Source organism: Mucilaginibacter gynuensis, assembly GCF_039541195.1.
Taxonomy (GTDB): domain Bacteria; phylum Bacteroidota; class Bacteroidia; order Sphingobacteriales; family Sphingobacteriaceae; genus Mucilaginibacter; species Mucilaginibacter gynuensis.
On sequence record NZ_BAABFT010000003.1, the window covers coordinates 403,701 to 461,371 of the forward strand.

General features: G+C 44.4%; 49 protein-coding genes (1 of these 49 only partly in view). 26 read left to right on the forward strand and 23 right to left on the reverse strand.

The genetic code is table 11. From position 1 onward, the window contains the following. Positions 1–77 precede the first annotated feature (77 nt). The 4 genes from ABD894_RS07985 (at position 78) to ABD894_RS08000 (ending at position 6,764) form a co-directional block, all read left to right on the forward strand. The gene (locus ABD894_RS07985) at positions 78–3,323 is read left to right on the forward strand and encodes a TonB-dependent receptor (RefSeq protein ID WP_345210481.1); all 3,246 of its coding nucleotides are present in this window, start codon (positions 78–80) and stop codon (positions 3,321–3,323) included. Between the two features lie 5 nt (positions 3,324–3,328). Then, on the forward strand, positions 3,329–4,813 hold the full coding sequence (locus ABD894_RS07990; RefSeq protein WP_345210482.1) for an NHL repeat-containing protein: 1,485 nt from the start codon (positions 3,329–3,331) through the stop codon (positions 4,811–4,813). A 103-nt stretch (positions 4,814–4,916) separates the two neighbouring features. Continuing rightward, the gene (locus ABD894_RS07995) at positions 4,917–5,675 is read left to right on the forward strand and encodes a DUF4397 domain-containing protein (RefSeq protein ID WP_345210483.1); all 759 of its coding nucleotides are present in this window, start codon (positions 4,917–4,919) and stop codon (positions 5,673–5,675) included. A gap of 6 nt (positions 5,676–5,681) precedes the next feature. Continuing rightward, the gene (locus ABD894_RS08000) at positions 5,682–6,764 is read left to right on the forward strand and encodes an IPT/TIG domain-containing protein (protein ID WP_345210484.1); all 1,083 of its coding nucleotides are present in this window, start codon (positions 5,682–5,684) and stop codon (positions 6,762–6,764) included. 299 nt (positions 6,765–7,063) lie between these two features. On the opposite strand, the gene hxlA is transcribed toward ABD894_RS08000, so the two are convergent. From hxlA to ABD894_RS08015, 3 genes are read right to left on the reverse strand one after another with little or no spacing between them, the layout of a single operon-like run. Next, positions 7,064–7,696, reverse strand: a complete 633-nt coding sequence (gene hxlA / locus ABD894_RS08005) for a 3-hexulose-6-phosphate synthase (protein ID WP_345210485.1) — start codon at positions 7,694–7,696, stop codon at positions 7,064–7,066. A 43-nt stretch (positions 7,697–7,739) separates the two neighbouring features. Then, positions 7,740–8,330, reverse strand: a complete 591-nt coding sequence (gene hxlB / locus ABD894_RS08010) for a 6-phospho-3-hexuloisomerase (RefSeq protein WP_345210486.1) — start codon at positions 8,328–8,330, stop codon at positions 7,740–7,742. A 1-nt stretch (position 8,331) separates the two neighbouring features. Further along, positions 8,332–8,499, reverse strand: coding sequence for a hypothetical protein (locus ABD894_RS08015; protein WP_345210487.1), 168 nt, complete (start codon positions 8,497–8,499; stop codon positions 8,332–8,334). A 32-nt stretch (positions 8,500–8,531) separates the two neighbouring features. Here ABD894_RS08015 and ABD894_RS08020 point away from each other — a divergent pair, with 32 nt between their 5' ends. Then, entirely contained in the window at positions 8,532–9,395 is an 864-nt protein-coding gene (locus ABD894_RS08020; RefSeq protein ID WP_345210488.1) for an AraC family transcriptional regulator, read from the forward strand. 425 nt (positions 9,396–9,820) lie between these two features. On the opposite strand, the gene ABD894_RS08025 is transcribed toward ABD894_RS08020, so the two are convergent. Further along, the gene (locus ABD894_RS08025; RefSeq protein ID WP_345210489.1) at positions 9,821–10,801 is read right to left on the reverse strand and encodes an HNH endonuclease; all 981 of its coding nucleotides are present in this window, start codon (positions 10,799–10,801) and stop codon (positions 9,821–9,823) included. 99 nt (positions 10,802–10,900) lie between these two features. Here ABD894_RS08025 and ABD894_RS08030 point away from each other — a divergent pair, with 99 nt between their 5' ends. Further along, on the forward strand, positions 10,901–12,817 hold the full coding sequence (locus ABD894_RS08030) for a hypothetical protein (protein ID WP_345210490.1): 1,917 nt from the start codon (positions 10,901–10,903) through the stop codon (positions 12,815–12,817). Positions 12,818–12,958: 141 nt separating this feature from the next. Here ABD894_RS08030 and ABD894_RS08035 read toward each other — a convergent pair whose 3' ends face one another. Both ABD894_RS08035 and ABD894_RS08040 read right to left on the reverse strand, forming a co-directional pair. Next, positions 12,959–13,654: a hypothetical protein gene (locus tag ABD894_RS08035; RefSeq protein ID WP_345210491.1), complete on the reverse strand. Its 696-nt coding sequence runs from the start codon at positions 13,652–13,654 to the stop codon at positions 12,959–12,961. Positions 13,655–13,704: 50 nt separating this feature from the next. Beyond that, positions 13,705–16,086 carry a tetratricopeptide repeat-containing sensor histidine kinase gene (locus ABD894_RS08040; RefSeq protein ID WP_345210492.1) on the reverse strand — a complete coding sequence of 794 codons (2,382 nt, stop codon included), beginning with the start codon at positions 16,084–16,086 and terminating at the stop codon, positions 13,705–13,707. Positions 16,087–16,267: 181 nt separating this feature from the next. Here ABD894_RS08040 and ABD894_RS08045 point away from each other — a divergent pair, with 181 nt between their 5' ends. The 5 genes from ABD894_RS08045 (at position 16,268) to ABD894_RS08065 (ending at position 19,352) form a co-directional block, all read left to right on the forward strand. Continuing rightward, positions 16,268–17,317 (forward strand): alpha/beta hydrolase, encoded by a 1,050-nt coding sequence (locus ABD894_RS08045; protein WP_345210493.1) that lies wholly within the window; start codon positions 16,268–16,270, stop codon positions 17,315–17,317. A gap of 293 nt (positions 17,318–17,610) precedes the next feature. Then, the gene (locus tag ABD894_RS08050; RefSeq protein WP_345210494.1) at positions 17,611–17,862 is read left to right on the forward strand and encodes a hypothetical protein; all 252 of its coding nucleotides are present in this window, start codon (positions 17,611–17,613) and stop codon (positions 17,860–17,862) included. A gap of 47 nt (positions 17,863–17,909) precedes the next feature. Next, positions 17,910–18,473, forward strand: a complete 564-nt coding sequence (locus tag ABD894_RS08055; protein ID WP_345210495.1) for a hypothetical protein — start codon at positions 17,910–17,912, stop codon at positions 18,471–18,473. Between the two features lie 91 nt (positions 18,474–18,564). Next, a complete protein-coding gene (locus ABD894_RS08060) occupies positions 18,565–18,822 on the forward strand; it encodes a hypothetical protein (RefSeq protein ID WP_345210496.1) in 258 nt (85 codons plus the stop codon). 14 nt (positions 18,823–18,836) lie between these two features. Next, positions 18,837–19,352, forward strand: coding sequence for a RidA family protein (locus ABD894_RS08065; protein WP_345210497.1), 516 nt, complete (start codon positions 18,837–18,839; stop codon positions 19,350–19,352). Positions 19,353–19,427: 75 nt separating this feature from the next. On the opposite strand, the gene ABD894_RS08070 is transcribed toward ABD894_RS08065, so the two are convergent. Then, the gene (locus ABD894_RS08070; RefSeq protein WP_345210498.1) at positions 19,428–20,267 is read right to left on the reverse strand and encodes an alpha/beta fold hydrolase; all 840 of its coding nucleotides are present in this window, start codon (positions 20,265–20,267) and stop codon (positions 19,428–19,430) included. A gap of 171 nt (positions 20,268–20,438) precedes the next feature. Between ABD894_RS08070 and ABD894_RS08075 the strand changes: the two genes are divergently transcribed. Together ABD894_RS08075 and ABD894_RS08080 are read left to right on the forward strand one after the other, a co-directional pair. After that, the gene (locus ABD894_RS08075) at positions 20,439–21,383 is read left to right on the forward strand and encodes an NADP-dependent oxidoreductase (RefSeq protein ID WP_345210499.1); all 945 of its coding nucleotides are present in this window, start codon (positions 20,439–20,441) and stop codon (positions 21,381–21,383) included. Between the two features lie 92 nt (positions 21,384–21,475). Beyond that, a complete protein-coding gene (locus ABD894_RS08080) occupies positions 21,476–22,207 on the forward strand; it encodes a hypothetical protein (protein ID WP_345210500.1) in 732 nt (243 codons plus the stop codon). Positions 22,208–22,449: 242 nt separating this feature from the next. Here ABD894_RS08080 and ABD894_RS08085 read toward each other — a convergent pair whose 3' ends face one another. From ABD894_RS08085 to ABD894_RS08105, 5 genes are all read right to left on the reverse strand, one after another. Continuing rightward, complete coding sequence (locus ABD894_RS08085) at positions 22,450–23,439, reverse strand: quinone oxidoreductase family protein (protein WP_345210501.1); 990 nt, start codon at positions 23,437–23,439, stop codon at positions 22,450–22,452. A 45-nt stretch (positions 23,440–23,484) separates the two neighbouring features. Beyond that, positions 23,485–23,874: a DUF302 domain-containing protein gene (locus ABD894_RS08090; protein WP_345210502.1), complete on the reverse strand. Its 390-nt coding sequence runs from the start codon at positions 23,872–23,874 to the stop codon at positions 23,485–23,487. After that, the gene (locus ABD894_RS08095) at positions 23,840–24,310 is read right to left on the reverse strand and encodes a DUF983 domain-containing protein (protein ID WP_345210503.1); all 471 of its coding nucleotides are present in this window, start codon (positions 24,308–24,310) and stop codon (positions 23,840–23,842) included. The genes ABD894_RS08090 and ABD894_RS08095 overlap by 35 nt, the downstream gene beginning before the upstream one ends. Before the next feature lie 12 nt (positions 24,311–24,322). Beyond that, positions 24,323–24,916 carry a DUF417 family protein gene (locus ABD894_RS08100; RefSeq protein ID WP_345210504.1) on the reverse strand — a complete coding sequence of 198 codons (594 nt, stop codon included), beginning with the start codon at positions 24,914–24,916 and terminating at the stop codon, positions 24,323–24,325. 67 nt (positions 24,917–24,983) lie between these two features. Beyond that, positions 24,984–25,520 (reverse strand): carboxymuconolactone decarboxylase family protein, encoded by a 537-nt coding sequence (locus ABD894_RS08105; RefSeq protein WP_345210505.1) that lies wholly within the window; start codon positions 25,518–25,520, stop codon positions 24,984–24,986. On the opposite strand from ABD894_RS08105, the gene ABD894_RS08110 reads away from it, so the two are divergent. Next, a complete protein-coding gene (locus ABD894_RS08110) occupies positions 25,519–26,403 on the forward strand; it encodes a pirin family protein (protein WP_345210506.1) in 885 nt (294 codons plus the stop codon). The genes ABD894_RS08105 and ABD894_RS08110 overlap by 2 nt on opposite strands. A gap of 14 nt (positions 26,404–26,417) precedes the next feature. Here the strand turns inward: ABD894_RS08110 and ABD894_RS08115 are convergent, their stop codons facing one another. Continuing rightward, the gene (locus ABD894_RS08115; protein ID WP_345210507.1) at positions 26,418–28,982 is read right to left on the reverse strand and encodes a histidine kinase dimerization/phosphoacceptor domain -containing protein; all 2,565 of its coding nucleotides are present in this window, start codon (positions 28,980–28,982) and stop codon (positions 26,418–26,420) included. A 231-nt stretch (positions 28,983–29,213) separates the two neighbouring features. On the opposite strand from ABD894_RS08115, the gene ABD894_RS08120 reads away from it, so the two are divergent. Further along, on the forward strand, positions 29,214–30,059 hold the full coding sequence (locus ABD894_RS08120; protein WP_345210508.1) for an alpha/beta fold hydrolase: 846 nt from the start codon (positions 29,214–29,216) through the stop codon (positions 30,057–30,059). Positions 30,060–30,105: 46 nt separating this feature from the next. Here the strand turns inward: ABD894_RS08120 and ABD894_RS08125 are convergent, their stop codons facing one another. The 4 genes from ABD894_RS08125 to ABD894_RS08140 all read right to left on the reverse strand — a co-directional run bounded on the left by ABD894_RS08125 (position 30,106) and on the right by ABD894_RS08140 (position 35,177). After that, on the reverse strand, positions 30,106–32,061 hold the full coding sequence (locus tag ABD894_RS08125; protein WP_345210509.1) for a sigma 54-interacting transcriptional regulator: 1,956 nt from the start codon (positions 32,059–32,061) through the stop codon (positions 30,106–30,108). A gap of 262 nt (positions 32,062–32,323) precedes the next feature. After that, positions 32,324–32,812, reverse strand: coding sequence for a DUF302 domain-containing protein (locus ABD894_RS08130; protein ID WP_345210510.1), 489 nt, complete (start codon positions 32,810–32,812; stop codon positions 32,324–32,326). A gap of 98 nt (positions 32,813–32,910) precedes the next feature. Beyond that, entirely contained in the window at positions 32,911–34,191 is a 1,281-nt protein-coding gene (locus ABD894_RS08135; RefSeq protein ID WP_345210511.1) for a sensor histidine kinase, read from the reverse strand. Between the two features lie 5 nt (positions 34,192–34,196). After that, positions 34,197–35,177, reverse strand: coding sequence for a tetratricopeptide repeat protein (locus tag ABD894_RS08140; RefSeq protein ID WP_345210512.1), 981 nt, complete (start codon positions 35,175–35,177; stop codon positions 34,197–34,199). Between the two features lie 317 nt (positions 35,178–35,494). Here ABD894_RS08140 and ABD894_RS08145 point away from each other — a divergent pair, with 317 nt between their 5' ends. Beyond that, positions 35,495–36,361, forward strand: a complete 867-nt coding sequence (locus tag ABD894_RS08145; RefSeq protein WP_345210513.1) for an AraC family transcriptional regulator — start codon at positions 35,495–35,497, stop codon at positions 36,359–36,361. Between the two features lie 27 nt (positions 36,362–36,388). Here the strand turns inward: ABD894_RS08145 and ABD894_RS08150 are convergent, their stop codons facing one another. Together ABD894_RS08150 and ABD894_RS08155 are read right to left on the reverse strand one after the other, a co-directional pair. Beyond that, positions 36,389–36,772, reverse strand: coding sequence for a response regulator (locus ABD894_RS08150; protein ID WP_345210514.1), 384 nt, complete (start codon positions 36,770–36,772; stop codon positions 36,389–36,391). 10 nt (positions 36,773–36,782) lie between these two features. Continuing rightward, positions 36,783–37,673: a sensor histidine kinase gene (locus ABD894_RS08155; protein WP_345210515.1), complete on the reverse strand. Its 891-nt coding sequence runs from the start codon at positions 37,671–37,673 to the stop codon at positions 36,783–36,785. Between the two features lie 297 nt (positions 37,674–37,970). Here ABD894_RS08155 and ABD894_RS08160 point away from each other — a divergent pair, with 297 nt between their 5' ends. From ABD894_RS08160 to ABD894_RS08170, 3 genes are all read left to right on the forward strand, one after another. Next, a complete protein-coding gene (locus ABD894_RS08160) occupies positions 37,971–39,449 on the forward strand; it encodes a catalase (protein ID WP_345210516.1) in 1,479 nt (492 codons plus the stop codon). Between the two features lie 17 nt (positions 39,450–39,466). Continuing rightward, positions 39,467–40,306: an oxidoreductase gene (locus ABD894_RS08165; protein ID WP_345210517.1), complete on the forward strand. Its 840-nt coding sequence runs from the start codon at positions 39,467–39,469 to the stop codon at positions 40,304–40,306. 87 nt (positions 40,307–40,393) lie between these two features. After that, a complete protein-coding gene (locus ABD894_RS08170) occupies positions 40,394–41,611 on the forward strand; it encodes a condensation domain-containing protein (protein WP_345210518.1) in 1,218 nt (405 codons plus the stop codon). Positions 41,612–41,706: 95 nt separating this feature from the next. On the opposite strand, the gene ABD894_RS08175 is transcribed toward ABD894_RS08170, so the two are convergent. The 3 genes from ABD894_RS08175 to ABD894_RS08185 are packed head-to-tail and all read right to left on the reverse strand — an operon-like array spanning position 41,707 to position 46,177. Continuing rightward, positions 41,707–43,179 (reverse strand): hypothetical protein, encoded by a 1,473-nt coding sequence (locus ABD894_RS08175; RefSeq protein ID WP_345210519.1) that lies wholly within the window; start codon positions 43,177–43,179, stop codon positions 41,707–41,709. After that, positions 43,172–44,428: an MFS transporter gene (locus ABD894_RS08180; protein ID WP_345210520.1), complete on the reverse strand. Its 1,257-nt coding sequence runs from the start codon at positions 44,426–44,428 to the stop codon at positions 43,172–43,174. The genes ABD894_RS08175 and ABD894_RS08180 overlap by 8 nt, the downstream gene beginning before the upstream one ends. Before the next feature lie 9 nt (positions 44,429–44,437). Continuing rightward, positions 44,438–46,177, reverse strand: a complete 1,740-nt coding sequence (locus ABD894_RS08185) for a thiamine pyrophosphate-dependent enzyme (RefSeq protein ID WP_345210521.1) — start codon at positions 46,175–46,177, stop codon at positions 44,438–44,440. 232 nt (positions 46,178–46,409) lie between these two features. On the opposite strand from ABD894_RS08185, the gene ABD894_RS08190 reads away from it, so the two are divergent. Together ABD894_RS08190 and ABD894_RS08195 are read left to right on the forward strand one after the other, a co-directional pair. Further along, complete coding sequence (locus tag ABD894_RS08190) at positions 46,410–47,366, forward strand: MBL fold metallo-hydrolase (RefSeq protein ID WP_345210522.1); 957 nt, start codon at positions 46,410–46,412, stop codon at positions 47,364–47,366. A 221-nt stretch (positions 47,367–47,587) separates the two neighbouring features. Next, complete coding sequence (locus ABD894_RS08195) at positions 47,588–48,628, forward strand: PAS domain-containing sensor histidine kinase (protein ID WP_345210523.1); 1,041 nt, start codon at positions 47,588–47,590, stop codon at positions 48,626–48,628. Between the two features lie 18 nt (positions 48,629–48,646). Here ABD894_RS08195 and ABD894_RS08200 read toward each other — a convergent pair whose 3' ends face one another. Next, positions 48,647–50,251: a Na+/H+ antiporter gene (locus ABD894_RS08200; RefSeq protein WP_345210524.1), complete on the reverse strand. Its 1,605-nt coding sequence runs from the start codon at positions 50,249–50,251 to the stop codon at positions 48,647–48,649. A gap of 542 nt (positions 50,252–50,793) precedes the next feature. On the opposite strand from ABD894_RS08200, the gene ABD894_RS08205 reads away from it, so the two are divergent. The 5 genes from ABD894_RS08205 to ABD894_RS08225 form a co-directional block, all read left to right on the forward strand. Beyond that, positions 50,794–51,318 (forward strand): DinB family protein, encoded by a 525-nt coding sequence (locus ABD894_RS08205; protein ID WP_345210525.1) that lies wholly within the window; start codon positions 50,794–50,796, stop codon positions 51,316–51,318. A gap of 21 nt (positions 51,319–51,339) precedes the next feature. Beyond that, a complete protein-coding gene (gene ahr / locus ABD894_RS08210) occupies positions 51,340–52,356 on the forward strand; it encodes an NADPH-dependent aldehyde reductase Ahr (RefSeq protein ID WP_345210526.1) in 1,017 nt (338 codons plus the stop codon). Between the two features lie 145 nt (positions 52,357–52,501). Continuing rightward, entirely contained in the window at positions 52,502–52,816 is a 315-nt protein-coding gene (locus ABD894_RS08215) for a hypothetical protein (RefSeq protein ID WP_345210527.1), read from the forward strand. Positions 52,817–53,390: 574 nt separating this feature from the next. Next, complete coding sequence (locus tag ABD894_RS08220; protein WP_345210528.1) at positions 53,391–54,530, forward strand: efflux RND transporter periplasmic adaptor subunit; 1,140 nt, start codon at positions 53,391–53,393, stop codon at positions 54,528–54,530. A gap of 10 nt (positions 54,531–54,540) precedes the next feature. Beyond that, a protein-coding gene (locus ABD894_RS08225; RefSeq protein WP_345210529.1) for an efflux RND transporter permease subunit crosses the window boundary here: on the forward strand, positions 54,541–57,671 show its 5' portion. It continues 55 nt past the right edge of the window; only the first 3,131 of its 3,186 coding nucleotides appear in the window; it begins with the start codon at positions 54,541–54,543; its stop codon lies off the right edge, out of view.

The window sequence follows — 57,671 nt, forward strand, 5'->3', positions numbered from 1 at the left end:
TTTACAGTACCATCATCTGGAAAATCATTGTACTGTTCCCGTTAATCATTATTCATCATTTACAGGCATTCAAATTTATGAAAAAAAGCACATTGCTTATCAGGCAAGCTATGCGAATTTCTATAGTCATTATTATTGTTGTTTTGACATGCGGCCAGGTTATTATGGCGGCCAGTTCAAACGCGCAGATACTTCAGAAAAAGATCTCCGTAACTTTCAGGGACGAAAGTTTAAGCGCCGCCTTGCAGCGTTTAAATAATTCAGCACAAATATCACTCGCTTACGATGGTACCGCATTAGGTATCCATAAGTTTAAAATAAAGGCCCGGAGTTTTAAAAATACGGTTACCAACGATATTTTAACTTACCTGCTATACAATACCGGAATTGTATTTAAAGAAAATGACGCCGGTATTGTACTATCACCCAAACCCCCGCCGGTAAAATATGGCAGTATAAAAGGGCGTGTGGTTGATTTTGAAACGTCTGATCCGCTGCCCGGCGCTACAGTGCAGATCATCGCGTTAAAAAAAGGTATCACAACCGACGCGAACGGTTATTATAAGCTACATAATATCCCCGAAGGAAAACATACTATTACGGTATCGTTTACCGGGTTCGAAAAATCACAGTTAGACAATGTACAGGTATCTGCTGATAAAGAAACGATCATCGACGTAAAGCTTAAAGCCGGAAACGCGCTTAGCGAATTGGTTGTTTCCGGCACATCCCGCCGCAAAGTGATTAATGCTACCGATGCGGAACTGGTAGCAGAAGTACGGCAGGCAAGGAGTGTGGTATCCGGCGTATCCAATGAGCAGATCGTTAGGAGTATGGACCGCGATGCCGCCGAAGTTGTGAAACGCGTTGCAGGGGTAAGCGTAAATAATGACCGTTTTGTGGTGGTGCGTGGTTTGAACCAGCGCTATAATGTCACCTTTATCAATAACAACCTCGCGCCTTCAACCGAGTCGGACAGTCGTGCTTTTTCTTACGACCTGATCAGCAGTAACATTATTGACCGTATGCTGGTTTACAAATCACCGGCGCCCGACCTGCCCGGCGAATTTGCCGGTGGTGTGGTGAAAATTTATACAAAAAATGCCATGCCTACGCAGCAAATTGATATCCAGGTATCAACACAATACCGGCCGGGTTCAAGCTTCGCGGATTTTAATACTTACCAGGGCGGCAAATTCGACCTGCTTGGTTTTGATGACGGTACACGCCGATTGCCCGATATACCATCATCTGAGGCTTACAATTATTTAAACACAGCCGAGAATACAAAGTATGCTAAAAAATTTAAGAACATTTACGGTTATACCAACACCAAAACCAATGTAGATAAACGCATGCTGTTTAACTATTATGATTCGTGGCGTGTGTTCGGTAAACGGTTAAATAATCTGAGTTCTGTTAACTATACCCAAACGTATGACCATAACCTGATCAGCAGGCAAATGGGTAATACTGACGCCATCCGTAATTACAGCGAAGCCGACCAGAGCGTTGAAAATGTAAGGCTCAGCCTGATCCAAACTAATAGTATTACTATACGCGACAGTAGCAAGATCGAGCTGAAGCACTTCGTCAACCAGTCGGGGCAGGATCGCGTGCTGCTTACGGTGGGCTCAAAAGACGGTTTTTTTGATAGTGAAGAAAAACGGGTAGACCTGGCCTACAGAAGCCGGTTCCTGTACTCGGGGCAGCTAAGCGGAAGTTTGTTCTTTAACAAAGGCAAAACACATGCGACAGGTAATGCGGGCTTTTCGGCCATACGGCAGAACGAGCCCGATTTTCGTGAAATACTGTATAGCCGGAGAAAAGTAACTGGTATAGGCCCCTTTGACGAAAACCCGAATGAAAGCTGGCGGCAGGGGGGGATTGAAGGCGGCTTTCAGCGCCGTATGTACACTAAAATAAATGAGAATGCCTATTTAGCCAGCGGCGATATAGAACATACGCTGAGTAACGGCTGGCTTTTAAAAGCAGGTACCCTTAACGAGTTCAAAAACCGCGACCTGGGTTTGCGCACTTTTTCACCCATACAAGGCCCCAACTTTTATGGTACCGAACCTGTAGTAACCGAAGACAGGGTACAGGAAGCCTATCAGCCCGATAATTTCAGGGCCGATGGTACCGGTTACATTATGCGCGAATTCACCTCGCCTAACGACAGCTACATCGCCGTCAACCAAAACCATTCGGGTTACGCGGCGCTGAACGTTCCCTTGCTTCATAATAAACTGGATGTATATGGCGGTATGCGTGTTGAGTATAACCGGCTGCGCATAGTAGGCTCTGAAAGATTAGGGCAGGCGCCGTTTCCCATTGTAGTTAATCAGCCCATCACCTCGTTTTTGCCATCGGTAAATATTACTTATAAACCGCAGGCAAGTATAGTAATAAGAGGCGCTTACGGCAAAACCGTTAACCGGCCCGAATTCAGGGAAATCGCGCCATTTAGTTATTTCGATTTTGTGAACCTGCAAACCTATAACGGTAACCCTGATCTCACCACGGCCAATATCCAGAACTTTGACCTGCGTTTTGAGCTTTATCCTGCAAGCTTGCTTAAAAATGAGATGATCAATTTGGGGGTGTTTTATAAAACTATTGACCATCCTATTGAGGCGGTATTTGATTATGACAAAAACACGCAGCGCTTTTACCCCGATATCCGTTACCGCAATACCAGCGCTACCAAAATATATGGCGCTGAGGCCGAGCTGCGGAAAAACCTGAGTTTTATTGCCGGCGATTTGTTCAGGAACCTGTCGCTTATTGTAAATGGAGCCTACATCTACAGCCGGGTAAACGTACCCGGCACCGAATTTACAGCCAGCAATACCACGCCGCGTAAACGCCCGCTGCAAGGCCAGGCTCCTTACATTATCAACACGGCGCTGAGCTATGAAAACAGCGCCTGGGGTACAAAAGCCACCATCACCTACTTCGCTATGGGCAGTACCCTGCAGTTTGTAGGGAATAATGATTTTACACCTAAGGATGGTACGCCGCCAAGCGCGCAGGGCAACAGTTTGGGCGGTTTCGCCGATGTTTTCCAGGCGCCACGCAACCTGCTCGATTTTGCCATTACGCAACGCATCAGCAAGACCCTGCAAATAAAGGCTGGTGTACAGGACATTCTGAATAACGCCATTATGCTTTATGAAGACCAGGACCGCAATTTCAAATACAACAAAGAAGTGATGCTAACCGACCCGCAAAACGGTAGCCGCTACAGTGCGCACGACAGCGTATTCAGCAGGTTCCGCCCAGGTTCGTACTACTCCATATCGTTCAATTTTATTTTCTGATTACCATGAAAAGAAACATAATAACCTTACTTTTTTTCATCCTGACAATTGCCTTGTCGTGTAAAAAAGTTGATAAAGAAATAGATCGCCAGAATGCCGGCTCGGGCATTGTTGCCTTTGCACCGGCCAGTGTGTTACTGGGCGATACGATAACCGCTTTTGTAAAAGTAGGTATCAAAAATGCCGGTGCTTCGCTTAAAATAGGTAATGCGGATGTAAGGGTATTATCGGTTACCGCTGCAAAATGGGAAGGACGTGACGTAGAGGCCTGGAAGATTATTGTTCCCGCTAATGCGCCGCTTGGCGAACCATCTGCAGAATTAACGGTGAACGGCCAGCGTCAACCGGCATTTTACGGGCTTCAGTTAAACGAGCCCCCCGCATTGATTGAGGGAAAAGTAACGGTTTCGCTGTTTGCAGGCGCTTACCACGAAAAACAGAACAATGATTGTGGCTTTGAGATCATCTACCCGGCAAAAGACGGAACGGCATTGCAGGCTCAATTTGGCAGGACAAACCTGGTAGCCTGCAGCAAGACAGGCGGGATAATTTATGTGGTAGAGTACATCGAAAGTTACGGTTGCTCGGGCACGCCCGAAACACAAACAACCCTTGTACGCAAAATTGAAAACGGCATGGTTACTACTATTGCCGGCGGGGGTACAAATCCCAATGGGAATGGTTTGGCGGCGAAGTTACCCACTGTGGTAAGGGGATTTGCCGTGGCACCTAATGGCTTGCTGTATCTTACAGTATTTGAGCAAAACTTTGAAAATGATGGCTACAGGCATCGTATTATAAGCATTGATCCTTCATCCGGTAAAATAGCCACGGTAACAGGCGGCCAAATAAAAGAAGGCTATTATGGTTACATTAAAGATGGACCGGCACAGTATACCGAAATACTTGATGCCGGTGATATGTGTTTTGACCGTGAGGGCAACCTGTATTTTCTGGACATGAATGGCCTGTGCATCAGAAAGCTTGATGTTAAAGGAAATGTTACAACGCTTTTTGGAGCTTTGAAAAGCGAGATCATTGAGAATGAAACGTACCTGATGGTTGATTATCAACGTTACGGGCACGAAGATGGTTTCGGTAAGGACGAAGCACGCTTTGGTACATTAAGCGGTATTGCCATTGCCAATAATGGTAAACTATATGTTACTGATAATGGCGGCGGTCCATACGGTAAATGTATCCGTGAAATAAACCCGGAAACTAATGAGGTAGCGACAATTATTGGGAAGCCGTTTAACGTCTCGGGCAAAGAAACGGGAACTTTTAAAGAAGTAAGCGGTCAGCCGATTGGTATCAGCGATGCCTTTGTGGGTATGGATGTTGATTTTGACGGCAATCTTTTAGTGACCAGCATGTATGGCGTACTGGCTATGAAATTATATAAAGTGGACCTGCAATTTGAAACCGTGAAACTGATAGCAGGCGGTGGTTATACGCCCGACCCCACCAAAACAGTACCGGGAAGCTAGGCATCGCTGTATGGCGGCAATGTCGCATTTGATGATAAAGGCAATTTATATATCGGCGACAACGTCAATTACGTGGTGCGCAAAATTGAAAGGACAAACTAACATGAAGATGATAAAAAAACTAAGCGGCTTGCTACTGTTTACAGCTATCCTTTTTACAGGTTGTAAAGAAGAGGGTAATCTGCCGCCACAAACTGAATATGCGAATCTGATCATTTACAACGGCGCGACAGGTTTCCTGGGCGATGCCGATTCTGCCAAGGCTTTTGTTTATATCGATACAGCCAATTCGCCAAAGGATTATCCGGCCATAAAACTTAACTACAATTATGTATACCCGGGACCTTTTACCGGCATACCGTCTCCGGTTCAGTATATGGCCGTTAAAACCGGGCAGCGCAGACTGCGCTTCGCCTTACCAAACAATGATAAAATTACCGATCATGTTTTCGATATGGCTGATCATACCTACCAAACAGCCTATTTGACTGACAGTCTTTCGTACATGAATGTTTTGCTTACCCGCGATACTTTGGTGCGGCTGGAAGACAAGGCACGCATGCGCCTGATCAACCTTTCGCCGGACGCCGGCCCCGTGCAGCTGTACCTGGATACGCTGGCTGTTACCAATTTAAAAAGCCGAGGATATAAAAGCGTTGCTGAGTTCGTTCCCGTAGACCGAAGTGATTATGCGGCTATCAGGATACGCAGCCTGAAAGATGAAACGCTGCGAACGCTCATCCGTAAGTCTATCCCCATCAGGGCAGGGGGGAGCTACACGGTAATTTTGAGGGGTTATATGAACCCGCCCGATAAGGATCCCAATAAATCAATTAACCTGTCTGTTTTAATTAACCAGTAACCCATCATGAAAAATTATATCATTATTATAAATTGTCTTTTACTGCTGCTGACATCCTGTAAGAAGGATGAGCAGCAAGCGCAAAATAGACCGGCACCTGTAATCAGCAAAGTAACACCTGCTATAGGCCAGTCGGGCGATACCATCGTTATTGATGGCGTCAATTTTAGCGCGCAAATGCAAGCTAATGAGGTTGCCGTGAATGGCATACCCGCGCAGGTTATTGCCGCATCTGCTGATAAAATAAAAGCCATTATCCCCTTATTTAGCCAAAGCGGGAATTTGCTGGTTACCGTAAATAACGTAAGCGCAAAAGGACCCATGCTGACAGTAATTCCAAGTCCGGCCGTAAAAAACATATCTACAGAATACGGTTTTGCCGGTGATACCCTGACCCTCAACGGCGAACATTTTGCACCTGAAAAAAATGATAATTACATTGAGCTAAGCGGGCAGCGTACGCCGGTAGTGAAACAACAGGGCGATACCCTGCTCAAAGTGCTCATCATTGCCGGAAACGAAAATGGAAGGTTATTTTACAGCACCTATAATGGAAAGAAAAAGGAGATCACCCAAAAAATAACTTTGCGCAAACCTTACACCGGTAATCTGATGGATGCCATCAAACAAGACCCGGGTTTTTCCTACACCAATGCAATACTGGAGCGTATGAAAGAATTTTACCCCGCATTCTATCAAAAAGTACAGTCTATATGGAATAGTGCAGACCCGCACACGCTCTTTTTGCGTGACAATGACGCGTTAAAGAAACGAAATCCAAGATTTACCTCGGTAAATTATGTACGGCAATTCGCTGATCCGCAAAGCTTTTACTATGTTTTTCTGGCCAGTACCATCAATGGAAACATTACCAGGGACAAATTTGAAAGCAAAGAATACCCGTCCGTACTTTCCGAAGAAGAGATGTGGGGCGGCCCCGGTTCCGGTGGTAACCCGGATTTTTTTATACCCGTAAGCCTGATCCACACCACCGAAGTATCCTCCGCCAGCATCTTTTATAATGACCCGGACAAAATCACCAAAACAGATTTGAAGGCCACTAACGGCATCATTCATCAAATAGAGTAGTTACTTAGCCGATTAACCGATATACCAGCCAGGAGATATAATTTTTGTGGAGGGTATTTTAGTGTCGGTTTTTTTATTTAGCTAAATTACACATTATGCAAGGCATCAGCAGTACGCATTAACTGCGTTTGAATGATGCCTTGCTATTGAATAAATCTTTATAAATAAGATTTTAGTGAATACTGGCTATCCGATCAACATCTCATCAACCGCAGCGACGTGAAATGTTACATCTTCGAATTGTATTCATTGACGGCATTGCTTTTATTTATAGGTGTAGCGGCGGCTTACAGCATGTATTATACCGCGTCTATAGCCTCGCGCAATGCTTTAGCTGCCGCCGCCGGATCTTCGGCTCCATAGATGGCTGCACCTGCAACTGCTACCTGGGCTCCGGCTTTAATAACCGAAGCAACATTGCTCAGGTTTACGCCGCCTGCTATAGAAACAGGTACACCAGCTCTTGCTGCTTCATCTATCAGCACCTGTATAGAATAGCCTGCTGTCCATTGTTCATCTAATCCGGCGTGTAACTCCACGAATTCAACACCCAATTCAGTTACTTCCTGGGCACGTTTCACGCGGTCAGGGTAACCGATGGTGTCTACAACTACACCTTTGCCATGAGCTTTGGCTGCTTTAACGGCACCAATGATGGTGGCATTTCCGGCAGCACCCATAACGGTAACCATGTCGGCGCCTGCGCTAAAAGCGATATCAGCTTCCAGTTCACCGGCGTCGGCAGTTTTTAAATCAGCGAAAACCAGCTTATCCGGATGTGCTTCTTTCATCGCGGTAATTACGGCAGATCCCATGTTTTTGATCAGCGGGGTACCGAGTTCTATAATGTCTACATAGGGTGCAACTTTTGCGGCAAGCGCTAATGCTTGCTCTGTTGTCAATAAGTCTATTGCTACTTGTAATTTGGCCATTGTATTATTTATTAATTTGAAAAATGATAGAATTGATTATTAATTACTCCATGTTTGCGTGACGCTTCCAAAGCTCTTCGGCAGGTGTCCCGTCAAGTTTCCATAACTCCGTGAATACCGCGTCACCTAATAGGAGCACAGCCTGTTCAAAAAGGCTCCCGGCGTATTGTATTGATTTAGTACCGTTACGATCTTCTTTTTCTGCTGCCGGTATCAGGATGTGTACATCCGCTAACCCAGCCAGCGTAGAGGATGCGTTAGTCGTCATTGACATGACGCGTGCACCCACCTGTTGAGCTTTTTCCGCAGCTTTTACTATAGTGCCCGTTGTTCCTGATCCTGAGGCGGCCCATAACAGATCCCCTTTTTGGATAGCCGGGGTGGTTGTTTCGCCGACAAAAAACACACGTAATCCCAGGTGCATCAGGCGCATCGCGACCGAACGCATGGCAAAGCCGGAACGACCCGAAGCGATCAGGAAGATGGCGGATGCCTCGTTGATATTGCTGATCAGTTCTCCGAAATTGCGATAGTCGATCGCTTCTGCCAGCATAACGTTCTCCTGTATTATCTTCGCCAAATTTGCTTTGACCGCGGCAGCGGTTTCTTTATCAGATTGGTTCGTTAACTCCATTTTAAGCTTTTAATTCTTCGGCAAAAGTATCATCTGTGCCAACCGGAATGGTTACACAAATAGCCACATTGGGTGGACTATTTGGAAATAATATCAAGCGAAAGTCATTAATTTCAAGTCTTCTATATGCGATTTCCGAATAGTCCACCTTAATTATCTGATTGTCCACCAGCTTTATTTTGTAGTACTTACCTTTACGTAATGACGAATGATATGAAGGAAAGCCGCCTGGAGAGCGCGATGATCTACATCAGGAATTTACATAATTGCCCGCCAAGTTATTTGAATGATCCGGGAAGAAAAGACTTCTTTGAGATTGTATGGTTAAAAAATGAAGACCCGCTTCATGCTTTAAAAACAAGTGATTTTGAGGTTAAAGGAGATTGGATTTACCTGATACCACCTTACCGGGTACACCAACTGAACAAAGCGGGAAAAAACGGGGAGTTGATATCGTTTAAAAGGGAGATTCTGGAGGAAGAGGATAAAGAATTTTTACTCGACATTTTTAAGATATTTAATGTGCAGGGTGAGTTTTCCTGCCTCAGATTGGATAAAGCGGCGGCAGATGACCTGAGCGGCATTTACAATTTATTGATCGGTGAATACCAGAAGTCATCCGGGCACCTGATAATCCTGAAAACTTTGCTGAAAGTGTTTCTGTTGAAATTGATCAAGGTTAAAGAGGAGGAATTTACTACACATGATATCCACCAGAAAAGGGTATACGAGTTTTTGATGCTGCTGGAAGGGAACTATTTGCAGGTGCGAAATATCGATTTTTACGCGGGCAAACTTGACATCAGCTCCAAGCGGTTAAATCAAATTCTCAAAGAAAAATTGAATAAAACCGGTACGCAGATCATCCATGATCGTATTATATTAGAAGCTAAGCGCCTGATTATACACAGCGAGCATACCATTAAGGAAATAGCCTTTGAGCTTGGATTTTCTGATCGTCCTTATTTCAGCCGCTTTTTTAAAAAACAAACCGGACAAACGCCGGATGAATTTCAGAAACAGGCACAAAATCATTTGAAACTGAAATCAAATACGTTAATTTAATGATCTCCGGAAATATCAAAAAACCTTCAGAATGTACATTTCTGAAGGTTTTTACTTTAGGTCATATCGTAATTTTGATTTGCGATCGTATCCTGCAATTATTCGAACTGATCAAATAGGGAACGATCACGGTGCCGCGGATGATCCTAACCCACTTGTACAAGACGAAAAAACCCGCTCTACGTGCTGTAAAGGGGGTTTTTAACGATGTGCGCTCACCTGGGCTCGAACCAGGGACCAAAAGATTATGAGTCTTTCGGGGTAACCACTTTACAGTGGGGCAAAAAGTAAGTTTCTGACTTACAGAGGCTAATTTAAGACTATTTTTCGATTTGGTCAAGAACGGTCTGTGAAGTATTTGTGAAGAATTGTAATTTTTCAAATGACTTAAACGATTTCAAAATCACAAATCAATCTTAGAAAGATCACTCCCTTAACTGCATTTTTTCAATCAATTTTTCAACTCTTCGATAGCGCGCCTCCTTCTCCTTCATATTATCGCGTCCAATTAGGTGAAGAATTTCGAAATGATGCCTCCCTAATATTATGTTTACATCCTTTTGCATTACCTCCCCAGTTTTAAGGTCAATTGCATAGGTCTTATTTATGTCCGGACCATGGTAGTCTGAGTTTAGCCGGATCAAAACGTTTTGCATGTTGAATAATTCCACATATGCATATAGCACACGTTTACTTTTATCTCCTCTCAGGTGTATAATATGAGAAACCTCATTTTCTCCAAGATTATGAATTTCGTACCGTTCTGGCCTCACATAAAAGAAATATGCCATTTCATTTTCAGCTTCTTTTCTCATTACGCTAATAGCCAGTTGCACCCACTCGATTTCATATCCCAATTTAATATAGAAATTAACCGCAATTTTAATTACAGATCTAAAGAAGTCTTCCCCTCCAAATCCAATATCAAATTCTTCATTAGAAAGTGAATTCTGAATTTTATAGTACTTACCACCAGGCTTTTCCTCATAGAATCTTTCGGAACTTATTGAGTATTTCTTTTTTAGCTGCGCTTTCTTTTGCTCTATGAACTCCTTAAACTGAGCGTCCTCCACATATTCCGTTATTTTTTTACCATCGGGTAATATGGTAGTCAGCTTGGAATGAGGTTTAAGCCCTTTACCTACAATCTTAAAATCGCCTTCAGGACTTTTCATTGGGACGGCTATATCCTTTCTTTCCCTCTGCCTACTAATTCCTAAAAGGTCGGTGAAATTTTCAAGCTGGTCATTTAACACTTGATCAATGCCACTGCCAAACAGATTGTTACAAGCAACACATAATAGGCCCCTCGATTTCCACCTTCCTCCAATACTATTGTTAATGATATGCTCAAGGCTATTATTAGTGCCGTCGAATCGAACACCGCAACTATAACAACTATCCATTGGGTAAAATCCTTTTTTATAAAGATCGCATTAATAGCTATTTGATAAAAATGACTCCAATTATTTAATTTTATAATTTACTAAACATCACAATATTTTATGAAGGGATTGAACCGCGTTGTCTTTTTTTCTAAGCAAGATCTAATGGGACATACAATGCTCCAGAAAGCAGAAAAACTATTGGAAAGCGACCTTGATCTTAAGATATTGGATCTGAACAGCCTTTTAGAGTTTCATCATATTCAAGAGTATTTTGATTGTGGGCTATTTCTTAACAGTTGGTCTGCTGAGCGAAAAAGCAAATATTCATCGATAGTAAAAACAGCGATTGCACAGTTACGGGTCTATTATTTGCAATTGGCTCCTGATCGTTTTAAGGAAGAAATTGCGAATCTTGAATACGACAATAGGGAGAATTTTTGGGTACTCTTCAGATATTTTGAGCTTTATAAAAAAATTGATCGCGATATTTTCGTTCAACTTTTGAATATTTTCCCGAACCATATTCGATATATCCTACCATTAAAACAGATCGTAGACCATTATAATCATGAGATCAGGACATTTTTAATGGATTACGAGGAGAGTGCAGAATTATTACTTTCTCATTATGAGCAAAAGCATGATCATGAACCCAATAACTATAATTTCCCCAAAAGTCTAACGGATGCTGACAAAGTTGACATCATTGATAATTACCTTGATTCCGCCGATCCAAATCTAAATTATATTGAATTGGCAAGACACGCCAAATATCTGAAGCTTCCCCCAAAAACAATATTAAAAGCCCATAACAAAGCTGATGACATCAAGGAGCCATTCCTTAACGATGAAAATAGTATAAGCGTAAAGATCAGTGCAAGCTTGGTCGATAACCAGGAGGAGCCGGTTGTTGTCACACATGATGAGGAAGAGGGCACAACTTATACCTACAGTCGAAGGTATTTAAACGGCTTACAAACAGAATTTGAACTATTCTCAGTCTTTTCAGATTTGTTTTTTTATACAAACGATGAGGAACTGATCGAACTGGTTAATAAAGATTCTCAAATGGATACCCTTGAAAAGGTATTCATGCAATCCAAAAGCGAGTACCATACGGGAATGATTTTTGCCCGAAAAGATATGATATCGCTTGCGCAACTGGGAATATTCATTCACTATCTAAAAGAGCGTAAACTTTCTATTGAAAATGTTTTGCAGGCGTTTGTAATAACTTTTTTCAAAGAGAAATGTAAAGTCGAACACTTGAGTTTTCACGCCCCTTCGGCCAATTTAAATGCATTTGAAAAGATCAGGTTATTTGCACCGGAAATGGAATACTTACTGAAGCAATTTAAAAATTTGGTATCTGAAGGCAACATCGATCATGATCTGCTTCAGGTAGATTCCAACCCGATAAATTATAGCGACCTTAAAAGCCTTATTCAGCAAAAATATGTGACCTCTGACCATCATGTTATCAGAATGATTGGTCACCTTTTCTTCGATCAGAACAGCTTATTAGCAGAAAGGAAAAAAGGTTCAAAACAACGGTCAAATCTATTCCAATCCTTGAGAAAAGATAGATTAAAAAAATCCGATTTTGAAAGATACCAGATCAATCACTTGGATCATCTTATCTCAGACGGTTTTTTAATAGTTAATGACACGGGTGAGTTGATAATGACCGATCCTATCCTGATTTGGGTTTCCGGTAAAATTTGGGAAAATGGAAGCTTAAATTATGGGCGTGTTGTACCGATTATTCAGCAAGAAATCGATCGAATGATCTCCGATGATTTCCTCCGAATCTCTGACAACTTATTTACTAAGGAAGAGGTCAGCTATATCAATTACTACCTTAATAAGAAAGAGTTTACTAATGGCAAAGATTTGAGAAACAAATATCTTCACGGATCGAACAATAAAGATAGTGCAAAACAAGAGATGGACTACCTTTATTTTTTAAGGACGACAATTCTGATCTTATTAAAGTTAAAAGATGATTTGGAACAGTATCGAGGATTATGCTAATTTCTTTAACCTCCAATAATTTTAGTCTACATAAATTTTTTTCGATCTCCTTGGTTCGGAATGTGAATTTTAACCTAAAACCTCATGATCTTCACAAAATTTCAATTAGGGCGATCATAACCAACCATGATCTGAAAAAAATCAAACAGGATTTGAGAAACTGTTATTTCTCGCAACATTAAAGGCTGCCTGATCGATAATTCTATTGGAGGGCAGCAATTCCAAATAGAATTTATTTAGGTCAGTCTCAATCTCGGGGTATGTGTCGTTCGGCCCGCCAAGAAACATAAAACGAAAACCATCATAGCTGTAAGAATAACCCTCGTTAGGGTATATCTCGCCCATTTTTATAGCACTGTTATTTTGGCTTTCAAGTGTTTGAACGAGGTGAGAAAATATGGCAAAGCACAAAGCAAGATCTTGTTTGCTACCGATCCTAAAATCATGCTCATACAGCCAATCAAAAAATTTCGTTCGCAATTCCATAAAGATTAAACGTAACCTTGGATTACCTTTTTCTGCATCCAAAAGACGGATCTCCATTTTGACTTTCCATTCGTTGAAACGCTCTTGTTTTAAGCGTTCGCAGTTTGACTGCACTGTTTCTTGCAAACTTTGCAAACCTACATAGGCTGCCGTAGCTGCAACGGTTACCACAAAAAGATCTTTGAAATCTCCGTAAGCTTTCAAATAATTCATGAAACCATCCGCGCTTAACAACAAATGGCTTTCATTCCAAAGTTTATAATTAATCAATACGACCACGAAAGCAGTCGAGAATAATGCTGTAATTACAAAAACAAAAATCACAGTGTTCAATATTTTCATTTTTTTCATTTCGGGAAACTTGTTCAATACCTTGGTCAAGGATCATAAGTTAAATAGACTTAAACAAAAATTCTTTTATCTCTGTAGGGGAAAGAAAGCAAAATTTCTACACCCGCATTACTGACGATATTAAATGTCCCGGACAACTGTTTACTTAGACCTTTCATCATTTCCATTCCAAGTGTATTAGAGTCACCAAGATCAAAATCAGTTGGCAGACCTTTACCATTATCCGTTATCTTAATAACGACGTGTTCTTCGAGCGTCCTTTTTACAAAAACCTTGACACTTCCTTCATCATTTGTGAAGGCATATTTTATGGAGTTGGTCATGGCTTCATTTAAAATCAACCCTACAGGAACGGCCTGTTCGATATCAAGGTGTATCGGGTCAATTTCCAGTTCAAATCTGATTTTCCTTTTGCCGGCATTAAAGAAGCCATCAAGATCATCGACCATGTCTGCGATATAAGGCCGCATCTCGATCCGAATGCCACCCTTATCCCGATACAATTTCTGATGGACCAATGCAATGGCCTGTACCCGTTGATGGCTTTCTTCTAATGCCTGTACAGCTTCTTTGTTTTCCAGGTATTCCAGTTGCGTGCTTAATAAACTCATTACTATCTGCAGGTTATTTTTCACCCGGTGATGCACCTCCTTTAATAATATATCCTTATCTGCGAGCAGATCCTCCTTTTCGGCCAATAGCCGTTCTTTTTCATTGACCAATACTTGCAGACTTTTATTTTGCCTATCTATCTCTAAGCTTTTAAAGGTCAACAAACGATTACTTTTTATTTTTATCCTGAAACTATAAAATGTAATTCCGGTAATGATAAACATCACTACTATTCCGCCTGCTGTAATATTACGTTCTAAATTGGCCTTTTCGGTTTCTGCAAGATGTGCTTTGTTTTGGGCGTTCAACAAATTTATTTTAATCTGTTTTTGTTTGGTTTCATATACAACCTCTAATCTGTTGAGCTGGCTGATCTTTTCTGAATTGAAAATGGAATCTTTAATGTTAGAATAGTTATGAAAATGAACTAAAGCTGAAAAATGATCACCCGACGCCGAATCTACTTTAGACTGTTTTAACGCCAGTTCACTTTTTTGTAAACGGGTGAAGTGCTTATCCATAGCGGCAAGTCCTTTCACAAAATGATCCGCTTTTTTAAATTGCCCGGTCGATATATAAAAGTCTGAAGCTGTTTCGTAGATAGCAGTAAATAAATTGATGTTTTCATGTCTGGGATCTAGAGCATCATATTCTGCAACCGCTTTTTTAAAATGATGGTCCGCTAACTCGTATCGATGCATTGCTGCGTATATCCTACCGAAAAATTGATCTACATCTACCTGTTGTGGCCGCTCAGGTGGCTGAATTTTTATTGTTTTCTTTAATATTCGTAAAGCAGCTTCGGCATTGCCCTGATGTAGCATGCTGATGAATAAGTTATCTAACGGGAAAACATAATCGCCTTTTCGCTTTAGCGTTAAGGATAATTCTTTTTGAGCATATAACTCTGCCTTAATATAGTCTCCGAGTGCCAGATAAAGGCCTGTAATACGATTGTAAGCAAGTATTATTCCATCGTCGGTATAATACTCAGCATGCTTTTTTAAAGCGTCAAGATTTTCCAATTGATAAAAAAGCTGTTCATAAAAATCGCCCTTGGATGCTGCGATCGTGGTTAAGTTATCTAGGGCCCAGCCATAAAACTCTTTAAAATATCCAATTTTTATACATTCATTCCTTATTCGTTGTAAGCCATTTTCCGCTTCGGTATTATTTTTTCTATCAAGTTGGATCTGCGTCCAGCGCACAAGGGCTTGTATCGCTTCTTTTGTATCTCCACCTTCTTTATACAACTTATAAGACGATTCAAAACAGGCTAATTGCTGTCGCTGATGATCGTTTTTATTGTTGTTTTTCAATTGGGATCCGTAAGAGTACCAGGCGCCTGCTTCCGCGCGTTTATTACCGACCTTTTTATAATAGGCAATAGCTTCTTTAAATTTAACTATCCCGCTTTCCAGATCGCCGGCTTCGACATAGCAAGTAGCGATGGAGATCAATACTTTATTCTTCCGATCCGGTAAATGAAGCTGGGCACTTAATTGCGCAGCCTGTCCAAGATATTTGAATGCGCTATCAAGATCAGATCTGTTTTCACCAGGGCGAAACAAGTAGTAGTTACCCAGGGTAAAAAGGGTACTTACCCTGCCTGTATCCGGTTGGCTTTTTAGCAGTGACGCCTTTAGTTCGCTGACATCATAGGTGATAGAGCTTTGGCCACAAGCATAATTTACGCTCAGAAGCGTAAGGTAGCAAAGGATCAAATGCTTGAACTGTGACATGTTTTTTCCATAAAAATAAAAAAACATTAGCATTACGGCAATTTTAGCGGAAATGAAGGGATCAGCAAGTATGGCCAATTCAATGATCCTCGGGCCTATAATGTTTCTAACAATGGGCGAGCTATCGCACCTGTTATGCAAAATAAGCGATATATAACAGTGTAAATATGCTTTGTTTTTATGTAACTATTTATTTATCAAATAATTAAATTTGGGCATATGGATTGATATCGGGTACAGAACATAAAAAAATACTACGATGAAGATCAAAACAACAATTAAAAAAGCAGGATCATTAATGATCTTGTTCAGCATGGCTGCAGCTTCTAACACTATGGCCCAGGCACCAAATTTTGCAAGCGATGAGCATTTAAGTCCGGAGGTGCGTACCTTTCTTAAAGGCTTGAACAACGGTGGCCCTGGTCTGGAAACACTTAAGCCTGCTGACGCCAGGATGGTGCTGGTGAACGCACAAGCTTCGGTAAAATTTGACTATTCAGGAGTGACCGAATCTGAAAAGGAAATCAAGTCTGACGGTCAAACAGTTAAATTAAATATCATGCGCCCTGCTGGTGCTAAGGGCGTATTGCCGGTATTTATTTTTATCCACGGCGGTGGCTGGGTATTGGGTGACTACCCGACTCACAAGCGCATGGTGAGAGACCTGGTGCTGGGTTCTGGAGCGGTAGGCGTCTTCGTTAACTATACCCGCACACCGGATGCAGCCTTCCCTCAGGCGATAAACGAGATCTACGCGGCATTGAAGTGGGTATCATCGAATGGTGCAGAGATCGGGGTTGATGGAAAACGCCTGGGCGTCATCGGTAATAGTGTAGGTGGTAATATGACCGCTGTAATGTCGCTAATGGCGAAAGAACGTAAAGGTCCTGAGATCAAAGTAGCCGTAATGATGTGGCCGATCGTAGATGCTGATTTTGATAACGAATCATATCGTTTATATGGCCAGGACCGTTTCCTTACCACTCCGTTAATGAAATGGATGTACGATATGTATATACCTGACCCTGAGAAAAGGAAAAATATCCTTGCCTCTCCATTGCAAGCTACAACAGATCAGTTGAAAGGCCTGCCACCAACACTGATCCAAGTGGCCGAGAATGATGTGTTAAGGGATGAAGGTGAGGCATATGGCCGCAAGTTGCTGGAAGCCGGCGTTAAGGCCACTACCGTCAGATATAACGGCGTGATCCACGATTGGGGCTTACTGAATGGTCTGGCGGAGATCCAGCAGACAAAAGATCTTTTCGTACAAGCTTCAGCAACCCTGAAACTGTATCTCAAAAAATAACGACAGGGCTAATAACACAAGCGCCGGGCAAACTCCCGGCGTTTTTTTTTGCCAGTTACTGAAGTTATTAGCAACGATTTTATTTACGAGCATCTTTCCTGAATACACAGGTCGTTCGTGCAGAATTAACAATGTCCCCGGTAACGTCAAATCTCGCCGTTAGCATCGCCTAAAATTGAAATATCACATCTTAATTCAATTAAAAATATCATATAAATAATTGATAATCAATTATTTATATGATTGGCATATTTCATGCCTGAAGCAATGCAAGTCACTTAGATCACGGAAAAATGAAAACGACAAATATGATGACCAGTTCAGATACGCCAGTTCATGTCGACACAAAAAGATGGACGGTAACTGGTAAGGCTAACTCAGCAGAAAACATGGTAATTCCAATGAACGAGGGACATCGATCTCTTTCAGCGGTAGAAGATGCCGATGGTATTTTGAGTGTTTTACAATTTTTCCGCATGCTGAAAGGACGAGGTCTTATCCTTTACCTGTATGCCCAGGAGCTTTTCTTGGTTCTATATAGGTAGAGACTATCAAAGCAATTAATTAATCATCTATATAAAAATCAAACATTATGAAAAATTCGATCAAAAGTTCAATTCTATTTTTTGCCTTATCAGGTATCGTGTTCGGCGCCAACGCACAAACAAATGCGAAAAAAGTCCCAAGCGGTATTGTTTACAGCATCGGCGTCGAATCACGACTTGCCGCTGGAAACTTTAACAATTCGCACAGATGGAACTTGGGCGGCTCGATCCAGGCGGACTTTCCAGTAGTTAAAAGCCTCTATTTAACCGCCAATGCCGGTTATAATAACTTTTTTGGCAAAGACAATATCCACGATATTAACCTTATCCCGGTCAAAGGCGGTATTAAGTATTTCCCCTTAGATATTTTGTATGTGCAGGGTGAAGCCGGCGCAGCATTTTCTACCAACAAATCGACAGTTGGCTTTGATAACTCGGCAGCATTTATATACGCGCCGCAGGTTGGTGTCAGGATCCAACTAGGTAATAGCAATAGTTTTATTGATGCCGGTGTACGATATGAGGGTTCATCGAAATTTGCGACCAAAGCGGAAAGCAGTAAGGTCAATTTCTTTGGTCTGCGCGTCGCTTATGCACTAACATCAAGATAATGATAAATTCAGGATCGGGCTTATCTCTACAGTCCGATCCATCCTTAGGATGCATTTTCAATACGTTAAACAACCTTAATTTCGGATCAATATGGAAGACATCATTTTCTACGCCACTCATTTCGTTATGATCATATGTGTCATAGCTATTATTTGTGTTGCAGTGGTTTCTACGGAAAGATATGCTAAACGCTCGAACGCGATGTTAGGTGATAGCGGTCGCCGGCAGAAAAAACTCACAGTCATCTGGCGGGGCCAGCCTGATGCTGAACATGATGATTTGCTTAATGAAGGAAGTCGGTATCCGGGATCACGGGTAGCCGCGATGAACTTGGGGCTTGAACAGTGATAAGACCTATTAATATGAAAACGATCTTAATATTTTTAACGATGGCACTAAAAATGACAGTTCAAGCCCAAACTCCGGAAGATAACTTGTTAAAACAAGGTATCACTTTGCCTGAGCTTTCCAAGTCTTTGGGTAACTATGTCAGTTTGGTCCGCAGCGGAAATCTGATCTTCCTGGCTGGAAGGGGGCCATTAAAAGAAGATGGAAGTTTTGTAAATGGGAAATTAGGTAAAGAACTGAATGTCCGTGACGGGTATGCGGCAGCGCGGTTATGCACGATAGCCCAAATCGCTGTGTTGAAGGCTGAACTTGGCGACTTATCGAAAATAAGGCACATCGTTAAGGTGACAGGGTTCGTGAGTTGTGTAGATACATTTACGGACCACCCCAAAGTCGTTAATGGTTGTTCAGATCTGTTGGTCAAAGTTTTCGGTGCAAAAGGTATCCATAGCCGGTCTGCTGTTGGTGTGACCAGCCTGCCATCAGGATGGCCGGTAGAAGTGGAGATGATCGTCGAAGTAATGCCCTGAAAGCATCTGCCGATACAGATATACGTAAAGCCCAAAGCCCGCAAAACGCTGACCTTGGGCTTTTTAAATTCTATTTTAAGCTTTTGTCAGGAATAGCTTCATGTAACCGGCAACTAATTGCGGACGCTGATGCTGGGGGCCATGACCTGAATCGTTCAAAATGAGGTGCTGCATAGTCGGCGCATGCTTCAGGAGTGGGAACCAATTCTCTACTGCAAAGCTGATGTCATGGTCTCCCGAAATGACCAGTACCGGGTTTTGAATAGTTTCATATTGTCCTCTGAAATTCTGTAGGTCTTCTTTTATTGATGCAGAACCGCCGAAATATCTCTGAAACTTTTCTTGGGTCGCCGGGATCTTATTTCTGTCAAGCCGGCGCGCGATCCGCTCGTGCGATGCCTCTGCGGCATGTTTGCTGTTTTCTGATCTCGGCTCAAAGAATAATGTGTATTCATCCTCGATATCATTGACTGGTTTCAGGGCTCTATCAAAAAACGCGGTTTCGATAGGGACCTCATTCTTACCTGGAGGATTAGTTCCGATGAGGACGACCTTTCCGATCCGGGCGGTATTCATAAATAATGCGACCTGCGCGACCAAACCACCATAGGACCAACCAGCCACATCAAATAGATCGATCTTCAAAAAGTCCATCAATTGGATGCCAACATTGGCAACTTCGTAAATATCGGTCGATAATTCACCGCCTGAATCTCCTACACCAGGATAATCGAACAAAATAATGGTGTGTTCGTCTGCCAGTTCATCCAGAAATAAAGGATCCCAGGTGTCTAAAATACCCCTGAAACGATTATAAAAGAGAATGACCGGTCCTTTTCCGAACATGCGGTAGGCGATCCGGTTTGCGTTCAATTCGGCAAACATGGTTTGAGCATCAGAGCTAAATGTTTTCATCTTAATGTTTTTCTATAAAATTAAGCAACAGTGTAGTCCTGAAAAGGTACGTATCGGTGTGATCATCGTACCAATCATTGTAGATAGCGAAATGGATGTGTACCACAAAAGGAACGAAACGTACCATAACATTTCGAAGATCTGTTATAATATTGGCTCCAAATAGAACCAATGAAAGCATACATTTTAAAAGAACCCGGAGACGTTTCGGGATTGCAATTAACAGACCTCCCCGTTCCGCAACCGGCGCAGGGAGAAGTATTGATAAAGGTTAAAGCTATCAGCATTAACCCCGTCGACGTAAAAACACGGGAAGGGAAAGGATTTTACGGCCGATTAAAAGATGCCGATCCATTGATCCTAGGTTGGGACATTAGTGGGATCGTAGAGGCGGCCGGTGAAAAGGTGACCGAGTTCAGTCCTGGAGATGAGGTATTCGGAATGGTCAATTTCCCCGGGCATGGTAAAGCTTATGCGGAGTATCTAATTTCACCCGTTTCACAACTTGCTTTGAAGCCGAACAACATCAGCTTCGAGGATGCAGCTGCTGCTACACTTGCTGCATTAACGGCCTACCAGGTATTGGTAAAAAAGGCAGATATTAAACCCGGAGATAAGGTACTGATCCCGGCCGCCTCTGGGGGAGTGGGGCATTTCGCCGTGCAGATCGCGAAATATCTGGGTGCGAACGTTACCGGCACCTCGTCCGCTAAAAATCGCGATTTTGTACTTTCGCTTGGCGCTGACGAACACCTGGATTACAATGGAGATATACTTGATCAGCAGGTTCAAGCGTTCGACTTCGTGTTTGACACGGTAGGCGGGGCTAATACCGAACGATCGCTTCCTTTGATCAAAGTAGGTGGGGAACTCATCAGCATACCAACGACATTAAGTGAAGAGGCCATTGCGCTGGCGAAAGAATTAAATGTAAAAGCATCTTTCTATCTAGTATCATCAGACGGGGAAAGCATGAAAAAGATAGCGGGACTGTTAAAGACAGGTGATCTAAAGGCTCAAGTCTCCGAAGTTTTCCATTATGATAAATTGCCAGCTGCTCATACCGCTGTTGAGAGTGGTAGAACGGTCGGGAAAGTGGTCGTTTCTTTGACATAGTAACGCCGATTCATACTACAGAACCGTTCGTCCGTACATTGAAAAGGCTTTTCGTGCAAATTACTTTTGATAAGTAAATAATCAAATATTTTATGAAAGACGGAAAAGAACTTTTGAACCTTGTGCTGGACGCACACGGTGGCATCTCGCGCTGGAACCAGCTTAATACAGGTAAAATGCATGTTTCGATCAAGGGCATCACCTGGCCTCGAAAAGGTCACCCGGATGCGTTGGATGACATTGTTTTTACAGCGAATTTGCACGCCCCTTACGACAGCTGGACACCGATCTTTAGTGATGATCAAAAAACATCATTTAACGGGCTAGATGTTGCCATTCTTAAAACTAACGGTGAACTGGTAGAAGAATCAAAAAATGCTCGCAAGACCTTCGAGGGCCACGAGCTGTTAACTCCCTGGACCAAAATGCATTTTGTTTATTTTGTGTCGTACGCGACCTGGAACTACATCACCACACCTTTCCTTTTGGCCCAACCTGGGGTTCATATCCTGGAAATGGACGAGTGGGAAGAGAATGGAGAGACCTGGAGAAGGTTGCAGGTGATATTCCCTGACAACATCCCTACACACAGTACCAGACAAGTGTTCTATTTTTCGCAGGAAGGTTTTCTGAAACGCCATGACTACTGGCCGGAAGTATTAGGCAATAACTCTGCAGTTCACTATTATTCTAACTATAAGGATTTCAATGGTATCAAAGCGCCAACCACTCATAGGATCTATCCGTTGAATGACGCCGATCAAAGCGCAGTGAAAGATATCTTATTGGTATCGCTCGATATCTTTAATATTGAATATGCTTAATAATTCCTAAATAGTATCTTGACCAGGCCTAAAAAGCTATGGACAAATATTGGACAAAGGTCGTTGACCTCACCTGACCTGAAACATTTTGCGGGCTTTGTTTAAATTATTGGAACAAAGCCCGCTTAATTGCTTATTAGATCTGCAATAAAATAAAAATACAGCCATGCGTTTTTTCACCGCATGGCTGCATTTGTCGAAAGATCTAATGGGCCTATAAATAGAAGAATATCCTAAGGTTATCAAAATTTGATAAGAACCTTCCCAAACGGCCTTTCTTCAATTAAATAGCGTTGCGCATCAGCCACTTCTTCAGCCCTAAAAACTTTTGCAATGACCGGCTTGATCTGCCCTTTATTAAAGAGGGGCATTATTTTATCCCATACTTTGTTTTCGGCAACGCGGTCGAACCACCCATTAAGACTCTGCCCACGCATTTGTATCCCTTTCCAAACAAAGTCCGTGATATTGGCACTAAACGTACGTCCTGCCGAATAGCCTATAGCCACCAGTATCCCTTGGCGAGCGAGTGAATGGATAGCTTCGCCGGTCAGAGCACCTCCAACACTGTCGATAACAATATCCACACCTTTACCGTCTGTTAGCCGCGCGACACCATCAGTTATCGTTTCGATGGAAAGGTCGATCACATTTTTTATACCCAGAGCGCGGGCCATTTTAGCTTTTTTTTCAGAGCCAACCGTCGTAATTACCGTAGATGCACCGTGGGCTTTTGCCAGTTGGATGCCAGCATTACCGACTCCGCCACCAGCTGCTAAAGCCAGGACGCTTTTACCAGGTGTGAAATCGGCTTTATTTAAGCATGCCTGCGCTGAGAAAAAGCTTACAGGAAATGCGGCAGCTTCTTCATCTGAGATATTATCTTCTATAGGTATCAGCTCACTTGGTTCAACAGCAAGGTATTCTTGCCAAACACCATTTACGTATATACCGCGAATTTGGCCATTAGCTGTAAAACAAGAGATCATAACCCTTTTACCTACCGGGAGATCGATATTACCTTTTACAATGATGCCTACCCCTTCATTACCCAGGACGACCGGGGAGTATTTGTTAGACAACGTACCACTTCTGACAGTGTTGTCAACCGCATTGACCGCAGCAAAAGTTACTTTGACCAGCAACTGTCCATTCGCTGGTTTGGGAATTGGCCTATCGACAAGCGCTAGTACTTCATAACCGCCTGGAGCTTTAAATTCAATTGATCTCATATTATTATGTATATGTAGTGATAGATCTTTGCGTAGTTCCCTTGGTTATAGTTTTAAGATATCATTCACTAAAGGAACTAAATTCAGTGGAGATCTCGGGTCAGATGGTAGTTCGTACCTGCCCGCGATGTAGGCCTCATCGTTAAATGCCACCTGTGTCGCTCCCTCTTTATCTTGCCAGCAAATGATCTTTAACGGCAGATCTAAAGCGATGATCGGGTTCAAGATGATGAGCTGGGTGCCTTTTTCCGGATTACCAAATAGTAGATATTCCAAAGGTCCGATAAGGATCCCGGCTTTTAAAGCCTCTGCCTGTTGATCGATCCTTAGATAGATCTTCGCGCCGTGCTCAACCAAACTCTTTGCTAAAAGGTCCATGGTATCCTTCACCGACGACGAACTACTTCTCAGATGTATTCCCTTTTGCTGATCCATTTTTGCCTGATGTTAAACTTTTATCTCCATCAGTACTGAGGTCTCTACTAAGTTCAGGGATATAATGCAGCCCCGGGGTCAGCCAATACAGCAGGATGACCCGGGAATACCTGAAATTGAACGGAGAAAGGATCACGCAGACCGATAATATGATGATCGTGTATAACCAAGGGTCGTTACTTCCCGTTAATACACTTATGGCAACAGCGACACTGATGAACTCTGCGACGTTCATCGCATAACTAACGAACATGGCCACATAAAAGTAACCAGGTTCGATCTCAAACGTTAGGTGACAATGCGGGCAGGTCTCATTCATCTTTTGCCTGCTGAGGCCGTACATGCTGTTCGCAAATACTTGCCCTATCCTGCAACGAGGACACTTTGCCCGCAGGAACGCAGGCCATAATGCTATTGGTCGGTCCGTTGATGTCATGGTCTTCAGATCTTAAAAGACAACCTTGTCATTGATATTAGAACTATTCAGTATCCTGCGTGCAGAATCCCCTATCATGTGAAATGCAGCTCCGAGCATGATGACATCTTTGATCACTAAACGCCCCCTTGCTGAGAGATAAGGAAAACCATGATCGCCATCTCCAAGATCGGGCACCCAGCACTCCGGTGTAGTGATCAGAAAAGATAATGTTCCGATACTCATGATCATCACTAAGATAGATCCCAATAGACCGGCGTACGGGCTTGCATAATCCAGGATCAATAAGAAGCCCATTGCAATAAGCAGAATACCTAGTCCATGGGAAAAGGAATAAGTACCGTTCCGGTCTTGCCAGGTCTTGTTTTTTAAAACCAGTTCACCTTCTTTGTTAACATGTGTTTTGTATTCCCTGGGAGCGGTATAAAAAAAGGACATGAATGGACTGTTCGCAACGAACGGTGTGATACCATCGGCTTCATAGTCAGCGAACTTGAGCCCGCCGATCCAGATCAGCACAAGCGCGACCGCGAACCTTGTGAAATGCAGGCTAAAATTTCCGGCCTTCCCGGCGAGATGTAAGATCGATCTAACAAAAGTTGACATGATTTAGAGATTAAAGGTGTGAAAAATGAATATTGAGTTTTCAGGCATTCCGCCCCTGATCAACGGATTAAATAGCCGGAACTGCCGGGAAATCCACTGTTGGTTTTGTTAAGGCGTATACATAATTAGTAATGATGCGCAAGCCGGTTAGGAAAATCACATCGATCACGGTTCCTTTACTATATCCTTGGGCCAAAAAGGCTTTTACAGTTTCAGCATCGGCATGGCCCTGATTTTCTGCGATACTTTTTGCCAGTTTGACGAGCGCATCAAATTTAGGATCAAATGAAGCCTCACCTTTGCGTATCCCGATGATCTGCTCATCACTAAAACCATTCATTTTTGCAAATTTAGAATGGGCGCTTAGACAGTATTCGCAATTGTTCACCTGGCTCACCACGAGGTTAACGATCTCTTTTTCCTTATTGCTTAATGATGACTTCGCTCCCTGAGCAGTTAAAAATGCTGATAATGCATGCTCGGAATAAGCGAAGTTCGCATACAAGTTAGGGACGAAGCCTAGAGATTTTTGCAGCGTATCAAAAATGGCTTGATCGCCCTCCGAAACCTGGTTTCTTTCGGGTACAGTAAATATATTTTCCATGATGGTAAAGTTATCTCCCGGCCCATTACTCAACAATGTACCGGAAGGTGCTTCTGTTGTACAGAAAGGCTACCAGTACCTGTTATTAATGCTAATGTCACCACTTTTAAAATGGCAGTATGATAACAGAAAATCAGCATTAGGATGCTTATCTTCAAATAAAAACGACTATCTGATGGATCTTAAAAAATTAATAGCACAGGAAAGAGGACTTTTGCAGAATCATGAGTTCAAAGGTCATCTTTTGTTCAGTCTCGGACAACAAGGTACCTCAAGACCTGATCGTTTTGGTACTGTGATCGTATTTAATGATGATGAACTATTCCCTGGTTCCGAGATAGGCATGCATCCGCACCAGCATACCGAGATCATCACTTATATGATCGAAGGACAAGAATCTCACCGGGATAGCTTAGGGAATTACCAGGAGCTATCGGCGGGTGATATTCAGGTGATCAGTAGCGGTAGCGGGATCATGCACGCAGGTGGGAATATGTCCTCTGTAGCGAACGCCCGTCACCTGCAAATATGGATAGTGCCCAACGGTGAACCTTCAGCGCCATCCTTACAACTCAAAACGAAAGATGAGGGTAATGGTAAGAATAAATGGGAATTATTGATTTCGCCAAACGGAGAAGATAATTCGCTTATTGTTAAACAAGCTGCCTGGATATCGCAGGGATCGTGGAGTGAAGGCTCGGTGAACTATTCATTTCACGACAGGATGAGTGGTCTGCTCTTGTATGTGCTCGAAGGAAAAATATGTCTGATGAACGGCACTGAGGCAGGCACTGGGGATAGTCTTTTTATCAATGACCTAAGTGAACTGAGTTTAAATGTGATAAAAGACTGCAGATTATTTTTAATTGAAACGACTTTTTGAAGATCGACCTGGTCTCAGGTTTTAGTTCTGTTGTCGACGTTCCCACCCGGGTTGGCAGCAGCGCGGAACGTGATCACGATAGCGGTACCTGCCTGGTTCATGATCTTTAGGTCGCCTTTTAATTGCGAGGTTAGGCCCTGCATCATATCCATTCCAAGGGAATTGCCCGTCCGCAGGTCAAAATCCTCTGGCAGGCCTTTCCCGTTATCGGATATAGCTATCTCTATTATATCATTTTCCGATCGTTTCAACAGGACGGTTATTTGTCCGCCATTTTTATCAAATGCATATTTGATCGCATTGGTAATAGCCTCATTCAATATCAATCCTACCGGAACTGCCTGAGAGAGGTTTATATTGACCGGATCGATCTGTAGCTGAAAGGAAATATTACGGCTGACAGTATCAAAACTTTCCCCTAGATGCGAAACGAGATCTCCGACGTAATCCGGCATACTGATGCTGGCCAGATCAAGACCGGTGTATAATTTCTGGTGGATGAGCGCTATTGACTGCACCCGGTTCTCACTTTGCACTATCGCTTCTTTAGCCCCATCATTTTGCATGTAGAAAGACTGGGTACTAAGTAAACTCATAATGATCTGCAAATTGTTCTTTACGCGGTGATGGATCTCTTTGAGCAGCCAGTCTTTTTCCTTTAAAAACAGTTCTTTTTCGGATAACAACTTTTCTAGTTCCTGATTCTTCCTATTGATCACCAACTGTTGTGCGTTCAATGTTCTATTACTCCTTTGTTTGATACGATAAGCTGAGAATGCCAATACTGCCAATAGAAGAAATGCAACTGCGCTGCCAAGGATCACATTGCGGATAGTTGCCGCCCTTATTAGTTCGGACCGCTGCTCCCCCTGCTTGCTTTTAAGCAGTTTGATGTCTTTTTCCTTTTGTTCGGTCTGGTAACGGATATTGATCTCGGATATCTGGTTGTTTCTGGAAATGCTGTTTATTGAATCATTCATCGCTTTATGGCGTTCGAAGTATTCGATCGCGCTAATGTAGTTGCCTTCAGCAGAATCCGCTTTAAATAACAGCCTGTACGTTTCCATTTCTTGTTTCGCATCGAAGTACTCCTGATCCATTAACGACCGTTCAAGGTATTTCTTAGCGTCCTTGTATCGTCCGCGTTCTCCATAATAGCGGCCGATCAGATACAAAGCGCCCGTCCCAGCTATGGTGATCTCATGTCCATGTAGATTTTTGCCATTTTCCATCCGGACCGCAGGGTCAAGGGCCAGCATTTTTTTATATTGTTTTTCAGCTTTATCATACTGTCCTGTCTTCCAATAGAGCTCACCATATAAAGAGGTGAAGAGTTGTTCCTGACTCAGGTTTTGCGGAGGATTTGACCGTACATAATTACTAAAGGTATTCAAGGCCTGATTTGCTTGTCCGGCATCGCTGGCGATCAATGCCATCCGGTAGGCCGACACATAGGATAGCCCGCTTTTATTGGTCAGTTGATGATCAAGTAATATCTGGTAATAGTGTAAACCCTTCTTTACATCACCCAACACAGCATACGTTTCGCCCAACGCCCGGTATACGAGCATTCGCTTTTCATCATATTCTTCGGGCGTATGAAGAGCCTGAAGTCCATAGCGCAATGCCCGATGATATTGCGACCTGAACCTGTAAAATTCGGCCAATAAATAATAGGTCCTTCTGTTCACCCGCTTGTGTACGCCCCCAAAAACCGACAGGACCTGCAAAAACTGTTTTTCGGCTTTTTCGATGTAACCGTGATTGGTATTGACCACTGCCAGATCCCGCAATTCAAACCCTGCCTTTACCTCGTCACCCGCCTTGAAATAAAGCTTTACCGCCATTTCATGACAATGGATCAAAAACTTGTAAGAATCCTGATTCTCCGGAGAATTATGTGCCATAAAAGACCAGTTACGGGCTTCAAAAGCATAGTTTCCGGCCAAGTGGCAAACGTTGATATTATCGAGTAAAGTTTTTTTTGCCGCAACCAGGTCGCCTTTTGAAAAGTAATACTTGCTAAAGAGTATTTCGCACTCGTTCCGAATTCGTGCTGAGCCGATCTTTCGGCTCAATGACCTTGCAGCTAAAAGGTATTTTAATGCTTTGGACATTCTTACCGTATCCAGGCTTTTGATATAATCGTCCGCTAACACCAAATAAAGTCGGACCTGTTGTTCGACCACTGTGTGGAAAACAAGCCTTTCTGCTGATGCATCGTCGTTGCGGAACAAGTGTATCTTGGCCAGCATAAAGATCGCTTCATCACGTCCCTTTTGGTATTTTAACTCGGCACTGAGTTTAAGGACCTTTGTGGTGAGAGACAGGCAGGAATCAATTCCTTTAGGGGTTCTGTCTTTCAGCCCCCAATAGATATGGGATGCTTTCAGTAGCTGGTCAATAAACAAGGTATCGGGCTTTTTACCTTTTAGCGATCTTACTATAGCTGATGCGTCGCTTTCTTCTTCTTGTTTTACTTCCCAGATCGGATCGTTGTTTTGGGCACTGGCATTAGCCCAATTTAAAAGCAATAATATTATGGTAAAAAATAAAGGCTTTATAGCGGGTTTCTTCATATCGCAGGCATCTGCCTGATGGCCTGCTAAGCACAGCCACCGGTTCCCTTTCGGATGTTTTATAAAACCTGAAAGTATAACGAAGCGGTTTGGTAACAAAGGTATGGATCTACGATTTTGTGGTACGATACGTATATGAACAGTTAGCCGGGATCGTACCATAATTTGCTGGAATCGTACATTATCAGACCTTGTTCACAGGCTTACATTTGCTTAAAACAAAAACTTACTATGAACGAACGAACATTTAAATACGTAAGTGTACCGACCAGGTACATCAATGTCGACGGTATCGACCATGCGTACAGAACATTCGGTAATGAAACGGGGATTCCGATCGTTTGCCTCCAGCACTTTACAGGTACACTTGAAAACTGGGATCCGATCGTTGTGGACGGATTGGCGGCAGAACGACAAGTGATATTGATCGATAATACCGGTGTCGGCAATTCAGGTGGTAACACGCCTGATAATGTCCTGGCCATGAGCAAGGACGCTATTAAGATCATCAACGCCCTCGGTATATCGAAATGTGACCTGCTAGGGTTTTCTTTGGGTGGTTTCCTGGCACAGCAAATGGTCGTACTTGCTCCGGGATCGTTCAGAAAGCTTATCATTGTTGGTACCGCTCCGCAAGGAACCCAAGCGCTCCATTCCTTTCCGCAACTGGTGCAGAAGGCTTTTGCGCTGTCACCACAGGAACGTTACCTTTATATCTTTGCCACCAAGACCGAGAAAAGCAGAGAAAAGATCGCTGCGACCCTTGAACGTTTATTTATCAGGACTGAAGATCGCGACCGCGATGCCTCATCTGCAGCAATTCAGGCACAGATAAGCGCGCTGACCCGATGGGGGACCGACCCGGTCACAATTGATCTGACTGCGGTCATTCATCCGGTACTTATCGTCCAAGGTAGTGATGATGAAATGATGGATAGCAGCACGTCCAATGAATTGTACAAACAATTACCCAACGCGGTATTGATCTGCTATCCTGATTCGGCCCATGGCTCATTCAACCAGTATCCCGATCTATTTGTAGCACAAGCAAATGCATTTTTGAACAGCTTTGAATAGTTAACGATAAATAGAAAGCCCGATAAACAAGATCGGGCTTTTTGATTTAATCAGCACTAAATTCTCGTTTGATCCCAAGTTTTTTTATCCTTGAATGGAGCGTGCTCGTTGGCATTCCTAAAATTTCTGCTGCGCCTCCCGGGCCACCGACCCTTCCCTGACAAGCTTTTAAAACGCGAACAATGTATTCCGCTTCCATTTCGTCCATCGATTTCAGTTCCGAGCTACTCTCCGAATGAGTTACCTGATCTGTAACGGTCGACTGGGTCTGTGGAAGTGCGATATGTTCAATAATACCGCTTGCCTGAATAAGTACCTGTCTTTCGATCAAATGTTCCAGTTCCCTGATATTTCCCGGCCAATGATAGTTTTTTAATTGACCTATCGCTGTAGGACCGATACCCGTAACCGGCCTTCCCGTTTTCAATGCGAATTTTTCAACGAAGTTTTTAGCCAGGATACCAATATCATCCTTGCGGTCCCTTAGTGGAGGGATAAAGATCGGGAAAACATTTAACCGGTAATACAGATCTAATCTGAAGCGACCTTCTGCTACTTCTTTCTCCAGATTACGGTTGGTAGCAGTGATCACCCGTACATCCACCTTGATGGTTTTATTACTGCCTACACGTTCAAATTCCATTTCCTGAAGTACCCGAAGTAATTTCACCTGCGCATCCAGCGGTAGTTCGCCGATCTCGTCCAAAAAGATCGTTCCACCATTAGCTTGTTCAAATTTGCCGATCCTTCTGTCTATGGCACCTGTAAAAGCGCCTTTCTCATGTCCGAACAATTCCGATTCCACCAAATTTGACGGTAGGGCCGCACAGTTCACGATGACCAAAGGGTTCTTTCCCCTGGCAGACAATTTATGAATGCATTGAGCTATCCTTTCTTTACCGGTCCCGCTTTCCCCAGTGATGAGAACCGATGTCGGCGATGTGGCCACCAGATCGACCTGATCGAGGACCGATAATAAAGGGCGGCTTTTGCCGATAATGCCATCAAATTTAGTGACTTCAGGGGTTGCTGCAGCAGCGACAGTTTTTTTCATGACGATATCCGGACGCTCTGACCTGACTTCCTGCGGCTCGAACATAAGATGTTCCAGCATCGACCTGATCGAACCGGCCGAACGCTGGAGCAAGTTCAAGTGATTTTCCGAATAACCATTCTCGTTCCTGCTGTAAAATACAAGTTTGCAGTATGTTCCGTTCTTCAATTGTATCGATACGGTCAGTCGGGAAGCCAATCGGAATTGAGCACTTAACTGTTTTTCGCAAGTATCCTCAAGTAGAGCCCTTCGGAAGTCCATTCCGTTAAGCAGATCGCCACTGTCCGCTCCATAGGGGATGGAGGTATTTTCTGTCCAATCCGATAGATCGGTACCGCAAAAAGCTGAGAATTCACTTTTATTGAAAGTTTGATATTCCTGGTAACCGACCCTTGAAAAAGCGACATGGTCCGTTTCATTTTGCTTCGGTATCACTACCCTGAGCAGATCAAATGGGACAAAATTTTGCGCGATGGCCGGTAAACTGGCGATCTTGATGTTCAGTTCCCCCTGAATGTTAGCTAAGCTGTTGAGTTGGCTATTGAAGATCTGTTCGCGTTGTTGCTGCATCTGCAAATTGTAGCGATGTTTTTGTAGCGCTATATCCAGCATGATCAGCAGGTCTTTCTCACGGAATGGTTTGACCAGGAAGCCATAAGGATTGGTCGCCTTTGCCGTTTCCAATATCGATTGATTGGTATTGGCCGAAATATAAATGAACCCGATGTTCTTTGACGACAATAAAGGTGCAAGATCGGTCCCGTTAGAGTCATCCAACAGAAATATGTCCAGTAATACCCAGGTGGGTTTGTGTTTTTCTATCAGTTGCTCAGCTTCCTTAACAGAAGCAGCGGTCCCGCAAACTGAATAACCGGCATTTTTTAGCTTGATCTTCAGGTCATTGGCGACAATGAATTCATCTTCAACAATAAGAATATTTTCTTTCATCCGGGGTGTATTCGTTCGTCAGGGCTTCAAACTATCAATTTTTATAAAAATAATACTATTTGAACTAATTTCAGCGGGTTTTCAACTGACAACCTGATCCGAACGGCGTTCAACTTCGATGCACAGCAGATCACACGCAATATTAATGCCCGATATTAAATGCTTGAAATATAGTGCTATGGAAATTTAAAACAATCGCTTAAAAGCGACATGTCGCCTTTAAGCGATTATTAGCGGCGAAAAATGACGGCTCGGTTGTAGGTCACATCGGATCAGCGAGACTCGCTTCGAAAAGTTTTTCCAGTTTAGCATCGAGTAAAAGTCCTGTCTCAAGTACTTCTGAGCTTCCGAATTGACCGAAAAGTGTTGAAGGGAGATCATATTCGACATTCAAAACATTCGGGCTCACCTCGTAAATAAGCAGTCTTAATGGCGCATACAGGGCCGCTCTGATGTCGTATTGCGTCATTTGAAGTGCGACCAATGGATTCCCTAGAATTATCTGAATCGCACTCCGCTGTTGCCCGGCCAGTCGCAAAAGTTGCCCATGTTCCTGTACGCCGAATAGCATCAGGTCTTCAAAGCCGCCCAGTTCAGCCAGCCGGTCTTTCGCGGTCCCGGGCTGTTCAGCCATCAACTTCAGGTCCTCTTCCCCGATGCGGCCTAACAAAGACAGCATTTTCTCTTTATACCTTTGATAAGGCGCCTTGATTACCTTGGTAATATGCTTTACTGAAATAGTTGTTTCCATGGCCTTCGATATCTTTGTTTTACAAAATTATCAGTTGGACCCGTTTCTGAAAGGTAGCTATCAAGGGATATGTGGTACGCGAGAAGGTATTTATTAGATCAAGCATGTGCCAGAACAGCACTAGGTGATGTGTATTCACTACCTAATGTTTTAAGTCTTCTTAAGCGGACCTTGATAGCTAAGCCGATCGTCGTTGTCATGGAAAGCTCACCCTGTAACTGTTTGGTCAATCCGCAGATCAGGTTCATACCAAGTGACGTACACTGATCGACATTAAAATCAGCTGGTAAGCCGCATCCATTATCCATGATCGATATTTCCATAAGACCGTCCGGAGTTTCTGCGACGCTTATATGGATCACGCAGTCCGAGCGGTCTTTGAACGCGTATTTGATCGCATTCGTCACTGCCTCATTCACGATCAGCCCCAAAGGTACGATCTGCGAAGCGTCCAATAAAAGGCCCGGCAGATCGTATTCGAACCTGATCCATGAACTAATGCCAAAACTATCCTTCAGGATATCTGTCAGTTCGATCACATACTCTTTGATATTGATCCCTTTCAGGCTCTCGTCCTGGTATAATTTCTGATGTACAAGGGAAATGCTATGCATCCGGTTCCTACTTTCCCTCAACACATCCATGGCGGCATCATCAGATATAAAGGACGATTGCGAGTCCAGCAGGCTGATAACGATCTGAAAATTGTTTTTTACACGGTGATGTACTTCTTTGATCAACCAGCCCCGTTCGTTCAATAAGTGCCGAAGTGACTGGTTATGAGCATTGACCTCTTGCTGTTTTACGTTTAATTCTTTATTGATCTTTTGCTTAGAACGATAACTCCGATACAGCACAGCTGTAAAAATGACAAAGAATAACATTCCCGACACAGACAGGTTACGGACAAGTTTTTCGCTGCTCAATGCTCTGTCCTGCAAAAGGGTCCGCTGCTTTAACGATGCGATGTCGAGGTCTTTTTTTGCCATTTCATACTCGATCTGTAATTGCGACAGTTCGCGATCGTGATTTCGCCGGTTCAGGGAATCATTAAGCTGCTTATAACGGCTGAGATGAGCCATTGCTTGCCAAGGACGCTTACGTGCCGAATCGAGTTGATAGGCGATATTCTCCGTGCTGGCCATGTCCCGTATATTTTTACTTTTAGAGGTGATCATCTCTGCCAAACGTAATTGGATCTCACATTTGCGGTGATCATTTATCATTAAAAATAGTCTCGCCGCAGCATGGTGATAATTGATCAGTAGAAAATCATACAGATAAAACTGCCTGATCATGTCCTTTATCCTATAATAACATTGAAAAGCTTTGTCCGGATCGCCGGTATGCATATAGGCCTCCATCAGGGTGGTGTTCAAACTGATTAGCTGGCGGTATCTTTGGAAGTACAATATTTTAGTGCATCTTTCAATACCTGAACACCTTTACGAGGTTCTTTGATCCGTATAAAGCTCCACCCAAGGTTAGCACTTACGGTAAGTAAGGCATCGACATCTTTATTGAGCCGGGCATAGAAAATGGATCGCCTAAAAGCTTTGTTCGCTTCCGATAATTGATTAAGTGAATTGTAAACATTCCCCAAGCGGTTGTACATTGTCGTAACCGTCGAACTGCTATCGTTGTATTTGAGGGCCGCTTTTTCGGCCAGCAACAAGTATTTCAGTCCCTCTCGGGATGAGCCATTCCTGTTCATCACGGCTCCCAGCAAACAATAGATGTCCTGAAGTTTATCATATCTCAGGGTTCTGTAGATCGCTATTGCTTCCTGCAAACGGGCTATCGATCTTTGATTGTCCTCTTTTACATTATACAGATCCCCGAGATATTTTAAAGCGTCCGCATGTTTAAGTGAAATAGGCATCTTTGATCCTAAGAGCTTTACAGCCTCTTCATAGCACTTGATCTTAGTTTCCAATCCTTGCTTTTCGCTGATCTCAAAATGATCGGCTTTTCTGATGTAAGCATCTGCCAAAAATACTTTCTCAAGTTCATTTTTTTTGAATATGCTGATGGCGCTGTCGAGAAACCTTACAGCACTCTCAAGGTCGTTCCGTCTTTGATAGATCTCTGAAAGGACAAAATAAGATCTTCCAACGCCCGTAGCGTAATGTGATCTTCGACTTAAGTTCAGCGCTTGGCATGCATGTGCTTCACTGAGATGTTCATTCGCCGCTTTATTTGATTGTTTTTTGAGCAGCTCGGCAGCCTTATCCAGGAGACGACCGATCTTCAGGCTGTCCTCTTTTACTGATGCCGATCGCTCAGCTATAGCATCGGGATGGGCAAGAACAATTACACAACTGATGAGCACGGCCAACGCTTTCTTAAACTTTACTGTTATCATGCTTCATTTGAATATGCCGTTCCAAAAAAATGAAAACGTCCAGCTTTGATCCTGTGCGTTTTTGTAGCTAAAGTAAAGCAGATCACTAGCGCAGCGATGTACCAATCGTCAAATTTGTGGTAGCATTTCCGATGCACAAGTATGCCGGACAGAGTGGTTATGATCATCGGCTTGATGTGATGAGCGGGATTTAGGCGAAATATCGAATCTGCGAAAATTGCAAAAACCAAGCAAGTCTCTTCTAATGAACTTGTTACGTAATGGCATAAGAATGGTGATCGTGTTCCCGAATTAAAAACACCTTTAACACTATTACTATGATACACAATGATCCAATGCAAGTACGTTTTGAACAAGGTACATTTAGTCACGGTGAGCGCCAGGTCTTCGATGTCCGAAAATTGGGCAATGATCAGACGACCTCATTCATTAATCATAAAACGGACACACGATATCGCATCGTTTTTTTGAAAAAGGGATCATGTGCATATCTTATTAATAAAAGAAAATTCACCATAGATGCATCAAGGATCGGGATCATCAGGCCCAATAACCATTTCTCTTTGGCTGAGCACGAGGAGGATCACGGATATATCATTACCTTTTCCCATGATTTCCTTCAGTTGTCGACCGGTTCTTCTCAGACCTTACAATCGATATTTCTTAATTTGGGCGATATCGACCAAATCCCTGTCCCAAAGAGCGAACATCGTTTTCTGAAAGACGTTATGGAACGCCTTATCTACGAGTTCAATCAAAGCGGCGGGATGAAACAGGATGTTTTGCGCGGACTATTTCAGGTATTCGCAGTTTTTTTGGGCAGGGCGACAACACAAGTAGATCCGGTCATTCAAAATAAATGTGTTGGACAAACAAAGACCTTTTTTAAGTTATTGGACCAGCATTTCGCAACTTTAAAAATGCCTGCGGACTATGCCAGGTTAATGTCCGTAACGCCTGCTTATCTGAATAATATGATCAAAGATGCACTTGGTAATACGACAAGCTACTTCATTCAGCAACGCATATTGGTCGAAGCCAAGCGTTTAATGTCACTGGATGAGCTTAATATGAAGGAGGTAGCATACAAACTAGGTTTTTTCGACGTGTCGCATTTCAGCAAGTTCTTTAAGCGCACAAGTGGCGAACGCTTTACTGATTATAAAAGAAACGTGGCTGCTTAAGAGCATCGACACTGACTGACCTTCCGGTCAGTTCCAATTCTTATTCCTTATCGCTGAGTTCAGTAATGCCAGCAGGTCCCTCTCTCGGAAGGGCTTGGACAGAAAGCCATTTGGCCTGGTCGCCTGGGCAGATTCTAATACACTAGTGTTCATATTCGCCGATATGTATATGAACCCAATATTCTTTTCCGTTAGCAGGGTAGCCAGGTCGATACCTAACATTTCATCCTGGAGATAGATGTCCAGAAGCACCCATGCAGGTCGGAGGGTCTCTACCATTTCCCTCGCGGTCTCAACCGATGAGGCGATCCCGCAGATATCGTAACCTCTTCTTCCGAGCTTGAGCCGAAGGTCATTTGCGACGATAAATTCATCTTCTACGATCAGTATACGTTGGTTCATTGTTTCCATTATCTATAATTTAGTCTTTAAATTCAAACAGCAATCTGAGGATCGCTCCGTTGTTATTGTAAATTTCGAATTGTCCTCCCAACTGCCTGCCAAGACCAGTGATCAAACTTGTTCCCAGACCGTTGGTCTGCGAAGAGCCGGTATCCCCCGGGAACCCGATACCGTTATCTGAGATCACTAATTCCAGTTTATCTCCGGCCAGCCTGGTGATACTGACCTTGACCTCCCCCGTAACCGTGTCGGAAAAGGCGAATTTAATAGCATTACTGACCGCTTCGTAGATGATCAGACCCATTGGAACTGCTACCTCTAATTCCGCAAATATTGCACCTGTGTCGTTTTTCAGGGTCGGGCTATCTGCAAGTCGGAACTCGTCTCTCAAATAAGAGAATAGATCATTCACGTATTGATGGATATCGACTTTGGTCAACTGCTCTGCTCTATATGTACGGCGATAGGCAAGTGCTATAGCATGTAAACGTTGTTGAGTGGTCTTTATAGACTCCGTCGCATGCTTATCAGTAATGTGAGCCAACTGCTGACTTAGCAGGCTACTGATAATTTGAAGGTTATTTTTTACTCGGTGATTGATCTCTCCGATCAGCCATTCTCTTTCCTTATAACGATCGTCTAACTCTCTTTTATAAGCTCTTAAGTTGTATTTTAGACGCTTGATCTCCCAGTACCGGTCTTGCAGTTCACGTCGTGCCGACCTGCTCCATTTGATCAGAGAAAATATCACCAGGCTAACTAAGATGATAATGGTGATCATAGCGAGGTCACCCGGTAGATGAATTGATCTGTCTGGTCTCTGAATATCCTGTACGTTTACAGATCTATTTATGGTCATCCCGATGGTGGTCGAAAGAGTAGGTAACAAATTACCCTGATCGTATCTCATTGTTAATCTTTTTGAAATTTCTGAAGTGCAAGGGCATGACTATCCCACGGCCAAATTGCAATTGAAGTGCCAGTCGCTTAAATGATTGATTTGCAAATATTTCAATATTTGAACTTTTTTTTCGCCAGACGATATATCGCATTCCTTTGACAGGCAGCACCGAAAATCGTCGGAAGTGCGTCGATCGCTTATTGCCTGCGGCTTTTTGTGTAATTCATCAATACCACAAATGGGTTCGTCCATCCATTGAACTGGCGACCGGTCCACCTTAGCTTTGAACTAAATGATAGAATAGCTATGAAAAAACTTACAAATGCTTCGGGCATACCTTATGTTAATCACGAGGATACACAAAGTGCCGGGCCTCGCGGGCCACTATTACTTCAGGATTTTATATTACATGAGAATCTGGCACATTTTAATCGCGAACGTATTCCGGAACGTATCGTACACGCAAAAGGGTCTGCAGCCTACGGCACATTCACAGTGACCAATGATATTACTTCTTATACAAAGGCTAAAGTGTTCAGTGAACTGAATAAGGAGACGAAAGTATTGGTACGTTTTTCGACGGTCGGCGGTGAGCGCGGATCGGCGGATAGTGAAAGGGATCCCAGAGGCTTTGCGATCAAATTCTATACGGAAGACGGCAATTGGGACCTGGTGGGCAACAACACACCGGTGTTCTTTATTAAGGACCCCAAAAAATTCCCCGATTTTATTCATACGCAAAAAAGGGATCCTTATACCAATTGTAAGAGCGCTAACATGCTTTGGGATTTTTGGGGTCTGAATCCCGAATCATTACATCAGGTACTATTCCTGATGACCGATCGGGGAACTCCATATGGTTTCCGTCACATGCATGGGTTCGGGAGCCACACTTATACACTGATCAACCCAGCGAATGAGATCGTTTACGTAAAATTTCACTTTAAGACTCAGCAAGGTATCAGGAATTTTACTTCGGCAGAAGCGAGACAAATGCGGGGGGAAGATCCCGATTTTGCACAGCGTGATCTACTTACGGCGATAGATCAGGGCAATTTTCCGAAATGGACCCTTAGTATCCAGTTAATGACACCTAAACAAGCCGCATCCCATGATTTCAATCCATTCGATGTTACCAAGGTATGGAGCCAAAAGGAATTTCCGCTATTACAGGTCGGTATTTTGGAACTCAATCAAAATCCGGACAATTATTTCGCTGAAGTAGAACAAGCCGCATTTGCACCTTCGAGGATCGTCGACGGCATCGGACATTCACCGGATAAGATGTTACAAGGTCGCATCTTCGCTTACCCGGACGCGCAACGATATCGACTTGGTGTTAATTTTGAGCAGATACCCGTTAACCAATGCCCTTATGCCGTGAATAACTATCAACGTGATGGCATGATGCGGATCGACGGTAACGGCAGGAGATCGCCCAATTATTTCCCGAACAGTTTCGACGATATCAAGCCGGACCAAACTTATCAAAGGCCCACTGAAACCTTATCCAATGCGGTGGTAGATTTTTACGACCGTAACTCTGTAGGGGAAAATGACCATTATACGCAGCCCGGGATATTCTTTCGGGAAGTCCTTTCCCCCGCAGATCAGCAACGTTTGATCAGTAATATCGCCGAGTCGATGCATCAGATCGATGGACCTCTTAAAGAGGATATTGTCAATCGCCAGCTTTGTCATTTTTTTCGCGCTGATATGACGTTAGGAATGGGCGTGATGAAGGCTCTTGGTGTCAGTGCTGATGTGATGCCCTCAAATAGGTAGTCAAATATTGTGATACGATGGAAAATAGAAAAATTATAATGATCACCGGAGCCTCGAAAGGCTTCGGTTTTGAGATGGTACGAGCGGCCCTTGCGAATGGGGACAGGGTTATTGCTACGGTAAGATCCGAGCCTGAGAAGTTAGCAGGGCAGCTGGATCACGCAGATGATTTGCTCGTCTTGGTAATGGATGTTACGGATGAAAAAGCTGTAAACTCTGCTATTCAAAAAGGCATCGCCCATTTTGGGCACATTGATACGCTTATAAATAATGCTGGTTATGGTTTATTGGGTGCTGTGGAGGAAGCGACCGATGCAGAGGTAAGAAAACAGTACGATACAAATGTCTTCGGATTGTTGAATGTGGTACGTGCGATATTGCCTGCAATGCGTCAGCGACGTTCTGGTCATATCATAAATATCTCATCTCTTTTTGGTTTCGATGCTGCAACGGGCTGGACGATCTATAGTTCGACAAAGTTCGCCGTAGAGGGCATTTCCTCGGGATTATACAAAGAACTCCTGCCATTGGGCATCAACGTGACCTCATTGGCGCCTGGCCTTTTCAGTACGGACTTCTTAGGAAAAGGTTCATTTGCACAAACCGCAGCAACGATAGCCGATTATTCCGCGACCGTAGGAGAAACGCGAGACTCCGCAGGAAGCCATCATGGAAAGCAACCGGGCGATCCCCGAAAGCTTGCTGAACTTGCCATAACGATAGCCCATAGTGAAAAGCCACCACTTCATTTGCTAGTAGGCAAGGATGCGATAGCATGGTATCGCGCCAATGCTAAGCGGGTTTCTGAAGAAGTGGCTGTCTGGCTGGAGGCCTCCGAATCCACCGGTCACAAATAAGGGAAATGGGGCCGGCAACCCGATCGTCGGCCCTCCTTTAATGAGAGATCAACAGGTCCGGAACAATACCTAACTAAACATATCGAAATGATAGATCATACTGGCAGGCCGTTAGGCGGCGTGGAAAAACTTTATTTTGCATTAGATCATATTGCTTCAAAGGATTTTGCATTGGTAGCAGGATTGGACAAGAAAATACCGGAAGAAAAAATGCCGGAAGCTTTGGTCCTGCTGACAGGTCTGCATCCCCAGCTGAATTATCGTATCGTTGCGGATAATAGTGAACAACTTTGGTTCTCAAGTGAGCGGCATGCTCCTGTACCGCACCAGGTCTTTCAAATAGAGGATGACCAAGACTGGATATCATTCGCGGAAAGAACTATGACCTCAGGTATCGATCCATATAGTTCCCCCTTGTTCCGTATCACACTTTTACAAAAAAGAGAAAGGTCAGTTCTGGTCGCGCTAATTAACCATAGCATAGCTGACGGGCTTTCCGGCCTGATCGTCCTTCAAGATCTTTTAAGGATCATTTCCGGTGAGCGGCCCTTGTCCTTTCCTGTACCTTTATCCATGGATGAGGCGCTTCAACTAGTTCCCAAAAATCCTGAATCGGTCTTTCTCCCGGGCAAAGCACCCTTAATGTCAAGTATCCGCAAAAAACAGCCATCGGTCAAGGTCAGTAAGATCCGGTTTAACGCTGAGATCACTAGTAAATTGATCTCACGTTCTAAAACGGAAGGCACTACGGTAACGGGGATCTTATATGCGGCTATAGCGTTCGCGATGAAGGGAACAGATGATCGGTTCATCAATGGAAAGATCGGGACCCGCGTTCCTGTATCAGTTCGAAATGAATTAAAAAGCGGCAAGAACGTCGTATTGAATGTGATCACTAAAACAATGATGTTGGATATTTTCAGCGATAGCAACATCTGGGATCTGGCAAGGCAGGTAAGTATAGAGCTAGGTGCACTAAATACGGTCGGTCAGATCAGTGGTTATGTTAGTTATTTCAGGAAGGAAATGTTACGACATGCCAAGTTTTCTGAGATCGTGACAAAAATGAAGGCGACCATTGGGACCGACCTTATGCTAAGTAACCTGGGTAACTTAACGGATCAAAGCTATGGCGATTTTAAGATCCTTGAACTTTGGGGACCGTTGGTCATTTCCGGCACAGGTACCGAACAGACGATCGGTGCTGTGACGATCGGTGGCGAACTCACACTTACCCAGGTCAGTTCAGCACCAATACCGGCTCTGCTTGAAGAGACCATGGAATTATTGTTGGCCAATTTATAAATAAGCAGCAGGTATCAAATTTGGGTTGGCCATCACTTTTACAGATCAAGAAGGGCGATCCTATCACGGAGAGCGCCCTTCTTGCATAAAGGATGTTAAAGGAAGACCTGGGTAGCGATGATCAGAGATCCCTTTGATCCATCCTGTCTGTCGGCTACCACGACCGGCCGCGTTTGATATTTAATAGATATCCTGGCGTGATGTCCGTCGAGGTAAATATTCCCCCCTGCGCTCCAGTAAGTGAAGCTTGCGTTCTTAAAGCGGTCGAACCGCTGCAAACTGAATTCTCCAAAGGTTTGGAACCTTGTTTTGCCTTGAAAAATAGTTTTAGGAAGTAGTAACCCCGCCTGCGTGAACCAGGATGTGCCTGTCCCGATCAGTGGAGCTGAATTACCGAAGCCGGCCTGCGATACATCCCCTTTAAAAGTAGGATCTTGCGACACATTCTCGTTAATAATGGAGCCATAACGGAGATAATTCGGACCAAAATCATAATGATAAAAAGCGCTGTAACCGGTGAACGCCCAGTTTGCATTTTTGCCTCCAAATGGAAGATCGGCAAATACATCTACGGCCCAGAGGTTTATGGAGTGGCGGTTAAATGTCGATAACGCGCTGTTACTGACCTGAGTTACTGTGCCTTCGGCACTGTGATAATAGCCGGCCCCGAGGTTAAAAACCTTTTTAGTACCCACGTAGGTACCCGTATAATAAGGAAGCTGGGTATTCTCTTTATCAAAGAACTGCCAAGCCGCATAACCCGTGGTCGCCAGCTTTCCGGTGGCATTATTGTCAACAGCGAAACTACTATCTCTGCTGCCTTTTGGGAAAGCGGTCGCGGTAGACAGTACAGAAAAAGGTTTATTAAGGGCCCAACGATAACTGACAGGCCCGATATTTCCTTTCAAATATATGCCCAGTTGCCGGGCGAACTGGTCCGAGAGATCCACCAGGGGCCAGTTATAAAGCGGAACATCGACGGCCAGGTAATTAGCGGAACCGGCAGAGGTCATACGGCTGACACCGTTCCAATAATGCAAGCCTGTTCCGATGTAGACCGAAGCTTTGTTATTTTTACCTGAAACCAGATCTTTATCAGGAACGATAGCGTATTCGTTCCACAGATCATGCAGGTAAAGCCCGGGTTTTTTCCCTAGGGTCCCAGCATAATTTTGTCCACCGTTCCCGGTATTCCCCCCGCCAGCCGCCCCGCCACTGGAGAATGCTTGGTTATCGATCCCGATATCCGCCAGTATCAGATACCGTGGTGAAAGCTGGCTATAGGTGACTAATCGGAATTGTCGGAGGCTAAAGTCGGTCCAGTTATCTTTCCTGACCCCGTTGATAGCCGTCCCGGGGTTGGCCTGGGTCTGCCGTGCCCAGAAAGTAGCCCAGGTCATGAACCTGATATACTTCTGGCCGGACGAATCTAACTTTAGCGTCATGCCATCTTTATAATCCGGCGAACCGCCCTGGGCGAAAGCGCTTTGGCTAAAACACCAGCACCCGACCAGCAACAGGACAGGAAGACAAAGCCTTCCTGTCCTCATTTTGACGATGCTACTCATGCTCGATAGTTTTAGCTGTACCGGTCTCTTTGATGATAAAGCTGGCTATTAAAGCAATACCGAGTATGATCAGCAAAAAGCTGCCTGCATGTTGAAAATGCAGCACTGGGTCTCCTGCTGTTAACAGGTCTTTTCCATACTTTGACGCGAATACCGGCCCTAAAAAAGCAGTGATGCTGAAGGTCAGAAAATTGATCGCTCCGGTGGCACTGCCTTTTACGTGATCAGGATTGGCCTCCTTAATGATGGTGTAGGGTATCATCGCCGCCCCGGACGCTACGCCGAAAATGAACATGCTTAAGGACGCGGGCAGCACTTGCGGGAAAAAGATCAATTGCGCCAGGCTGAACAGCATCAGAACGATACCTCCGGAAAGTACCGGCTTACGGCGTTTCATTCGGTCCGATATCCATCCAAGCAAGGGACAACCGACCACCCAGCCCATGGGTACCATCGAACAGATCAGAACCGCTTCCCCATAACTGTTCCCACGGTCATGCTGAAAAAAGGCAACTCCCCAGGTCATCGCAAATATCGTTGTCGGCGCAAATAACAATCCGGAAAGCAGGCCGCTCAGATAAGATTGCAGGTTCTGGAAAACGATCTTGTATGGTCCAATGATCGACACTCTTCCCGAACCAGCCTGTGGCAAGGCCGTCTCACGGGGGGTAATGACAAACAAGGCGATAGCTACGATACCGCACATGATACCGATACCGATCCAAAAGATATTTGTATTAAGTCCGTTGTGTATCAAAGGCCCCACGACGAACTGCCCGGCCGACCCGCCCAACATCCCAAGACATTGCGTAGCACCTATGGCAGTGGCGATATATTTGGCACCAAACCCATGTGAGGCCAGGTACACACATCCGGTAAAAGCAAAAGCTGAACCGGCGCCCTGTAACATACGCGCGATATCGCCGGTGATCACCAAGGGGACAGCGAACAATATACAACCGATCGCCAGAATGCCTGTGCCTATCGCGATCGGTGAACGGGCTCCATAGCGATCAAGCGTTATGCCCGCTATCAAGCTGGTCGCAGCATAGGTGTAGTAATAGGTACCTAAAATGGTACTTGTACCCAATTGATCCGTATGGAACACTTTTCCCAATTCTGTGATCATGACCGCCGGGGAAGACCTGACCACATACTCCAGGAAATAAAAAAGCAGGCCGAATACCCAGGCAATGATGAATTTCCGTTCAATTCCGGTAACGTTTGTTGAAGTTAGGTTCGTTTTCATATCGGAAGATCAATCGGTCAATTCTTTTAAGTGCTTGTAGTTGGATCTAACGGTATCCAATACTTCTATCAATTGCCCACCCAACATCAGTTTCGTCATCGATACGGCCATGCCCTTTACCATCTTCAGCTCGATCTTCGGTGGCATCGCCAATGCGTTAGGGTCGGTAAATACATTGACCAGTACCGGACCTTTAAAATTCAGGGCTTCTTCAAGTCCTTCGGTCAGTTTTTCCGGATCATGGATCGATATGTTCCTGATACCCATAGATCCGGCCACCATCGCGAAATCCGGGTTGACCATGTCTGTCTGGAAATCCATTAGTCCCTGAACCTCCATCTCCAGTTTGACCATGCCGAGCGAACGGTTGTTGAATACGATCATTTTTATAGGCAGGTCATATTGTTTGATCGTAGCCAGATCACCAAGCAACATCGATATCCCTCCGTCGCCACACATGGCGATGACCTGGCGGTCCGGGCAGGCAAAGGCAGCGCCGATGGCGTGAGGCATGGCGTTGGCCATGGAACCGTGAATAAATGAGCCTAACATGCTTCGTTGACCTGTCGAGCGGATATATCTTGCCCCCCAAACACAGCACATACCTGTGTCGACGGTAAAAATGGCGTTGAGCGATGCCAACCTGTCCAATTCCGATGCCACCGCTTCCGGGGAAATGGCATCGATCTTGCCTTTGTTCTTGACGTAGGTGGTAAGGTGGGACTTTACTTTATCATAAATATGAAGTTGCGCGTCAAGAAATGCCCGGTCCGTTTTCTCGTTCAACAAAGGCAATAGCTCGCTTAACGTCGACCTAATGTCCCCATGTATACCTAATTTCAGCTTTGCCCGGCGGCCCAGTCTTTCCGCAGCGGCATCGATCTGTACGATCACCTTATCCTGTGGCATAAATGGCACATAAGGAAAATCAGTACCCAGTAATATCACCAGATCGCTTTCGTGCATACTATGATAGGCCGAAGGTAGACCAAGCAAGCCGGTCATACCGACCTCATAGGGGTTGTTATGCTGTATCCCCATTTTTCCTCTGAACGAGTAGCCTACCGGAGCTTTTAACTTAGCAGCAAGCTCGACTACCTCCTGGTGAGCGTCCGAAGCACCGATGCCGCAAAAAATGCAAACTTTAGGATATTTATTGATCAGCGAAGCTAAGTTATCCAACTCTTCCTTTAACGGAACGGTCCTGGACCTGGAAAAATAGTTCTGATCTGAAGATATATTGGCGACAGCAGGCAATGCGGCGACATCGCCCGGCAGACCCAGCACCGCTACCCCTTTACGGTGGATAGCATGTTGAATGGCAGCTTGGGTCATACGAGGCAATTGCGCAGCTGTAGTTGCGATCTGGTTATAATGGCTGCAATCGTCAAAGAGTCTTATGGTGTTGGTCTCCTGGAAATAATCCGTACCGAATTCATGCGTGGCACAGGTGGACGCAATAGCTAGTACCGAAGAGCCCGAGCGATGTGCGTCATATAGCCCGTTGATCAAATGCACGTGACCTGGGCCGCTGCTTCCAGCGCAACAGGCCAGGCCATTTAATTCCGCCTCCGCCGCGGCAGCAAACGCGCCTGCTTCCTCATGACGCACGTGTACCCATTGCAGGGCTGGTTCCTTTCTGACCGCGTCATTTAATTCATTCAGGCTATCGCCCGTAACCGCATAAATGCGTTTAATGCCGGCTTGCACCAACATGCTAACCAGTTGTTCTGCTACTTTTTTTGACATGATAATTTATTTAAATGGTAGAATTCGGTTGATATACACCCCGCCCGTTCCTTCACTATTTCCGGGCAAAGCAAAGGTAAACCTGACCTAAGAGCATGAAAATGTACGGAAACCCGTATTTGTGGTAAGCAATGTTCGGCCTGTTCGTTGAACCCATACCATAAATTGCACCATGCAGCCATTGAGTAGTTTTTTCAGCGGGAATACTTTTGAAGATCAAATTTAACTCGGTATGAAAACAACAGAAGATCACATGGACCGCAGGCAATTCCTGACATCTGCCGGTCTCCTCGCGGCTACAATGATAGTCGCCCCTAGATCACTTTTTGCTCAAAACGACAGCCCGGTCACCAAGATCATCGGCGAAGCTCGCAAGTCGGCGATAACGGCAACCAAGCTTCGTGGAGATCTGACTTTATTGGAAGGGTCCGGTGGGAACATTGTATTGCTTAGCGGTAAAAAAGGTAATTTAATGGTCGATGCAGGTATTGATGTATCCAAAGAGAAGATCAAGACAAAGATCGCCAGTATTAACAATGTACCATTGCTGTATCTTATCAATACGCATTGGCATTTTGACCACGCCAGCGGCAATCAATGGATCGGTCGTGAAGGGGCAAAGATCATCGCTCACCAAAATACGGCCAAATGGCTCTCCCGCAGGACACGGGTCGACGACTGGAATTATACCTTTCCGGCCGCCCCAAAGGATGCGATACCGACAAGTCTTTTTGCGGACGGACACCAACTCGATTTTGAGGGTCATGTGATCCATCTTAAACACTACACGCCCGCTCACACAGATAGTGACATTTTTGTTCATTTTCAGGCCGTGGACGTTCTTCATGTAGCAGATACCTGGTGGAACGGTTACTACCCGTTCATTGACTACAACACCGGTGGAAATATCCATGGCATGATCAAGGCAGCTGAACAGAATATTCAAATGACCTCGCCAAGCACGCTGATCGTGCCCGGACATGGCCCGGTAGGTAAAAAAGCAGACCTGATCAGGTATCGCGATATGTTGGTCAGCATTGAGAGAGCTGTATCAAAACTCAAGAAAAGCGGCATGTCTTTAAAAGAGGTTGTCGCGGCCAGACCAACCAAGAAATTTGACGACAAATGGGGTAAATTCGTTATCGGACCTGACTTCTTTACCGCTTTGGTCTACAAAGGTATCTCATAGGTTATAAAACACAGCAGGGGATCTGTTTGCCAGATCCCCTTTTAAGAAGGTCATCGATATCGAATGAGAAATCAAAATTCGATATATCGCCGAACTTATCTTTACAAAGGCGAAATTTCCACTAATTAGGCATTTTTTCTGATCAATAGCTGTCAGAACCAGTGGCATATCTTTTGTATCCACCCGAATAAAATCATTTTAAGTGTTTAATATTTATTAGAATGCCGCAGACCGCAGTAAAAACCTTCCTTAACCTTAGTGGCAAAGGGCATTGGAACTTTGACGTTATTAATAAACAGCTCGACCTTTGCCCTACGTGTGAGCACATTTTTAACATATCGAACGGCTGCGCATCGTTAAGTAAAATATTCGACGTACTCAACGGACCGCAGATCAGGAAACTACTGAGAGCTTATGCCTATGCTTTAAGTCATCAGGAAAGCATCGATATGAAATTTGATATCCCTTCGCCGGATGGCAGGCGCAGGTGGCTTCATCTCACCGGTGTTCTTCATTATAAGCAGTGGGACCTCCCTGTTCAAATAGTGGGAACAGTAGAGGACGTTACACAAAGGGTCAACGAGGATGCGTTAGGGCTAGCGGTGATCAATCACGAACTAAGAAGTCCGCTTACTATCATCAAGCTCAACAATCAGTTGGTGCTTAATATGCTTACCCAGAAACAGGAGGCCCATGCGGTCAAACTTCTAAAGACCGTGGATGATCATGTGAACGGCATCACGCAGATGCTCGATGATTATCTTACCTACAGTGCTGATGACAAGTACGTGCGCAGAAACAATTTCAGTTTGTTCGACCTGAATAAGCTTTTACATGAGATAATACTTGACGTGAGAACGGCGCATAACCGATATCTGTTCGACATCGGAAATAGGCATCCTGTATTTGTCCGTGCAGACCGTTACAAGATCATCCAGGTCATGATCAATTATATAACGAACGCGGTCAAGTTCTCACCTGAAGGGTCCAGGATCAGGGTCGATGTCACCATTGATGACAGGCAGGTGACCGTGGGCATCAAAGACCAGGGCGTGGGCATTGCGAACGGACAGGAAAAAGTTATCTTTAATAAATTCCATCACACCATGGACCAGCGCTTCAGGCAAAGGACGAGTAAGGGGCTTGGTCTATACCTGGTAAAAGAGATCATTGAAAGCCATGGCGGTGCTGTCAGCGCTGAACGGTGCACTACTGGCGGGTCGATCTTTTGTTTCAGTCTTCCGTTGGCAGATCATATATAAAGCCGGTGCCTTCTGACGTTACCGCTCCAGAACCTTCGCTTCGTTGAGGTCTATTTGCTTTTCCTCTTTTCTGATCAGTTCATCATTGAATATCCCTTCTCTCTTAAAGCGAAAAAGTTCTTTACGTTGATATTGATAAATGCTTTTTAGTACTTTATTATATTGCTCGATCTCCTGCCTGCCGGATACACCACAGGTCGTACATCTTAAATGTTCGGAAACATAAGCCATCCGGTGCTCAAGCTCGGTTTTATAGCCCCGTAGAAGTTCATTACCATTGATCTCCTCGGCATATTTTTCGTGTAGCTTCTCGCTAGCCGCTTTGATCAGCCTTAACTGTATATCTACTTGCTGCTGATCTTCCTTTTCGGCAGGTTCAGTATCCCTTATTTTCACCCACCTGATCACAAAAGGCAGTGTGAGTCCTTGAAAGACCAACGTGACAAGGATCACTACAAAACTGATAAAAATGATCAGGTCACGATGGGGAAAGAAAGCTCCTCCACGGATCAGCATAGGTAAAGATAATGCGGCAGCAAGGGACACCACACCCCTCATCCCTGACCAACCGATAATCAAAGAGCCCTTCCAGCCCAGGTCAGGTTCGGCTTTATCTGTCCTTTTCGATACCCAACGGGAGAGAAATGTGGCCGGATAGATCCATATCAATCTGACAAGGATGATGACCAGGCTTATCAACATGCTGTACCGGATGGCCTGGGGTAAAGAATACCTTTCCATTCCCTTCATGATCTCAGGCAATTCCAAACCGATCATAATGAATATCAAACCATTCATGATAACGATCAGCGTTGACCAAACACTGACGACCTGTAGCCGTGTCTGCCCGTTCAGAAAGATCTCATGTGACCGATAAGATAGGAAAAGCCCGCCGCTAACAACGGCCATTACCCCGGAAAAATGAAATTGCTCGGCAGCAAGGTACATGAAATATGGAGCGAGCAAGGTAAAAACGGCATCGATATTGGATGTGGTCGGTAAATGCCTGTGAATAAAATACATGAAATAAGCGACCGCCAGGCCTACAGCGATCCCCATGATCGTGGCAATAAAAAAAGCACTTATCGCCTCGTGAAAAGAAAATTGACCGGTCAGGACCGCAGCGAGCGCGAAACGAAAAATGATCAGGCTAGATGCATCGTTAATTAAGCTTTCACCTTCCAGTATGGCCGTTATGTTTTTGGGGACTTTAATATTTTTCAGAACGGATGTTGCAGCGATCGCGTCCGGGGGTGAGATGATAGCGCCAAGTAGAAAGCCCATCGGAAGCGTAAAACCGGGGATGACCCTAACGGATAAGAAGGCAATAATTCCGGAAGTGAAGATAACCAGTCCTACCGATAGCAACCCGATAGGACGACGCCATTTCCAAAGGTCGTTCCACGATGTATACCAAGCGGCTTCGAATAGAAGCGGAGGTAAAAATATCAGAAAGATGAGGTCCGGGTCGATCGAAATGACCGGGATGTGCGGGATATTGCTGATCAGCAGACCCGCAACGACCAAAAAAATGGGATAAGCGATCTTTAATTTTTGTGCGAGCATGATCAGCATGACCACCGCGAACAACAATAAAAGATATTGTAGTAAAATATAATGCATGATACGATCTATGGTTCAAACAACAGCGTCAAAATGAATGAAGTCCAGTAACAAAAGGCCACGTTGCCCGCAATCCGACTCCACAACATGCAAGTATTTATACTGGTGATACAAGGTGTCGTAAACCTGATCCACGAGTAAAATGGTCGTAGGCCCGATAGGGAAAAAGGTATTGTTCTGTATACAGAACAACTGATGCGCGGATGTTAAACAAAAATCATTTTCATAACCTTGACTGTGGAGTTCGGTGACTCGCCTGGTGAGCGCCCGGTTTGTTCGTGGAGGTCCTGGTAAATGGTTCATATGCTGATCAAAAGCTAAGGCCATAACACAATCATGCCAAAGTTCAAGTGCCCTTGTTCAGGCTAAAAAGAACCTCTTTTTTTTTCGGGAGAAGCGATATTTCGTATCCGGTGTTTAATATCGCTTCGTTGCCCCCTTTTTAGTCAAGGATCTTTTAAGGTTTTTGATACCATAAATAGCACTATCGGTGCATCGGAGGGCCTGCATTTTCAGGGTAATTTTGCTTTTATACGATCACGATGTGGTCATTAATAGAAAAAAATATGTATTACCGGATCAATGAATTTTTGGAAGACTGGCTAAATGAGACAGGAAAGACCACTAAGGTTTTTTCTATGATCCCGGAAGCCTCAAAAGACATCATCGTTCACCCCAAAGTAAGGGCGTTAGGCCGCCTTGCTTTTCACATACCACAGATCATAGTTCAGATAGGGGTTCAAACAGGGCTCATGGCTCCTCCTGAGCTTCCCGAAGATCCGCTACCGGGAACGATGACCGAGACCAATAGCTTATATCTATCCATTCATGAGCAAATGGGAGAAGCCGTAAAGATCCAATGGCAAGATGATATGCTTGAAGATGAAGTGGACCTTTACGGTCATAAATGGCGAAGAGGTGATGTATTATCATTGCTTACTCATCATGAAGTGCATCACCGAAGCCAGATGATCATCATTATGAGGTTAGCCGGCCTTCAGGTCCCAGGCCTTTACGGACCTGTGAGGGAGGACTGGGAACAACTGGGTTTGCCGATAGCGAAATAACAAATCATAACCATTTTAAATATGACTAAAGTAAATGCATGGGCCCAAATGGAGCCAAATGGGAAATTGGTACCCTATACTTATGAACTGACACCTGTCGATGCGGAAGAAGTGGAAGTAGAGATAGACAATTGCGGACTATGTCACACCGACCTTTCGGCGCTGAACGGCGATTTCGGCTTACCCCGCCCGATCGTTGCCGGTCATGAGATCACAGGACGTATCGTTGCACTGGGCGAGGTCGCTAAAAACAAAGGTCTCTCAGTTGGACAAACGGTCGGGATCGGCTGGAATAAAGAAAGCTGTGGGCACTGTGATCAATGCCTTAACGGTGACCCTCATCTCTGTGTGAATTTAAAAACGATAATTCTTGGCAGCAACGGCGGGTTCTCAAGTCGTATCAAAGCACATTGGTTGTGGGTGATCCCTGTTCCTGAAGGAATAGATGCAGCAGATGCCGGACCACTTTTTTGTGCAGGTATAACGGTTTTTTATCCGTTATTGGAATATGGCCTGAAACCTACGGATAAAGTCGCCGTATTTGGCATTGGGGGCCTGGGGCATCTCGCCGTACAATTCGCGCATGCATGGGGAAGCGAAGTTACTGCGTTTTCCTCCACGGCAGCCAAACACGATGAAACTTTAAAACTTGGGGCTGACCGTATCGTGTCAAGTCGCGATAGCGCCGGATGGGAGCATCTTAAAGGGACGTTCGACCTGATCATTGTCACGGTCAGCGTATCTCTGGAATGGGACAAGATCATCGCAATGCTTGCCCCCAAAGGCCGATTACACTTTGTGGGTATACCATACGAGGCGATCCCGGTTTCCGTCCTGTCATTGCTCATTCCTCAAACCAGTGTTTCTGCTTCGCCGGCAGGATCACGATCAGCTTTCAAAAAAATGCTCGACTTTGCGTCCAGGCATAAGATCAAGGCCATGATCGAACATTTCCCGATGAGTAAGATCAATGACGCTATCGAACATCTTGAGTCGGGTAAAGCAAATTATCGTGTCGTCCTTGATGCTGATTTTTAACATCGCTCAGGTTATCACCCCGTTTGTAGAACATTATCACCAAGTCGCATAGGGAAGATCGGTACAAGCCCGATCTTCCCCGTCGGCAGAGCATACCATTTCAAGGCGAAGACGGCCTGACACTTAAATATCAAATTCTAACACCATGCAAGAAAATTTCCATTATGAGACCGTTTCAGAAGCGATAAGAAAACTGAGAGCGGATGGATTTGTTAGCGATTTTAATATTTCGGGCACTTTCGTGAATTCCGGAAGCAAAACGTTTACGGCGGATGAACTGGAGATCATTGACCTTTACCGGTATGAAGGTGTTTCCGATCCCGCAGATGAAGCTTTGGTCTTCGCTTTGGCGACATCGTGCGGTAACAAAGGTATCTTGGTCACCGGTTATGGACCTTCAGTTTCTGATGACGAAGCGAAGGTCATTCAGCATTTGCATTACCGTTTTAAAAACGTTTAGCATCCCCAAACCTTTTATTTCATCTTGCCTTTATTACAATTCAAGGAACGGCAAAATAACGTACCGTCAAGGTCCGAATTATTTTATAGATACTCCTGATTTAATGGTCGATCCATGGATGTTTATTGCCATTTTTTCATCCGACAAGGTCATCCGTTCTCGGGGGATCCTGAACCTCGTCGATCGGCTCCAGCAGGTAAGAGTTTCGTGTAATAGATGGACTACCACTGCCGTACTCCTAACAAACCACAAGCCCGTCCACTATCTGTGATGGAATTTGCCATGATCTACGCGTAGCCCTCGTAAAAAAAAACAGCCCATTATTTCCCTTACACTCAGGATCCGCTAACCCGCTGAAATTATCGCATGTGGTTGATCTGCCGCCCGGTCATTTCGTATTCCCATAATGGATCTGATGTTGTTGTTTAATATCTGATCTAACAGGCAAAGCCCTGATCGTCATCATAAAAACATTTTAAGTATTACTGAAAGTCATACCATAAATGCAGCTATATGTGCAATAAAACCGGACCTCCCTCAATATAATTTTGGCCTATCATAACATCGACATAACATGAGATACTTAACTTATTTAGTTATCGCTTGCGTTCTGCTAACTGCATGTTCAGGAAGCGCGCCAGTTCAAACCATTGAACCATTGCAAGTTCCTGTGCTTCAGGTGCAATCAGGATCTGGTATCACTTACAATGATTATCCTGCCTCTATAGAAGGGAAAGAAAATCTCGAAATACGGCCTCAGGTTAGCGGCATTCTGACAAATATCTTTGTTGATGAAGGGGCCTTTGTGACCAAGGGACAGCCTATATTCAAGATCGACCAGGCTCCGTTCTTGGAAAAATTGAACAATGCGAGAGCTTTGTTGCGATCAGCACATGGCGCATTAGCCAATGCACAATTAGAGATCGAAAAATTAACGCCATTGGTGGCGGGAAAGGTGGTCTCAGAATATCAATTAAGAACTGCCCAACAAGCAAAGGAAACAGCACAGGGCAATGTCGATCAGGCAAATGCTGCTATTGCTTCCGAAAAGATCAATTTGGGTTATACCCTGATCAAGGCCCCCTGTAACGGGTATATCGGTCGCCTGTTAAAAAAACAGGGAAGTCTGGTAGGACCAAATGATCCTGCAGCACTTACTGACCTGTCAGATGTTGAGCAGGTCCGTGTCTATTTCGCGTTCGGTGAAACTGATTTTATCCAATTCAAGAAACAATACGGCGGAACGACCATCGCGGAAAAAGTAAAACGTGTTCCACCTGTACAATTGATACTTGCTGATGATAGTATCTATTCCGTTAGAGGAAAGATCGATCTGTTCGATGGACAATTCGACAAAAATACCAGCGCGATCACCATCCGTGCAACTTTTCAAAACACGAACGGCTTGCTGAGATCCGGTAATACGGGCAAGATCAGGATGGGTATCGGATACGCAGGCAAAGTGATCATACCACAGTCAGCTACGGGAGAGATGCAGGACAAAATTTTCGTCTACGTGATACAGCCTGATAATAAGGTACAAAAACGCCTGATCACCATCTTCGGAAAGACAGGTGAAAGCTACCTGGTAAAAGATGGATTGAAAGCAGGTGAAAGGATCGTCACAAAAGGCTTTGATCACCTGCAAGATGGAGATACGGTCAAACCCGAACTTGTTTCCAATACCGCACAGCGTCTTGTCAAAAACAATTAACTTCTGGATTATGCTTAAAAGATTTATAGAACGCCCCGTATTGGCGACAGTAGTTTCTGCCATATTGGTCATCCTCGGGGTCATGGGTATCTATACGATCCCGATGGAAAGATTTCCCGATATCGCGCCACCCGCTGTACAGGTGACCGCTAATTATCCCGGAGCCAACGCCGAAACCATTTTACGTTCGGTCGCACCTTCGCTGGAGGAAGCCATCAACGGCGTAGATAACATGACCTATATGAGTTCGGTGTCCAGTAATGACGGCTCGCTGGTCATCTCGGTATTTTTCAAATCCGGTACAGATCCGGACCAGGCTGCTGTCAATGTGCAGAACAGGGTTTCTCAGGCAACCAGTCAGTTGCCTGCAGAGGTCGTTCAACGCGGGATCGTAACCTCCAAACAAATGAACAGTCTGATGCAAGCGGTAACTATTTACAGCGAAAATAAAGACTATGACCAGGTTTTTTTAGCCAACTATGCCAACATCAATATTATACCGGATCTGAAAAGGATCGCCGGGGTCGGTCAGGCATCGATCATGAGTGGCAGTAAAGAGTACTCTATGCGGATCTGGCTTAAACCACATCAGCTTGCCGCTTATCATATGTCGACAAAAGAAGTATTGGATGCCATTAATGATCAAAACCTGGAGGCCGCCCCAGGAAAATTCGGGGAAGCCAGTAACGTGGCGTTCGAATACGTTATTAAATATGATGGTAAATTAACTACCGCTGACGAATACGCCAATTTTGTGATACGGGCCAATAATGACGGCTCTCTTTTGAAACTTAAAGATGTCGCCCGTGTAGAGTTCGGATCTTACACTTATAACAGTGAGAACCTTGTTAACGGGAAGCCTGCGATCACCATGCTGATCTCGCAATTACCCGGTGCAAATGCCAATGAGATACAGATCGCGGTCAATAAATTATTTGAAAAAGTAAGCCACAAATACCCGAGAGGTATGCACAATTTGAGTGTATATAGTACGAAAACAGCGCTTGATATGTCGGTTGAACAAGTTAAACATACGTTGATCGAGGCATTTATCCTGGTCTTCATCGTTGTTTTTTTATTCCTGCAAGATTTTCGTTCTACGCTGATACCGGCTATTGCCGTACCCGTTGCTATTATCGGAACTTTCTTTTTTATGAATGTGTTCGGTTTCACGGTGAATCTACTGACGCTTTTCGCACTGGTCCTGGCCATTGGTATTGTGGTAGATGATGCGATCGTGGTGGTAGAAGCGGTGCATGCGAAGATGGAGCATAAGCATTTAAAGCCAGCACCTGCAACCCTGGAAGCGATGCATGAGATCACCGGCGCGATCATCTCTATTACACTGATCATGTCCGCTGTGTTTTTACCGATCGGCCTAATGAAAGGATCTACAGGTATGTTCTATCGCCAGTTCGCCTTCACACTGGCTATCGCGATCGTTATTTCAGCAGTGAATGCACTGACCCTAAGCCCCGCGTTATGCGCGCTGCTTTTAAAGGATCTCCACTCGGCAGAAAACGGACATAACGAAAGACCGAAAAACTTTTCAGGCAGGTTTTTCCTGGCCTTCAACGTCGGCTTTAAAAAGCTGACCGATCGTTATACGTCCATCCTTAATTTCCTGATGCCTAGAAAAGTGATCATTATCGGCATACTTGCCGGTATTATTGTCTGCACTGTTTTGTTGATCCGGAAAACGAAGACCGGATTCATCCCTACCGAGGACGTAGGATTTCTTGCGGTGGCTATCAATATGCAGCCCGGTGCTTCCCTGGAGCGTATGAAGGAGCTAAACGCCGCAGCAAGAGAAACCTTAAGTACAATGCCCCAGGTCGCCGCGGTCAATGTTCTTTCCGGTCTGAATTTCCTGACCTCGTCAAACAGCCCTTCTGCTTCCGCGATCTTCATCATTATCAAGCCCAAGGAAGAACGAGGCCCGGTAAACACTGTTGCCGAGATCCTCGCCGAGGCGCAGCAGAGGCTTAATAATATCAAGGGGCTTGAGCCTTTCGTTTTCGAGTTTCCCTCTATTCCTGGCTTTAGTAATGTGGAAGGTCTGGATGTTGTTCTACAAGACAGGACCGGCGATGTTAAACTGGACAAATTTGCCATAGTTGCAAATGACTACATAACCGCCTTGATGAAGCGGAAAGAAATAGGCTTTGCCTATACTACTTTCAGATCGAACTATCCGCAATTCAATATGAAGATCGATAAGCTGAAGGCCAAACAACTGGGTGTCAGCATACGCGATATCCTCACCACCATGCAGGCCTACTACGGAAGTGTCCAAGCCTCGGATTTTAACCGTTTTGGTAAGTATTACCGCGTTGTTGCCCAGGCTGATATTAAAGACAGAACAGATCCTAGCACGCTCCAGGGTGTATACGTTAAAAATCAAAGGAATGAAATGGTCCCGATCGTAACGCTCGTGAAGCTTGAACGGGTGTATGGTCCGGAATCTGCGACCAGATATAACCTGTTCAATTCGATCAGCATCTCTGTCGCCCCCAAAAAAGGATTTAGTTCGGGTGATGCCATCAAAGCAGTAGAAGAGGTTTCTAAAACATACTTACCAGAAGGTTATACTCAGGAATTTTCCGGTCTGACCAGAGAACAGATCAGCTCCGGGAGCCAGGCTGTGGTCATTTTCGGCCTGTGCCTTATTTTCGTCTACTTTCTTCTTTCTGCGCAATATGAAAGCTATATATTACCTTTCGCGGTCATACTTTCTATCCCGATAGGCGTTTGCGGCGTCTTTACAGCCATCGGAATGGCAGGCATAGAAAACAATATTTATGTCCAGGTCGCTCTGATCATGCTGATCGGATTGCTTTCCAAAAATGCTATCCTTATCGTTGAATTCGCGGTCCAGCGAAGAAATTCCGGTTCAACACTTGTCGATGCGGCTATTGAAGCAGCCGGTCTGAGGATCCGCCCGATCATTATGACCTCGCTGGCATTTGTTGTCGGCATGATCCCGATGATGCGCGCGACCGGTCCATCGGCGAACGGTAATCATTCTATCAGTATCGGAGCCGCTGGCGGTATGTTGTTCGGCGTAGTGATCGGTCTCTTCGTCATCCCCGTACTGTTCGTCATCTTTCAAGGATTCCAGGAGAAGGTCAGTAAAAAAGA

What these genes read in the sequence shown, in the direction of transcription:
- ABD894_RS08220 (WP_345210528.1), top strand. Translation starts at nt 53,391, where the DNA reads ATGAGATACTTAACTTATTTAGTTATCGCTTGCGTTCTGCTAACTGCA.
- ABD894_RS08065 (WP_345210497.1), top strand. Translation starts at nt 18,837, where the DNA reads ATGAAAACGATCTTAATATTTTTAACGATGGCACTAAAAATGACAGTT.
- ABD894_RS08115 (WP_345210507.1), bottom strand. Translation starts at nt 28,982, where the DNA reads ATGAAGAAACCCGCTATAAAGCCTTTATTTTTTACCATAATATTATTG.
- ABD894_RS08095 (WP_345210503.1), bottom strand. Translation starts at nt 24,310, where the DNA reads ATGACATCAACGGACCGACCAATAGCATTATGGCCTGCGTTCCTGCGG.
- ABD894_RS08200 (WP_345210524.1), bottom strand. Translation starts at nt 50,251, where the DNA reads ATGCATTATATTTTACTACAATATCTTTTATTGTTGTTCGCGGTGGTC.
- ABD894_RS08215 (WP_345210527.1), top strand. Translation starts at nt 52,502, where the DNA reads ATGCAAGAAAATTTCCATTATGAGACCGTTTCAGAAGCGATAAGAAAA.
- ABD894_RS08060 (WP_345210496.1), top strand. Translation starts at nt 18,565, where the DNA reads ATGGAAGACATCATTTTCTACGCCACTCATTTCGTTATGATCATATGT.
- ABD894_RS08105 (WP_345210505.1), bottom strand. Translation starts at nt 25,520, where the DNA reads ATGGAAAATATATTTACTGTACCCGAAAGAAACCAGGTTTCGGAGGGC.
- ABD894_RS08175 (WP_345210519.1), bottom strand. Translation starts at nt 43,179, where the DNA reads ATGAGTAGCATCGTCAAAATGAGGACAGGAAGGCTTTGTCTTCCTGTC.
- ahr (WP_345210526.1), top strand. Translation starts at nt 51,340, where the DNA reads ATGACTAAAGTAAATGCATGGGCCCAAATGGAGCCAAATGGGAAATTG.
- hxlB (WP_345210486.1), bottom strand. Translation starts at nt 8,330, where the DNA reads ATGGAGTTAACGAACCAATCTGATAAAGAAACCGCTGCCGCGGTCAAA.
- ABD894_RS07990 (WP_345210482.1), top strand. Translation starts at nt 3,329, where the DNA reads ATGAAAAGAAACATAATAACCTTACTTTTTTTCATCCTGACAATTGCC.
- ABD894_RS08045 (WP_345210493.1), top strand. Translation starts at nt 16,268, where the DNA reads ATGAAGATCAAAACAACAATTAAAAAAGCAGGATCATTAATGATCTTG.
- ABD894_RS08085 (WP_345210501.1), bottom strand. Translation starts at nt 23,439, where the DNA reads ATGAGATCAATTGAATTTAAAGCTCCAGGCGGTTATGAAGTACTAGCG.
- ABD894_RS08035 (WP_345210491.1), bottom strand. Translation starts at nt 13,654, where the DNA reads ATGAAAAAAATGAAAATATTGAACACTGTGATTTTTGTTTTTGTAATT.
- ABD894_RS08120 (WP_345210508.1), top strand. Translation starts at nt 29,214, where the DNA reads ATGAACGAACGAACATTTAAATACGTAAGTGTACCGACCAGGTACATC.
- ABD894_RS08160 (WP_345210516.1), top strand. Translation starts at nt 37,971, where the DNA reads ATGAAAAAACTTACAAATGCTTCGGGCATACCTTATGTTAATCACGAG.
- ABD894_RS08110 (WP_345210506.1), top strand. Translation starts at nt 25,519, where the DNA reads ATGATGGTAAAGTTATCTCCCGGCCCATTACTCAACAATGTACCGGAA.
- ABD894_RS08000 (WP_345210484.1), top strand. Translation starts at nt 5,682, where the DNA reads ATGAAAAATTATATCATTATTATAAATTGTCTTTTACTGCTGCTGACA.
- ABD894_RS08070 (WP_345210498.1), bottom strand. Translation starts at nt 20,267, where the DNA reads ATGAAAACATTTAGCTCTGATGCTCAAACCATGTTTGCCGAATTGAAC.
- ABD894_RS08170 (WP_345210518.1), top strand. Translation starts at nt 40,394, where the DNA reads ATGATAGATCATACTGGCAGGCCGTTAGGCGGCGTGGAAAAACTTTAT.
- ABD894_RS08190 (WP_345210522.1), top strand. Translation starts at nt 46,410, where the DNA reads ATGAAAACAACAGAAGATCACATGGACCGCAGGCAATTCCTGACATCT.
- hxlA (WP_345210485.1), bottom strand. Translation starts at nt 7,696, where the DNA reads ATGGCCAAATTACAAGTAGCAATAGACTTATTGACAACAGAGCAAGCA.
- ABD894_RS08150 (WP_345210514.1), bottom strand. Translation starts at nt 36,772, where the DNA reads ATGGAAACAATGAACCAACGTATACTGATCGTAGAAGATGAATTTATC.
- ABD894_RS08100 (WP_345210504.1), bottom strand. Translation starts at nt 24,916, where the DNA reads ATGTCAACTTTTGTTAGATCGATCTTACATCTCGCCGGGAAGGCCGGA.
- ABD894_RS08050 (WP_345210494.1), top strand. Translation starts at nt 17,611, where the DNA reads ATGAAAACGACAAATATGATGACCAGTTCAGATACGCCAGTTCATGTC.
- ABD894_RS08130 (WP_345210510.1), bottom strand. Translation starts at nt 32,812, where the DNA reads ATGGAAACAACTATTTCAGTAAAGCATATTACCAAGGTAATCAAGGCG.
- ABD894_RS07985 (WP_345210481.1), top strand. Translation starts at nt 78, where the DNA reads ATGAAAAAAAGCACATTGCTTATCAGGCAAGCTATGCGAATTTCTATA.
- ABD894_RS08195 (WP_345210523.1), top strand. Translation starts at nt 47,588, where the DNA reads ATGCCGCAGACCGCAGTAAAAACCTTCCTTAACCTTAGTGGCAAAGGG.
- ABD894_RS08080 (WP_345210500.1), top strand. Translation starts at nt 21,476, where the DNA reads ATGAAAGACGGAAAAGAACTTTTGAACCTTGTGCTGGACGCACACGGT.
- ABD894_RS08090 (WP_345210502.1), bottom strand. Translation starts at nt 23,874, where the DNA reads ATGGATCAGCAAAAGGGAATACATCTGAGAAGTAGTTCGTCGTCGGTG.
- ABD894_RS08055 (WP_345210495.1), top strand. Translation starts at nt 17,910, where the DNA reads ATGAAAAATTCGATCAAAAGTTCAATTCTATTTTTTGCCTTATCAGGT.
- ABD894_RS08185 (WP_345210521.1), bottom strand. Translation starts at nt 46,177, where the DNA reads ATGTCAAAAAAAGTAGCAGAACAACTGGTTAGCATGTTGGTGCAAGCC.
- ABD894_RS08030 (WP_345210490.1), top strand. Translation starts at nt 10,901, where the DNA reads ATGAAGGGATTGAACCGCGTTGTCTTTTTTTCTAAGCAAGATCTAATG.
- ABD894_RS07995 (WP_345210483.1), top strand. Translation starts at nt 4,917, where the DNA reads ATGAAGATGATAAAAAAACTAAGCGGCTTGCTACTGTTTACAGCTATC.
- ABD894_RS08020 (WP_345210488.1), top strand. Translation starts at nt 8,532, where the DNA reads ATGACGAATGATATGAAGGAAAGCCGCCTGGAGAGCGCGATGATCTAC.
- ABD894_RS08165 (WP_345210517.1), top strand. Translation starts at nt 39,467, where the DNA reads ATGGAAAATAGAAAAATTATAATGATCACCGGAGCCTCGAAAGGCTTC.
- ABD894_RS08205 (WP_345210525.1), top strand. Translation starts at nt 50,794, where the DNA reads ATGTGGTCATTAATAGAAAAAAATATGTATTACCGGATCAATGAATTT.
- ABD894_RS08145 (WP_345210513.1), top strand. Translation starts at nt 35,495, where the DNA reads ATGATACACAATGATCCAATGCAAGTACGTTTTGAACAAGGTACATTT.
- ABD894_RS08125 (WP_345210509.1), bottom strand. Translation starts at nt 32,061, where the DNA reads ATGAAAGAAAATATTCTTATTGTTGAAGATGAATTCATTGTCGCCAAT.
- ABD894_RS08025 (WP_345210489.1), bottom strand. Translation starts at nt 10,801, where the DNA reads ATGGATAGTTGTTATAGTTGCGGTGTTCGATTCGACGGCACTAATAAT.
- ABD894_RS08140 (WP_345210512.1), bottom strand. Translation starts at nt 35,177, where the DNA reads ATGATAACAGTAAAGTTTAAGAAAGCGTTGGCCGTGCTCATCAGTTGT.
- ABD894_RS08075 (WP_345210499.1), top strand. Translation starts at nt 20,439, where the DNA reads ATGAAAGCATACATTTTAAAAGAACCCGGAGACGTTTCGGGATTGCAA.
- ABD894_RS08155 (WP_345210515.1), bottom strand. Translation starts at nt 37,673, where the DNA reads ATGAGATACGATCAGGGTAATTTGTTACCTACTCTTTCGACCACCATC.
- ABD894_RS08180 (WP_345210520.1), bottom strand. Translation starts at nt 44,428, where the DNA reads ATGAAAACGAACCTAACTTCAACAAACGTTACCGGAATTGAACGGAAA.